Genomic DNA, 57,671 nt, shown 5'->3' with positions numbered 1-57,671 from the left:
CCTGGTCGTAATTCATTAGCAGAGAAACGAAGTGTAACAGTTTCACCACTTTCTAGTGCAGGGATCTCTCCTGAATATATCGTCTCACCTGGGTGACCATTATTCGGTCCTTTCTCTTCAAATGGAGCATACTGTATATCAAATGTTGAAGGGCCAGCCATATCACTGCTATCTTCTTTGTTTTTTATCATTGAAAATAATTCTACTGTGCCACTATTGCATGTAAATCCAAAGCTTCCATCGCCTTCCATTGCGACTAACGAGCTCTTATCCCATTCTTCATCTGGATCTCCAGGTTCCTCTTCCTGCTCCCAGTCAACGTGTAAATAATTAGAAACATCCTCTATGTCATTAAAGCTCGCATTTGTATATGTATTAAAATACGTTCCTGCTAGGAGTACACAAGCCCAGACTAACAATAATTGAAACCCTACCTTTGTTCGTCTATATCTTTTTTGAAATTTTTTATACCGCTTTAATCGCACGGCTCCCTCCTCCTATCTTCCTTGTTCTTTTTAAAGAACACATTTGGTAAAAAAATAGCCAATATTGTTTCAGTTCCGTTCGTTCTTTTTAAAGAACGAGTTCATAAAGATTATAAAGGACACACCTTTGTTTGAAAACCTTTAAATCTAGGCAAATATTCTATATTAAGAACAAATATCTCTTGTTTAATCGATTTCCCTTTGATTTATGCATGTTTTTACTTATTTCTATTATTTTTGTTCCTTATAAAGAACAAGTGACTTTTCAGTTTCTATTTTCTTCTATATACTAGATGAAACAAAACGTTAAAATAATAATATTACAGGGTGAAAAGAGCTTAAAGAAAGGGGAATGATATTTGAAAAGGCTAGCAATTCTTTTCATACTTTTAGGGGTATGCTTGACAACCATTGGTGGTTACCAATGGTATCAGACAAACGCTGCTCAAAATAAAAGCTTGCAAGAGGCAAAACAACTAGTAGAAAAAAATCAGCTTCCATCAAGTAATGGACATACAGATACAATTTCTTTTCCTGATCAGTTCAATCCATCTGTGGGAGAAACCGTTGGACTTCTTCATATTCCAAAGCTTTCTGCACAATTGCCAATCGTCGAAGGTACAGATGAAGATGAATTAGAAAAAGGTGTTGGTCATTACCGTGGGACCGCTTATCCTACGCAACAAGATCAAATTGTACTGTCTGGACATCGAGACACCGTTTTCCGGAGGATGGGGGAACTCGAAATTGGTGATATACTTACTATCCAGTTACCACCATATGGAAGCTTTTCCTATGAAATTTCAAACACGAAAGTTGTTCCCGCAAATGATCGATCCATTATCGTTCCAACAGCACCAAATGAAGTTTTAACCGTTACTACATGTTATCCCTTCACGTATATAGGCAATGCACCAGATCGATATATTATTACTGCACTACCTATCGAATCGAAAAAGAAATAATTAGAATAAATAGACGAACGAATTAATGTTCGATATAATTTGATTCAACGAATATAATTACAACAAGATACATTTAATATTAATCATGCTAGATGAGGAGAATATACGTGGAATTAAGAACAGATAAGCGTAAGCGAAAAAAGAAGAAATGGTTAAAGTGGATTGGAATTAGTTTAATTACTGTCCTACTAATAGGGGGAGGCTTCCTCTACTATATGTGGGATAAGCTTGGGGACACGATTGAAACAATGCACAATCCTTTAGCAAGAGATGATGATCCTGATCGTCAAAAAGAAATCGAATCCATTTTCAAAAAGAATCACACAGTAAATATTCTATTACTTGGTGTAGATCAAAGGCCTGGAGATAAAGGAAGATCAGATACAATGATTCTTATGTCCTTAAATCCTAAAACCAACTCTATGGTAATGCTTAGTATCCCAAGGGATACATACGTTACTCTTCCAGGAAGAAATAAGGATAAAATTAATCATTCCTATGCTTATGGAGGAGTCGAACTGTCTGTTCAAACTGTAGAAGAAACATTTGATGTTCCCGTTCATTTTTACGCCAAGGTTAACATGGAAGGCTTCCAGCAAGGTGTTGACGCCCTAGGTGGCGTAACGGTACAAAATGATCAAGCGTTTTCTCAAGGAGGACGAACATTTGAAAAAGGCAAAATTCACTTAAATGGAGAAGATGCTTTAAAATACATTCGGATGAGAAAAGGAGATCCACGCGGAGACTTAGGGCGAAATGAACGACAACGAAATGTGATTACTGCTGCAATGAATGAAGCAGCGAGCTTTTCCAGTATAACTAAAGTTGGCGAGATTTTTGGTATCTTAGGAAACAATGTTGAAACAGATTTAAACAAAGACCAATTACAAAATCTTTTCTCTAACTATCGCAACACAAGAAATAACATGAAAACATTAGAGATTAAAGGCAGCGGACAAACTATTGGAAAAGTATGGTATTATGTAGTTCCTGATTCAGAATTCGCTCGAATCACGAATGAAATCAAATCACATATGCAAGCAAAATAATATGAAATACTAATCAGTGAGGACTTTTTCATCTCTCACTGATTTTTAATTGAACAGAAAAATGACATTTACTTTCAGCATATCCTTCCCTTACCTTATCCTGCTTCTCATCGGATTGAAATACTACTAGTTATGCGGAAATAACCAATAATTAACCGATTAGGTGGCTTTTTATTGTCTATGCCGCCATGCTATAATGAGACTATGTACGTTATCATATTGAGGGGGTTCATATGAGAAAAATACAATTTATTCTTATAATGATGTTAATCTTATTTGTAACTGCATGTTCGAACGATGATCAAGTTACACCAAACGATCGTTTTGAACAATATGCAGCACATTGGAATAAGCAGGCGTTCGATAAGATGTATAGCATGCTATCCAACGAAGCTACTACTCTATATCCAACAGAAGAAGTCGTTGATCGCTATAAAAAAATATATGAGGATCTTTCGATTACAGATGTGAACGTATCGTTTTCGAAGCTTAGTGAGGAAAAATTGAAAGCAGCAACAAAAAATGGAGAAGCTACCATTCCATTTACTGTAGAAATGAACAGTGCAGCAGGTCCAATTACCTTTGATTACGATGCTACACTTGTTGAACAAGGAGAAAAAGATAACAAAAATTGGTTTATTAATTGGGATCCCGGCTTTATATTTCCTCAAATAAAAGATGGAGGGAAAATAAGAATTAATACGGTGCAACCAACTCGCGGTGAGATTGAAGATCGAAATAAAATGCCACTTGCTATTAATGCTAGTGTGTGGGAAATCGGTGTCGTTCCGGAAGAGCTTGTTGCAAGTAGTAAGCAAACAATAGCTTCCTTGCTCAACATGTCAGTTGAAACAATTGATAAGCAATTAAACGCTAGCTGGGTAAAACCAAATTTATTTGTCCCATTGAAAAAAGTACCACCAGCAAATGAGGCATTGCTAGAGAAACTATGGGCGATCAATGGGGTAAAAGGAAAGGAAGTAACGGGCAGAGTATACCCTGCTGGCGAAGACGCCGCTCATCTAGTCGGTTATATTGGAAAAATAACAGCTGAAGAATTAGAAGAAATTAGTGATAGAAATTACGATGCAAATGACTTGATTGGAAAACGCGGTCTGGAGCAATTATATGAAGAGAAGCTTAGAGGAGAAAAAGGAGTCACCATTTCGATTACAAAGGATGGTGAAGAGGAGCAATTCCTAGCTGAGAAGCCTGTTAAAAATGGAGAAAATATTGCATTGACCATTGATGTGAATGTACAAAGTGAAATATTTAAAAGCTTTGGTGAGGAAGCTGGAACAGCAGTGGCGATCCATCCAAAAACAGGAGAGACATTAGCATTAGTAAGTAGTCCATCCTTTGATCCAAATGATTTTATTTATGGAATACAACAAAGTAAATGGGATGAATTGCAAAAAAATCCGCAAAATCCTTTACTAAATCGGTTTGCTTCAACGTATGCACCTGGATCCGTAATGAAACCAATTACTGCTGCGATCGGCTTACAAGAGGGGACGATTAAACCTAATGAAGGTATTGAAATAAAGGGATTAACCTGGAGTAATGGAAAAGGCTGGGGAGATTATAAAGTACGACGCGTATCTACCTCTAGCAAACCAGTTGATGTCACAGATGCCCTTGTTCGTTCCGACAATATCTTTTTTGCGAAAAAGGCAGTAGAGATGGGAGATAAAGCACTTGTCGATGGCCTAAAGCAGTTTGGAATTGGAGAAGATGTTCCATTTGAATACCCGATAACACCATCATCTATATCTGCTTCAGGAAGTTTAGACGATGAAGTGCTATTAGCGAATACAAGCTATGGTCAGGGAGAAATTCAATTAAGTTCTTTACATTTAGCAGCTGCATTTGGAGCTTTTCTCAATAATGGGACAATGGTTAAGCCAACGCTTTTACTTACAGAAGAAACGGGTCAACCTTGGAAAAAGGATATTCTTTCAGCAGACCATGCACAACTCATTCAAAAAGCGTTGCGAAAAGTTGTCACGAATGGAACAGCAAAAGAAGCTCAAAAAGCAGATTTTCCGATATCAGGAAAAACAGGAACTGCTGAACTAAAATTAAATACTGGAGAAGATGGCGATGAAAATGGGTGGTTCGTTGGTTATCCAACAGATGAACAAAATATTGTCATCGCAATGATGCTTGAGAAGGTTCAAGATAAAGGAGCTAGCCATCTTACAACTGAGAAAGTAACAAACATTTTAAAAGCAATTCGATAACTGAAAACACCTGTACACGATTTTATCTCGCGTACAGGTGTTTTCTTCATTTATTATATTTTTTTCTTCGTTGCAGTAAAGTATAAATACCAAGCAACGAGTCCAAACATCACAATCGATACCATTGGACCAAATAACGTCTCTGCTGGTAATGTAATTCCAGCTGTTATAGAAAGTGCAATCATTACCCCCATTAATGCTTCACCAGCAATTAAACCTGATGACAGTAAGATTCCACGCTCCACTTTTTCTTTACGTTCTTCTTTGGATTTCGCTCTTCGTTCTACAATCCACTTAATTAATCCACCAACCATAATTGGTGATGTTAAATGTATTGGTAAATATAATCCTACTGCAAATGGTAATGAACCGATTCCAAACAACTCCACTACTGCTGCAGTTGCCATTCCGATAAAAATTAAATTCCAAGGAAGATCACCATTCATGATTCCTTCAACCACCATAGACATAAGAACCGCTTGTGGTGCAGGTAAATCTGATGATCCAAAGCCATATGCATTATCTAATAAAATTAGGATAAAGCCAATCACTATACTCGTAATAAGCACACCATAAAGCTGCGCAATTTGTTGCCATTTTGGAGTAGCTCCTACAATATATCCGGTTTTTAAATCCTGTGAAGTATCTCCTGCAATTGCCGCAGCTATACAAACAACAGAACCAATAATAATCGCAGATACCATACCCGCTTCACCGGTTTGTCCTACTAAAGACAATACAATCGTAATGAAAATTAAAGCTGCGATTGTCATCCCTGATACCGGATTTGAAGAAGAGCCAACAATTCCGACAATGCGTGATGAAACAGTTACAAAGAAAAATCCAAATACTAACAGGAGTAGCGCACCAACAATTCCAACCTCAATATGTGGGAAGAATGTTAGAATTGCTAAAAACCCGACCGTTAAAAGAACAATCGCTTTCATTGGAATATCCTGTTCTGTACGGAGCTGCTGACTTCCACCTGCATCCTTAAATCCTTTTACAGCTCCAGTAAAGGAAGAGATAATAGTTGGCAATGTTTTGACAAGCCCCATAATTCCTCCAAATGCTACAGCTCCAGCACCAATATATCTTAAGTAATTGCCCCAAATATCATGGAAGTTCATCTCACTGATTGGAATTGCTGCAGGGTAAATAACCGTATCTGCAAATTGACCAAAATAACTGATTAACGGGATGATTCCTAGCCAACCAAGAACTGCACCAGCAAACATAATTCCGGCAATTCTTGGTCCTATTATAAATCCAACCCCTAGTAAAGCAGGTAACGTATTCATGCCAATTGCTGCGTTTTGAAATTTATAAATTTCCCATTCGATCGCAGAAGGAAAAGCCTTTACAGCATCTGTTAAGAGCTTAAATCCGGCTCCAATACCAAGACCACCAAAAATTAGTTTGGCTCCTTTTCCTCCTTCTTCTCCTGCAACAAGCACCTCTGCACACGCAGTTCCTTCTGGATAAGGAAGTGTGTCATGTTCTTTAACAATTAGTGCACGACGTAATGGAATCATTAATACAACACCAAGAATCCCACCTGCTAATGCAATAATTGCAATGGTAGTTAGGCTGGGTTGTAACTGCCAAATAAATAATGCAGGAAGCGTAAAAATCACCCCAGCCGCAAGTGATTCACCAGTGGAAGTAATCGTCTGAACGATATTATTTTCCAAGATAGATGTACGCTTCATTATGACCCGTAATATTGCCATTGAAATGACTGCAGCTGGAATAGATGCAGAAACGGTCATTCCCACGATCAATCCTAAATAAGCATTTGCTGCGCCAAATATAATTGCTAGAAATGCTCCAACAATCATAGCCATTACAGTAAATTCAGGACGTTTTTGTGAAGCAGGTACATATGGTTGAAAGCCTGCATTCCCCTTTTCCTTTGCCAAACAAAACACCTTCTTCTTTAATTTTAATGACGAATAAACAGATAGTTTTCGAAGTAATTAGAAAATTTAATTAAAATTGCAAAATTCGCCAACAGTTTTTAATATTATCATATTCTCTAAATTTTTCAAAGTATCTATGGATATAGTTTTGAGGAATTTTTTTACACCTTATGTTTCTTTTTTCTTTACCATAAAAGATAAATTGTCATTTTCATCCAATTATCCGACAGATTAACAACAGCTTGTTTATTAATATGAAAGCATTGGTATATTTCATATAAAGCTGTACCGTTAAAAAGACAAGAAAAAGGCATTTCCCATTTTTTATGAGAAATGCTTTTCGTTACAGTAGCTTCATTAATTGACGAAATGCTGTTTCATCTCGTTCATCTAATGCTTTGTCAATTAATCGCTTTACGTTTAATTGCTCTAGTTCACGAATAATAGCAGTTTGCTCCACCTTATTAATTTCTGTTTCTTCTTCAAAATATGGAGCTGTAATTGTATTGAGTTGGCGGAGAAAATCAGGTAAAGAAATAAGTTCTGACATCGACATATAAATAATATCTTTTCCTTTTTGAAAGGCAAACCGCGCACCGACATTTTCTATTTTTCTCGTAACCCGATTAATTCGAATTTCTTTCTCTTCTACCGGAATAAATTGGTACACTTTATGATTTATAAACATCGCGAAGTATTGATAGGCTAAGACAACAATTACATTTTGTTCGTCTGACTTAATGTAGTATGGTTTAAGTAATTTGACGGTTACCACTTATCCACCCCCACCACTTATAATCATAATTTTCTGTAAATTAATTTTACACAATTTTTATGAACCACGCAACTGCTTTTAGGAATTTAGAATAAACAATCGCCAAGGTTGGCGATTATTTATTCTTTTACAGCTAATAGCTGATCCGTTACTTGACGTAGGGTTAATTCTGAAATAGAATCTTTTTTCTCAATCTCATCTAGCTTCACTCGTGCATCCTTAATCTTTAATATTCCTTTTTTCATGTATCCTTTATACGCTTCGTTTAAACTGTGAATAGATGCGGCATACAAATCGTCCGTTCCTGGCGCTACTGCCTTCTCGTACATATCTAGAATGATATCTTGCTCATCTTCAGGGAAAAACTCATGTGGATCGGTACTATCAAATACTGCGAAGCCTAACTCATCAACAAGTACCATATCAATACTGTTTGGATCAAAGCTACAATGATACAATTCCGTATCATACCCACGTTCCACACAGGCTTGACATACCTTCTTCATTAAGGTCGATTTCCCTGTACCAGCACGCCCTTTAATGTAATATTTTTTGTTAACTCTTTGAAGAAGGGAAGGGAGGACATTAACGCTTCCATCTGGCGTATTTGTACCAAAAAGGCGATGGAAAACGTGTCCCTTTCCTTCTTTTTCCACAGCCCCGTTTAAGAGACTTTCAATTAAGTTTGAAGTCGTTTCGTTTGCACGGTCAAAATCCATATTTTGAATATAAATGGATTCGAGATCATCATGAACTTCTAAGCCATCAGCAAACAATGCATAAGCATTATCTAAAAGCCTATAGATTTCTCTATTCGTAGCACTATCCTGTTCAGAATATTGGATTGTTAATTCTAGGTCTACTTCCTTTACATCCAAATTCGTACCCGCCGGTATTACATCTTCTGAAACAATAGCAACAGAATCCTCTCTGTTGATGATGCCATCAAGTAAGTCCGCTCCAAACGGACTACATAATATTTCTATATTCTTTTGATTAGAAAGCTGCTTCACAAGATGATCCAATACTGCAGTTTTCACCCGTAATGATGGATGCTTTAGAACAATCACATTTTTAATCTGGTGCAAATTTGAATCTAAGAAATTTACCAGCCCTTTTGATGTATTTCCAGTGACATAATAATATGTTTTATCCAAGCTAACACATCCTTTAGTTTTAATATGACTCTCAACTAGTGTATGTGTATTGGGCTAGTTTAGTGATTCCAGTATCAAGATTTTTCTATGCAACTTGAATACAAAACATGCTACGTTTTATTCACCAAGCTATTACATTCCTCATTTGTAAACACACGCGATCTAGTTAAGAAGCGCTTTCCTTCTGGACCCTCCAACGAGAACATTCCTCCTCTTCCTTCTACTACGTCAATAATTAACTGCGTATGCTGCCAATATGCATACTGATCCTTTGCGATATAAAAGGGACACCCACCAATTTCCCCTAGCTTCATATCAGAATCGCCTACTCTAAATTCTTCTTTCGGAAAACACATCGGCGCGCTTCCATCACAGCAGCCTCCTGATTGGTGAAATAACAAGTCACCATGTAATCGTTTTAAGTGTTCGATAAGCTCTAGCGCCGCTTCGGTTGCAATGACACGTTCTACCATACCTTTTCCTCCTTATCATGCCGAAAAGAGGTGCATTCTCCTTTTCCATAATAATTAACACTTTTAAAACAGGCCTGCAGCTCCTTCTGAATAGCTAATAAGCAAATTTTTCGTTTGTTGATAATGGTCAAGCATCATACGATGATTTTCTCTACCAATACCCGATTTTTTATAGCCGCCAAAGGCAGCATGTGCAGGATATTGATGATAACAATTCGTCCACACTCTTCCTGCTTCAATTCCTCTTCCAAAACGATATGCCGTATTTATATTTCTCGTCCAAACACCAGCACCTAAACCATATAATGTATCATTGGCAATCTTCATTGCCTCTTCTTCATCCGTAAATGTAGTTACAGAAAGAACGGGTCCAAAAATCTCTTCCTGAAAAATACGCATACTATTATTTCCTTTAAAGATGGTTGGTTGAACATAATATCCGCCGGCTAATTCTCCTGCTAATTGATTGACATCTCCACCAACGAGCACTTCCGCTCCTTCTTGTTTTCCAATATCCAAATAGGACTTAATCTTTTCAAGTTGCTCTGTAGAAGCCTGTGCTCCCATCATTGTTTCTGTATTTAATGGATGCCCAACTTTTATTTGTTTGACACGCTCTATCGCCCGCTCCATAAACGAATCATAGATTGATTCATGGATAAGCGCTCTTGATGGACACGTACATACTTCCCCTTGATTAAGTGCAAACATCACAAGCCCTTCAATCGCCTTGTTTAAAAATGCATCATCCTTATCCATGACATCTGGCAAAAATATATTTGGCGATTTACCACCTAATTCAAGCGTCACTGGAATGATATTTTCGGACGCATATTGCATAATAAGTCTTCCCGTCGTCGTTTCTCCAGTAAATGCAATTTTGGCAATACGGGAATTAGTGGCTAACGGTTTTCCCGCTTCTACACCAAAACCATTGACCACATTTACCACACCATCTGGTAGTAGATCTTTTATTAAATCTAGTAACACATGAACCGATGCAGGCGTTTGTTCAGCAGGCTTTAAAATAACACAGTTTGCTGCCGCTAATGCTGGAGCTAGTTTCCAAGTAGCCATCAAGATAGGAAAGTTCCATGGAATAATTTGTCCGACAACACCTAAAGGTTCTTGGAAGTGATAGGCTACCGTATTCGAGTCAATCTGACTTATGCCACCTTCCTGTGCTCGAATCACACCAGCAAAATATCGAAAATGATCAATTGCTAGAGGAATGTCAGCGGCTAACGTTTCGCGAACTGCTTTTCCATTGTCCCAGGTTTCAGCAACCGCTAACATTTCTAAGTTATCCTCCATGCGATCTGCAATATCATTTAAAATTTGTGATCGCTCTGCTACCGAGGTTTCCTTCCAGCTTTCTTTCGCTTGATACGCTGCATCAATAGCAGCATCTACATCCTCTTTTGACGAACGAGCAACCTCACAGAAAACCTCCCCCGTTACAGGGCTAACATTTTGGAAATAAACACCATTTACTGGCGGTTGATATTTCCCGCCAATAAAATTGTCATACCTCTCTTTAAAATTCACTTTAGATCCAGTAGTATTTGGATTTGCGTATTGCATACACTTTTTCCTCCCTTATATAATTAGTGGGCAAAGGTGTATGAAGATCATGATGACTTTATTACAATTTATAAGTTTACAAAGGAATTTATGCCTACTTTTCCATGAGCTAAATGGAAGAAAAAAGCTTATAGTTTGCAAAGAAGTGTTTCTCTCTTTAGACAATCCTAATTTCGCACACAAAAAAGAGCACCCACATTTATCGTAGATACTCTCTTTACATGTTACTTCCTAAAATAAATAAAACATAATTCCAATTATAAGCAATACGTTGTTCCAACCCCTGTTAATCATATGCATGTCACATTAAAAAACGCGCATTAATTTTCTAGTTTTGGAAGCATTCGTACCTCTTGCTCCATTTCAGACTCACAGAGCGGACATTTAGGTTCCTTTGCAAAGCTATATGATGCACGCATCCAGCCATTACAATCGTCACTTGTGCATGACCATACTGCTGTTTCCTCTTCTGGAAGTGGTTCTTTTGGTCCACGAGAAAAAGACATGACAGCTACATCCCCTTTCAAGGTTCTTGTTCCATTATACTCCTTTTCAAGGAACAAAGAAAGAGCATGGATAAATCAATGTATCGCAACGGTATTTCTCTACATAAAAACAATTTATACGCTATAGTACAAAACGTTTAACAGCCTTTGCCACACCATCATTATTGTTGGTATCTGTTACAAAGTCGGCAGCTTTTTTAATTGCTTCTTGTGCATTTCCCATCGCTACACCTATTCCTGCCTGTTGTATCATTTTTATATCATTTAAGCTATCCCCAGCAGCAAATACATTATCCATTGTAATACCAATTTTTTCACAAACCGTTTTTAATGCATTCGCTTTATTAACGCCCTTTGGATTTACTTCTACGTTTGTAGGTAATGAATTTGTTAACTCAAGTCCATCTATATAGGATAATTCCTTCATCATTTCTTCTAGCTTCTGCTTGTCAAATGTATCACATCCGAGTTTTAACCAATCCTGTTCTAGATAATCATCTGGAAGTCTATCACGATATACGCCTTTCGTAGAAACCATCCACATATCTAACCCGATTTCTTTTCCTAAATGATACATTTTTTCGAGTTTAGCTGTTTCTAGCAAATGCTCTTCAATCAACTCCTTCTTAACAGTCCAAATTTGGCCACCATTACTCGTCACTAAATAGGATGTTAATCCTAAAGCTTCGGCATACGGATAACATGATTCCAACCATCGACCAGTGCTTAACACGACATGTACACCTTTGTCCATTGCCTGTGATAATACTTCTCTCGTATAATCTGTAATCATATCGTCTTTATTTAATAACGTCCCATCCATATCTAGTGCGATTAATTTTATTTGTCCCATGGAATCCTCCTTGATATTGAGTTCATCGTGCATTTCTCTATTAAGACTAAACTATCTCATCATTAATTTTGAATTCTTCGATCAAAAAGTGTTGTCGTTACATATGGAATAAATAATAAAAATATCAAAATAAAGAACAACAATTGAATGTGAAATAAGTCAACAATTAAGCCACCAAGAACAGGACCAAGCATTCGTCCTGCAGCAGCAACACTATTCACAATACCTTGATAAAATCCTGCTCTACCTTTTGGAGCTAGTTCATCTGCTAAAGTAGGAATCGCAGGCCAAACGAGCATTTCCCCAATTGTTAAAATCACCATGGCTACGGCAAACATAACAAATTGATCTGCCACCATCGCAATGATGAATGAAAATAGAAAGATCGTACTCCCAACGTAAATATACGTCTTTTGAGACTGCCATGTGAACAACTTTAATAAAGGCTGACCAAGCACAATTAGAAACCCATTAATTGCCCATAATGTACTGTATTGTTCTAGCGGAATACCTATATCTTGTGTATGTGATGCTATCGTTGATTGCCATTGACTATAAGCAAACCAAACAACAAAAAAGCCACTACACAGAATGAGAAGGGATCGAAAGGCCGACTTATTTTCAATCTTTTTGCTTTGCTCAATAACAGTCGTGTGCATTTGACGATCACGTTCCTCATCCATTCCACGAAAGAAAAACAATACCATTAACAGAAAAACAAAAAACAATGATGCATTCGCGATGAAAATATAGTTAAATGAAATACTTGCCACAAATCCACCAATTGTTGCACCAAGAGCAACACCTAAGTTTTGCGCAACGTATATTGCATTAAATGCGCGGCGTCCCCCTTCTGGCCAAATTGAACCAGCCATCGCAAACATAACTGGCCAAGTAGCACCTGTTCCAAATCCGATAAGAATCAGCATAATGGAATAAGGTACAATCGTATGATGAAACGAAAGGAATATTGCAGCCGAAGTTACGAGCAATGTGGAGTATAAAATCGTTTTATAAGGGCTAAATTTATCAAAAAGCGCTCCACCAATTAAATTACCTACGATAGCTGCTCCTTGATTCAACATTAAAATGACCCCAGCAAAAGCAAGACTTTTACCAAGTTCATTATGCATATAAATTGTATTGAGCGGCCATAAAAATGATCCTCCGGTTACATTAATCGTTGTAGCTATAACTAATAGCCAAATATATTTAGGCATCCCCATCATCTCTCATTCTTCTGCAAATTCTATTGATGCTTGTATCCAAACATATAAATTATTCATTTATTTTAATACAATTATGATAGGTAGGCAATGTCAAATAATAGGCATTATGATAATGAATTATCTTTTCCAAGTGCGTTTTGAAAATCAACAGGAATTACTTCACCAAAAGCTTTATAATCGTAAAATAATTCGACGTTGGGAAGTACAAAATCAATTCAAAGCTCCGTAGCATTCATCTTTTCCATTTGTCACCTCAATTCCATAACCTTCCCTACGACGATCATAGCACACTTATTGAAAATCTTCTCTGTTCACAACGACTAAAGCATGCCATAAGTATTACTTTCACCTTTTTTGACACGCTTTTTTCATATTTAACTATCAACCCTACGAATGCTAGACTTTTGCTTATCCGTTCCTACTCATCATCTAACACATATTTATTTCGCCCAGCTCCAAATCCAAACAGCATAACGAATACAGATACAGAAATGAGTATAATTAATGGAATGGTCCACGCCTCCGTTATATCAAATAAAAACCCGATAATAATAGGGCCAACTGCTGCCAATATATAGCCTAATGCTTGAGCCATTCCTGAAAGCTCTGCTGCCTGTTTCGCATTTTTTGCGCGTAACCCTAAAAAAGCCAGTGCTAAAGCAAAGCTACCACTTAACGATATTCCAATTAGAATAACACTGAAAACCATCGTGATTTCTGACTTTCCTACGAGTAAGCCGCCATAGCCCCCAACCGATATACACGTCATCACAAATACAATTCCACGCTGAGACTTTAATTTACCGGCAATCATTGGCACAATAAAGCTTGCTGGAAGTCCAATAAACTGACAAAATGAAAGCATCCATCCCGCAGTTGCCATATCTACACCATAATTATGTAAAATCTCTGGTAGCCAAGAAACTGTTACGTAAAATAAGAATGATTGCAATCCTAGAAAGGAAGCAACCTGCCATGCAAGCGGCGACTTCCAAATTCGATTATCATTTGTTGTTACATAACGAAGCCCTTGACTTTTTTCTTTACCATTTTTCTTCAGCAGATATATCCAAACAGGAATTCCTAAAATAGCAGGGATGATCCAGAAGAGTAAGGAAAGCTGCCATCCAAGTCCATAATTTACAGCTAGCGGAATACTTACTCCAGATGCAGTTGCCGCCAGCACTCCCATACTTGTTGAATAAATACTTGTCATGATTCCTACCTTTGTCGGGAACTTATCCTTAATAACACCTGGAAGCAACACATTACAAACCGCAATACCTAGTCCGATTAGTAACGTACCACCAAATAAAAGGAATGTCACTGCAATTGAACGAAGAGATATCCCAACCGATAGCACAATTAAACCGAGTAATAACAGCATTTCATTAGAAAAACGATTTGCTAGTCTAGGTACAACTGGAGATAAAAGCGCAAAAGCAATTAATGGGAGACTCGTTAATAAACCAGCACTCCAATTAGAAAGTGCTAAATCATCACGAATAAAACGAATTAACGGGCCAACTGATGTAATTGCTGGACGTAAATTAAAGGATACGAACACGATACCAACTACTAATAATATCCGATACCATTGCTTTGTACGTTGCTGTTTGTTTTGTAATTGCAAAGGAGCTACTCCCTTCTAGATTTCCAACTTTGCTTTTATCATAGCATATCACGGAAAAGGAAGAAAAAAGAAGTGCGAAAGGCCTATGCTTTCCGTTCTATCCATAACAAAAAAGATCTCCTGATTATGACAGGAAATCTTTTTTGTTTTTAACGCTATAGCATCTGATAGAGAAGACCAAACCGCATTGCATGTTCAATTTCATCTGTCATAGCGAGAAAAAACGTATCTCGAATCATTTGATCGTTAGACAACAGATAATCATCCCGGTAAGTTTCATACGCCTCTAGCTCATCATTATACGCAACCCATACCCCTTCCTTGAAATTCGAAAATTTCGTTCGAGGTGTTTTATATTTCGGTGTTTTTCCAGTTAACGCTTTATAAAGTTCCACAAAAGCTTCTAGATGTTTTTTTTCATCATTTAAAGCATGCTCTACTACGTCCTTCGCCATTTTATTCGGTGCCATTGTAGCTAGTCGCGTATAAAAATCGATTGCTCCGCTTTCCCCCTCCATGGCATGGATTAATGCCTTTAAGACTTGTTCATTCTGGCCTTGCACACGAGGATCCATTGGATATTCCCAATAAGATTGTGCACGCGGAACAGCAGTTTGATTCATTGCATAACCATTTGGATACATATAGTAATACATCCTTCATCCCCTTCCACGGCGTTTTCTCTACTACTATATGCATGAAGGAGATATTGGGTTATTATCTATCTTATATATTTACGCTTAGTCTGCTTAAATCATTAAACTGCTGCACTTTGTGATACTTCACCATTTTTTCGATTTCTTTGCAATAACCAAACTATCGCCATCAATAAGAAGCCAGCTACATTCGAATAAACTTCGGGATGAATCATGAGTAATCCTCCTAACATCAATAGGACACGTTCCCAAATGCGTGAATTGCTTACAAAAAAACCAATCATTGCACTACTTACAGCCAACATTCCAAGGAATGCGGTTACGACCGCTAATACAAAATGCGGAATCGTTACATCAACCAGCAAGAGGATTGGATCATAAATAAAGATATATGGAATAATGAACGCTGCGATAGCGAGCTTTACTGCATTTAATCCGGTACGAAAAGGATTCGCTTTTGCAATTCCGGCTCCAGCATATGCTGCCAAACAGACTGGTGGCGTTATATCGGCAACGATACCAAAATAAAATACAAACATATGTACAGCGATTGGTTCTAATCCAAACGTATTAATTAAAGCAGGAGCAGCTACCGTTGCAGTAACAACATAATTTGCTGTTGTCGGCAATCCCATACCAAGAATAATACAAGCAACCATTGTTAGCATTAATGCAAATGGAAGAATACCGCCAGATAAAGCGATAATACCCGTGGCAAATTTAGCACCTAATCCAGTAATACTGACGACGCCTGCGATAATTCCAGCAGTTGCAACTGCTGCGATTACAGGAAGTGCTACGCGTGCACCTTCCTCTAGTACATATATCGTTTGCTTCAAGGATAATCTACTTTCCTTCCGAATCAAACTAATAAGATATGCAGAAACAATACCGATTATTGCTGCTCGCTGTGGGGTAAAGCCAATCATTATTGTTCCTACAATAACAATTAGCGGTAATAGCATATATCCATTTCGTAGCATGAGCTTTTTAAAATTTGGCAATGCCTCCTTTGGTAGTCCCACAATACCTCGTTTTTTTGCTTCAAAGTGTGTTCCAATAAAGATTCCTGTAAAATAAAGCATTGCAGGAACAAGTGCTGCAAGCATAATAGTAGAAAAGTCTACACCTAAATATTCCATCATAATAAAGGCAGCAGCCCCCATCAATGGAGGCATAATCTGCCCACCAGTTGATGCCGAAGCTTCTGTAGCCGCCGCAAACTCTGGTTTAAAGCCTGCTTTTTTCATCATTGGTATGGTAAATGAACCAGAAGCTACTGTATTGCCAACTGAACTACCCGAAACCATTCCTTGTAACGCAGATGCAGATACAGCAGCTTTTGCTGTGCCACCGGTATAGCGACCTGTTAGTGAGAAAGCAAGATCATTAAAAAATGCACCGATCCTCGTATGGACAAGCATTACCCCAAAAAACAAAAAGAGAAAAATAAATTTCGAGGATATCTGAATTGGTGTTCCAAAAACACCACTTTCCTGGTACCACAAATTCGTGGCAATCCGATCAATAGAAAAGCCAGGATGCGATAAAAGCTGTGTCGGGATATATTTCCCAAAAATAGTATATAAGATGGTAATTCCAGCAACAATCACAATTGGTAACCCTACCGTTCGACGTGTTGCTTCGAGTACAAGCAAAATACCAACAATCGATAAAATCATATCAAATGGATGATATCCAGTAATTCTACTTTGAAGAATAGAATCCAAGAAAATGACCTTATGATAGGAAATGTACATTGCTAGAAAAGCGAGGATAATATCATACCAGGGAACAGTTTTTTGATGTTTTTGCATTCCTTTCTTTGCTGGAAACAATAAGAATATTAGACCTAGCGCAGTGCCTAAATGAATTGCACCTTGCTTTTGTGAAGGTAACACACCAAAGTAGCCTGTATATAGATGAAAGACTGTTAAATAAACACCTAAAAAGGTAACAATCAAACCCCACTTTCCGAGATTCAATCGAAACTGGCTTTCTCGATCATATTTTTCTAGTATAGCTTGTGCTCCTGATTCTCTTGGCTGGCTTTCTCTCATTCGACCACCATCCATTTCAATAGGAACAGAATGGGGAAATCACACCAATCTGTTCCTAAATAAATACCAGTGAAACGCTTTTCCGTTAGATTCCCTTTATTAATCTACTACTTTTTTAAATCATCCAGACTTTCTATACCAGTGTTCTCTCGCGTTATAATTTGCACAACCTCTGGATAAATATGACCAATAAACGCTGCATTGGTGACCTTATTTCCCTCAAAATCTCCTGCTCCCTCGATTGCATTTAATGCAGGGACATGAACGGTCATTCCAAGGTCCATTTTTCCATCTCGAATGGAAGCAAGATTTTCGATAGATGCTCCTGTTTCTGTATTCGTTACATTAATCCCATCTATATGATTATTCCAAACACCTGCCATTTCTCCTCCGAGTGGATAATATGTTCCACCAGAACTACCTGTTCCTAGAATGAATTCTTCTTTTTCCCCTTCTATCTGAAGTTTAGCAATAGGATTATCAAATGATAAGCCTTGCTCTTTATAGTACTTTGCTGCTCCAGGATGAATTGGCAATCCTTTAGCACCATTTAGCGCATTTTCAAGCGTCATTTGGACTCCTTGCGCATGGGTTATTTCGCTAGCCTTTTCAACCATTGCTTTGGCCAATTCATAGCCAAGCTCTTCACTAATCGTGTTTGTATTTGCCATCAGGATCGCGTAAGCAGTCACTGTTTCAATGTCTTTATCCATAAAATCATACGTATCTTTTGGAATCGTATGGCGTTTATAGCCGCTATTCTTCTCCATATATGCTATTGCTTCATCTGAAAGCTCTAACATTTTCACATCACCAGCAGAAGCGTGCAAGCTCTCAATGCTCCCCGCTGGAAGACCTAGTATACCTATCGATACATCAACATTGCCATCTTGCACTTGATCTGCCGCATCTCCAAATCCCTCCTGAAACGCTTCATAATCCCCTTCCTCCAGTCCATATGCCTTTAATATTTGCTTGGATACAGCATTCGTTTCACTTGCTGGTGGTCCAATAGCGATGTTGCTTCCACCACCTCCACAAGCTGATAGCAGTAGCATTCCAAAAAATAGTAACAGAACACTCGTCCTCTTTTTTCTTTTCATTGTCTTCCCCCTTTTAGTCATTAAACATAGTTTTTGATAACGCTTTCATTAAGAACTGCAAGTAGTGTTTTTTTAAGCTTACTATGAAATAAACGGAATATCAATAATATTTTTAGTATTTTCAGATTATTATACTGTTAATGGTGTATTTTAAAAAAGAAGTTATTTAGATTTGTTGGGAGAGTTCATTAAAACCATTTTGGAAACTTTTTCGAGTGGTATTTTCGTTGATTGAGCGATTAGCTTTAAGGATGTTTGCGGGTGATATTTAATGAAATGAAGGACCTTCTCTTTTTCGATAAGACAAGTATTACACAATGAAAAAGGACTAAACTCTATTTCGTTATCACACAAACGACATTTTTTTACGATTACTCCCATTTCTCCACTCCTTCTCCTATTTTTCTTTATAATACGCTTTTTACTGATTATTGTAAATATATTAATTTATCAAATAAAATGTTTTATTAAAAGAAATTATGATTAAAAAATCCCCTTTCCATCAAGAGATAGAAAGAGGATTTGCATTCATTTATTTTTCAGAGTCCGACAAATAAAGTTTACAGTTTAAATCTACCCACTAATTCATTTAGTTGCTCTGCTTGCTTTGCTAATTGATCAGAGCTTCCTGCTACTTCTTGCATTGAACTGCTTGCTTGCTGTACAGTTGCAGCTGTTTCCTCTACCCCTGCTGCAGACTCTTCCGATACTGATGCGATTTCATCAATGGAATGATTAATCTTCTCTGTGTTTTCAGCAATATTAGCAAGATTCTCGGAAACAAAGGTAATACTTTCCGCCATGTTTGAAACTGCAGAGCTGATTTTTCCAAACGTAACCCCAGTCGATTCAATTTGTTCACTACCTTGCTCTACTTCTTTATACCCTTCCTTCAAGGAAGTCGTTACTAGATTGGTTTCCTGTTGAATTCGTTCGACGATACCAGAAATATCTGTAACGGATAAGGAAACTTGTTCAGCTAGCTTTCGTACCTCATCTGCTACTACGGCAAAGCCTCTTCCTTGTTCTCCTGCCCGAGCCGCTTCGATTGCAGCATTCAATGCAAGCAAATTGGTTTGATCGGCAATATCATTAATGACAGAAACAAGATTTGAAATTTCCTGTGATTGTGCATCAAGTCCTTCTACTTTTGTAACCGTATCACGAACCATATGGTCGATTCGTTTCATTTGGTTTGTAGAAGCATTCATTAAGTCACTACCTTCAGAGGTCATCTCAATTACCTCGTCTGCATATTGCTTAATTTGCTCGCCATTTTCATTTGTTTCCTTAACTGTCGAAGCAAATGTTCCCATAATGGAAGCGACATCACTAGCACTATTTGCTTGTGTTTCAGATCCTGTAGCTAATTCCTGCATCGTCGTTGCTACCTGCTCTGTACCGTGCATCACTTCATTGGCAGACTGTGTTAATTCTTCACTATGTGCTGCAACCGTATTTGATACATTAGATATACTCGTTAAAATATCTCGCATTTTCGCGTTCATTTCATTTGTAGCACGGGTTAATTGACCAATTTCGTCTACTGATGTTGTTTCCAATGCTTCGTGGTTCAATTCACCACTTGCAATTTGACTCATTCGTTTCGTAACTTTAATAACTGGCTTCGAAACCATACGTGCTGTTAATAATGCAATAGTAATAATAAACACTGTTGTTAAATTAGAAAACACTAAACTTGTAATTCGAGCTGTTTCTCCAGATTGAATCGTTTCATTTCCGATTTGTTCAATTCGTTCATGACTTTCTTGTGTTAGCTTTTCATAGCCATTAATAATTTCCGCTGTTTGTTCCATTGTGGCTACAAGTTTTTGATATGCTTTGTCTTTATTTCCAAGATCATAATCAACAAAAATATCATCCGTGACTATTTTTCGCCATTCCACTGTTTTTTCTATCAATTGATCAAACTCATCAGAATCATTAATTTCTCGAATGATTTCTTCGTTCTCTAACCCAAGCTCTGTATATTCACTAAACGCCTTTTTATGCTCTATCGATCCTGTTAAAATATATCCTCGTGCGGCTGCAATTCTGCCGAGCATCGACTGTGTCATATTTTGATTGGCGGTTAATAATTCAAGCTCTTCTTCAATTACTTGTTTAATGGCTATGTTTGTCCCTTTCATTGCAAAGTAATTCGTTGCAGATATTGCGAATACAAGAAGCATCACAAAAGCAAAGCCAAATAGTATTTTTGTCCGTATATGTTTAAAGTTAAATAGTTTTTTCATGAATCTTCCTTCTTCCTAGTGAGTTATATTACTCGGTAGTGATTTCTTTTACTTCATCTGTTTCTTCGAGGTTTAATACTTGCTTTAAGTCTAAAAGTAAAATAAGCGTCTCTTCTACTTTAGCAACTCCTTGTAAAAATTCCTTGTCTATCCCTCGTACGATTTGTGGTGGTTCTTCAATCGCGCCATTTGCAATATCCTTTACATCTGTCGCAGCATCAACAATTAGTCCAACTTGAACTGTATCTACATCTACGACTAATATACGGTTTTCCATCGTTTCTTCTGTTATTGGGAGTGACAGTCGTTCCTTTAAATCAATAATTGGTGTTGTTTCGCCTCGAAGCGTCATCACTCCTTTAATAAAAGTTGATGTTTTCGGTACAGATGTAACTTCACCTGTTTTTTCAATCGAAACAATTTGATTCACATCCACGCCAAATTGCTGTCCATTTAATGTGAAAATAATTATTTTTCTTAGAGTTTCCATGTATTCACTCCTCACCATTATTTTATTAAAGCATTCGCATCAATAATTAAGGCAACATTTCCATCGCCAAGTATTGTTGCACCTGAGATCCCACGTACGTCACCAAGATATTCCCCTAAGGATTTTAAAACAACTTCTTTTTGCCCAATAAAGGAATCAACGATAAATCCTGTTAATTTTTCTCCTTTTTTCACAATAACAATAGCGTGCTCTTTTGCATTCTCGTTGTCGTACTCAGGTACAGAAAACACTTCCCCAAGTGCAACAATCGGTACGACATGTCCACGGAAATCGATTACTTTTTGACCACTTACATACATCATTTCACTTTCTGAAATCACAAGTGTTTCCATAATGGATGATAGTGGAATAGCAAAAATTTCAGCTTTTACTTCTACAAGTAACGTAGACAAAATTGACAACGTTAACGGTAACTGAATTGAAAATATGCTTCCTTTTCCTTTTTCCGATTCAATTGTTATGCTCCCACCAAGGGATTCAATCTTACTTTTCACAACATCAAGTCCGACACCACGGCCCGATATATCCGAAATTTGATCAGCGGTACTAAAACCGGATGCCATGATATAAGGAAATACCTCATCATCCGATAATTCGCGCCCTTGTTCTTTGGTTACTAACCCTTTTTCAATTGCTTTCTCCAATACTTTTTCTCGATTGATTCCCGCACCATCATCTTCAATATCAATGAAAACATGATTTCCACTATGGTATGCACGTAATGTTAGCGTTCCTTCTGTAGACTTTCCAGCTTGCTTTCGTAAATCTGGTGTTTCAATACCATGATCAATAGAGTTCCGGATTAAATGCACAAGTGGGTCGCCAATTTCATCGATGACCGTGCGATCAAGCTCTGTATCTACCCCAACCAATTGGAGATTAATTTCTTTTCCTAAATCCTTGGCAAGTCCTCTAACCATGCGTGGGAAACGATTGAACACTTGTTCAACAGGAACCATCCGCATGGATAAAATAATATTTTGCATGTTTTCAGCTACATAAGAAATATGCTCTACCGTTTCTGTTAACTCGTGACTTTTGATTTTCTGTGCATGATCCTCTAAACGACTTCGATCAATTACAATTTCCTCAAACAGATTCATCAAGTGCTCTATACGCTCTAAATTAACTCGAATCGTTTTTGAACCATTGCTTTTCTTCGAAGTATCTGTTGTTTTTTGCTCAAGCTGTTCATTCGTACTCGCTGTTTCTTTTATTTCTTCTTTCTTCTTATCGGTCGCTTCTAATGAAAGCGATGTGATAATAACATCTTTTATTTCAGAAACATTGAAAATCATTGCTTTTATTTCGCTGTCTTCCAGTTGGGATAAGAAAGCAATGGAAAATCCATCTTCAAAGGTTCCTTCTTCAATTTCTTCAACTGTTGGGTACGTCTTTATAACATCTCCAGCGTTTTCTAATAACTCGAAGACCATATAAGCTCGTGCACCTTTCAACACGCACTTGTCCTCAAGCTGTACTTGAATATGATAAGGCTTATATCCTTGATCCAATGCTTGTTTGATTACGGTTAACTGATATTCATCAAGATCTATTTCATTACTTACCGCTTGGTGTTCCTTTGACACTGTTTTTTCCATATTTGTTCCATTTTCAATCGAGTCAAGCCGTGCTACTAACTCTGTAACGTCTTTTTTTCCACTGTTTCCTTCACTAATTTCATTTGTCATTTCTTCTAAGTATTCAACCGCTGTAAAGGTCACATCAATAACATCTGCTGTTACATTCAATTCATTATTTCGCATCTTATCTAGCACATTCTCCATCTTATGTGTTAAGGAAGCAATGTCCTCAAACCCCATCGTTGCAGCCATTCCCTTTAATGTATGTGCTGAGCGAAAGATGTCATTAACAATTCCTATGTTTTCAGGTTCTTTTTCTAATTTTAATAAATTATCATTTACGGCTTGCAAATGCTCTCGACTTTCATCAAGGAATACTTCGATATACTGATCCGTATCCATTTTTTCAGTCCCCTTCTTTACGCCGATTTTCACCCTAGGTACCCTATTTCAGAACAGGCTACTTGCGTGTTTTTCGATGCATTGGCTTGAATTTCTGATAAAATTCTAATTTTTCCGGCCTACCGAGAAAGAAGCCTTGTATAAATTGAATCCCTAGTTGCTTTCCAATTATGTAGTCTTCCTCGCGCTCGACACCTTCTAAGATAAACGCAACCTGATTTTTGAATTGCTTTAGCAATTGTTCAATAAACAGTTTTTTTTCATTGGATTGCGATAAATCTTCCGCATAAAAACGATCAAGCTTTGCGATATCTGGTTGAATCTCTACAATGGACTGTGTGGTTGTTTCTCCTTTTCCTACATCATCCAATGCAATTAGAAATCCCATGCTTCGTAACTGGTCCACTCTATTCAAGAGTGGATTTAATGCCAACACCTTTTCTGCCTCACTTATTTCGATGACAATGTTACTCGGACTAACACCTGTGCTTTTTACAATTTGTTTTATATGCTTAATAAAGCTTTTATTCATTAGGGTTGAGGGAAACGTATTAATAAACAGTTTCCCTTCACTACCTAAAAGCTTTAAATCCAACTGGCATATTTGAAAAATAGAGCCCATGTCTATTTCATAAAGTAATTCTTTTTCTTTTGCATAGCGAAAAAACAATTCTGGATTTGTAAAACCTTTTGGCCGAATAAGCGCCTCATAACCAGCTACTTGTTCCTCAGAAACATTCCATATCGGCTGAAAAACGTGATGAAAATCTATGTTGTCAATTTCCAAATCCTCCATCAGCATTTTCATACAACCATCCTTTATACTCTAGCTTCTTGATACAACTTTGTTCAAACTATAGTTTGAAACGTTGAACCAGTTGTTGTAATTCCTCTGCCGTTTTTGCAAGCTGGTCTGCACTACCAGCGATTTCTTCCATTGAACCACTTGCTTGCTGCGCAGAGGCTGCTGTTTCTTCAACACCTGCAGCCGCTTGTTCAGAAACAGAGGCAATTTCCTCAACGGAACCATTCATTTCTTGACTATTCGCAGTGATCTCAGAAAGGTTATTTCCAACAGCTTGGATATTCGTAACCATTTCTGTTAAAAAGCTATGAATATTATCAAACGTTTTTCTTGTCGTATTAATTTGTGCTGTTCCTTGCTCTACTTCTTTATAACCATTTTGCAAGGAAGTCGTAACAATCCCTGAATCACTTTGGATTTGTGAAACGATTCCAGTTATATCATTTACCGAATGGGATACTTGTTCTGCAAGCTTTCGCACTTCATCCGCAACAACAGCAAACCCTTTCCCGTGCTCTCCTGCTCTAGCAGCCTCAATAGCAGCATTTAGTGCTAGTAGATTCGTTTGCTCTGCCACATCTTGAATGACAGTAACAAGCTTTGAAATTTCTTGTGATTGCTTATCGAGCCCTGCCATTTTATTTACCGCGTCTTGTACAATTTGATCGATTTTTTCCATTTGACTTGTAGAAGCAGCCATCAAGCCTCTTCCTTCTTCTGTCATCTCAAGAACTTTATCAGAGTTTAATTGGATTTGTTCCCCATTTTCATTTGTTTCGGCAATCTTTTCCGCAAACGCAGTCATGATACTTGCTAAATTACTTGCACTGTTTGCCTGTGTTTCTGCTCCTGTTGCTAATTCTTCCATTGTAACGGCTACTTGCTCTGTACCTGCTTTTACTTCACTTGCAGATTGCGTTAATTCTTCACTATGACTTGTCACCGTCTGCGAAACAGAATTAATTTGCTCAAGCATTCCGCGTGTGTTGGCAGCCATTGTATTCGTTGCGTTTACAAGTTGTGCAATCTCGTCTCTTCCTTTTGTTTGTAATGGCTCATCATTTAAATTACCATCCGCAATTGTATTCATTCGATCCATCAACGTGCGAACTGGTCTTATTATAGAACGAGATGTTAGCAATGCGGTTGTAATTCCTACTATCAAAATCAATGCCGAACCGACAAGGCTAAGTATAACCGACATATCCCCTTGCGCAACGATTGCATCACTGCTTTGTTTCATTTTTTCCTCTTCAGAAGCAGTGAGCTTCTCTACTTCCTGAACGATATCTCCGGATATGTTCTTCGCTCCTTGGAGAACATTTAAAGCCGCATTCTCATTTCCTTTTTCATAATCAATAATTGCTTGGCCTACGATATCTTCCCATTGCTTCTTTTTATCTAAAATAATTGTGATACTTTCATCATCTGTTAGCTTTTTCAATTGAACAACGAGTTCGTCGCTGTGCTTGACCCTATCTTCATATACTTGCTTAAGCTCCTTATCTCCATATAGGAAATAACCACGAATAACTGATCTACTGTCTGCTAAGTCGTATGCCAAATCATTGCTTAAACGAACGATTTCAAACTCTTTATTCATCGTACCTTCCGTCTGCTCGTTAACATTTTTTATCGAATAATAGTAATTCGTGCTCGAAATTGCTGAAATTGAAATGACAATGATAAAGCCTAATAATATCTTTGTACCTATACTTTTAAAACGAAATAATTTCCCCATTTCTTCATTTCTCCTCTGTTAATTATATCTATGCTAACCGAATAAACCTGCTCGTGAGCTTTAATCAAGTAGTAAATAAATATCCATTACTCCTGTGTTTTCAAAATTTGTTGTTAGATGTAAAGCTTTTTCATACCCAGACAATGTCGTTTTTCCTTGCATAATCGTTGGGGCGGTAATATCTGTTTGGATACCATCCTTAGCAATCGTCGTTGCAATGCTTCCTGCTAACATATTTCCTAGCTCACCACTAAAGGAAGCAAGCATATCGCCTTCTAAAGGCATTCCAAACATTCCTTCACCAAGCTTGGCAAACAAATTTGTATCACCAGCAAAAATGAGCTTTCCTTTTACATCACCAGTTACTCCAATTAATACGCCATATTGAAGATGAAGTGAATTCCCTAGCAATTCGGGTTTGCTTAATTGATGATTTACAGGTACAACCGTTTTTAACCCAACAACCGTTGCATTAAGTAGTGCTGTAATTATTTGACCTTTCGTTCTTTCCGTTGTGATTGTCATAAACAAAAACTCCTTTAATTCTTCCTTTTTCTTCAGAAACAATATTTTTCTATTTCGTTTCTTGTTTTTTATCATCGGTTGTTGCTTTATCTGTTGTTATTTCTACATTTGGCAATATAAGTACTTCTACGCGTCTATTTTTCGCCATGTTTTCAGTTGTTGTATTTGGTACAATTGGACGATTATCTCCAAACCCTTTCGCACTAAACCTTTCTGGATCTAACTCCTTGTTCTCCAGTACAAGCTTCATAAAATTTACAGCGCGAATAACACTTAATTCCCAGTTTGATGCAAACACAGCATTATGAATTGGTCGATCATCCGCATGTCCACTAATAACAATTTCATGTGGTGGATTGGTAACGAGAAAAGCAGAAACTTCTTTCGCAATCTTTTTCCCATCGTCATTTACTGTTGCACGACCACTTTCAAAGGTGACATCCGTCAAAATCGAAATTAACAAGCCTTCGTCCGTGAGCTTTGTCGCAATGGCCTCTGTTAAGTTTCGTTCTTCGATATAACCATTAATTTGCATTTGAAGTGTTTGTAAATGCTCAAGCTCCTGTTGTTTCGCATCCTTCTTCGCTTTTTCATCTGTTTTACCTGAATCTTTTTTTAATTCGACCGCATCTGATCCACTATCCAATGGACCCTTCCCACCAGAAAACTCACTTTTAAAAACTGCCGCCAGGTCTTCATATTTTTGAACATTGACTTCACTCATAGCAAATAAAACAATAAACAAGGCAAGCAATAATGTAAGGAGGTCCGCATACGGTAGTAACCAGCTTTCACTCATCTCTTCTTCGTGTTTTTGCTTATTTTTCCGGCGCATCGGCTTCCATCCTTACTGCTTCATATTCCTTTGTTGACAAATAAGAGCTAAGCTTGTCTCGAACAACGATAGCTGAATCTCCGTTTGTAATGGATAATATCCCTTCAACCATGATTTCTTTTATTTCAATCTCTCGCTTTGATTTTTCTTTCAACTTATTTGCAAAGGGATGCCAAAGCACATATCCAGTAAAAATACCGAACAATGTAGCAATAAAAGCAGCTGAAATAGCGGCTCCCAATGTTTCCATATCCGCTAGATCGCCTAAAGCCGCGATTAATCCAATAACTGCTCCTAATACCCCTAATGTCGGGGCATATGTACCCGCTTGTGTGAAAATAGCGGCACCTTCCTGATGTCGTCTTTCCATTGCTTCAATCTTTTCTAGCATGATTTCACGAATAAAATCCGGTGTTTGCCCATCGATAGATAGCTGCAAACCAGAAGCTAAAAAAGCATCATTTACACTTGTAACCTGCTTTTCGAGAGATAAAATTCCTTCTTTTCGCGTTTGTTCTGCCCACTCCGTGAACATAACAATTAAATCCTTTACATTTTGTTGTTTTTCTTCTACGAACACCTTTTTGATTAACATAGGTACCTTTCGAATTGCTGATGCAGGAAATGCAATTAATACAGATGCTGCAGTTCCTAAAAATATAATTAATATCGCGGCTGGATTAAATAGTGCAATAACTTGTACTCCTTTTAATACCATCCCGACCCCAACAGCTACAATTCCTAAAATAATTCCTATCCATGATGTCTTATCCATGTGTTACCCTCCATTTTCTATTTAAAAATGACTATGTTTTATCATTCCATAGCCAAACATAAGCAGCATGTTTTTCATTTGGCAACGATTTATTCATCACAACTATGTGACTCTGCCTCTTATTTTTATGTTCCACCCTTTCAAATGGTTTTTCTTTTTAACATACAAAATCAGCTTTATTTCGTTCTTCCAACAAATGATTTTCTATTTATAGTTCGTTAGATAAGAACATTATTTTTCGATATTTTCACCCTAAAACTATTATTCTCCTTTATTTAGCATGAACATTTTTGTAGTAGACAACTTGTCTAGTCCCTGTATTATATATCGGACAGATTCCAATCAATATGTAGGTATTTTGTAATAGAAAGAATTAACTGAAAATTCATTCATAGATATTAAGACCTATCAAAGAGATAATACGCATGAGAAAAGTCTGTAATTAAAGGGGTTCTAGGTATATTTAACTGTTAAACATGCATCTTTTTTTAAATAAAAAAAGCGAGAAAGGAAAACGACAAATCGTTTCTTTCTCGCAATAGTTCCAGAGGACTTTTTCAGTGCCCTATGTAGCCTACTTCTGTTTTTTTATGCTATAAACTTACCCATTTATTTTTAACTGCCATTAAAATAGCATTCGTTCGATCCTTAACTTTTAACTTTTTCTTAATTGATGTAACATGATTCGTTACTGTATGTCTAGAGATATAATGCTTAAGCGCGATTTCATCACTATTATATCCAAGCGCCATTTCCTCAAGAATGATCCATTCTCTTCTCGTTAACAGGCCTATTGGACGTTGTTTTTTACACTGAAAAGTTGAACGATAATCCTTCAGTAGTCTTTGTGAAAGCAATGGATGAATATATGTATTGCCTTGAACCATTATTTTAATCGATTGCATAATCTCTTCTTTTTCCATATGTAAGAGCAGATAACCATGAAGATGCATTTGAAAAAATTTCTCTCGATTCTCACTTTTCTCATCTGTCATCATAACTGCAATTGGTACATTATTTTCTTGAAAGAAAAAAATCAATCCATCTACATCTCCATCATATTCTTCATGAATGATAGCTAAATTACATTGGTATGATTTCTGTTCTAGATTTTCTTGCAATGTATCATCATACAATTTACAAGTGAAGGTTGGCAGTTCTCTTTCAATAACTTGGACAAGTCCCTCCGCCATTGTTTTATATCTATTAATGATTACAATATTACCCAATATCTTTTCACTCCCTAAAAAAAATCACAATGTATATTGTAAACGTTGTTCTCGTACGGAGCAAGAAAACGCAAATGTATGATATTGGAAAAAGAATGAAACACTATGCGTTTAATACATGCATTATCGGTAAGTCATTGGCATAATCTATTACATAATTTTTTTTACTAGATTGGATAACAATTTTACCTCGATGCTTGAATGGTTTTTTTTCAAAAGTTACTGTATTTTCTCCCATAACACACTCAAACAGCTTTATAAAATCTGCATGAAGACCATGACCAGTTGAATAGAAAGTAGAATGATCTACCTTCGAATTATCTATGAGACGAAATTGACAATGCGCAATCGAATCACAAAACCTTCTTTTATCATTCATATTAACTAGTTCGTCTGATATACCTTGATAACATATGATGTTAGCGTTGTTATTAAACCCTTTATAAAGCGTTGTTAAATTTAATACAGCTTTATCATACTGGAAGGTATTTGCAAAATAAGGAAACTTAATATACAGTTTTAGCCCCGCTATCTCTTGAACTAAAAATCTCGGTGTTTCAATGTATACTGGCTTCAACCATGCAGAATTATCAATGATTAAAGAAAATAGCTGAGGAGCCATTCGATTACATAAATAAGCTAAATACGCACCATGTGAATGACCATATGCTATTACTTTATGCTCGTTAAAGGATAACCCATTATCCTTTAAAATAGCTCGGACTGCATAAAAGGAAGATAATATGTCCAACGCTTGCATAAACCCCATATCATTAAAGGAATGAACATTCTCATCCATGACCTCGGTTACAAGTAACGCGGGTAACGTATGAGACAGTACTTCTAGTACATGCTCCGTCAAACCTTCTTTTTCAAGTAAATCTTTGTGTTTATCTGGCAGCTTCTGTTTTAATGCATCCATCTCTTTTTCTGCTAAACGAACTTCTTTCGCCTTTTGCATATAGGCATTACCAAAGTAATCACACTGAATAACAACAAGATTATACTTATCGGCAAATTGTAAACGCATTTTTTTATACACTTTTGATTGTGCATTGCCTCCAAAACCTGGAATAGTTATTAGGATACCTGTGTTTTCATTTATTCCATTTGAAGGCTCTGTAAAATAAACTTGAAGGTTTCGTGGTTCTTGTGATTCTGTGTAAATATTATAATGTGCAGGCAGTGAAAATTGATGCTCAATAGCCAAAGCAGTTCCTCCAATACTAGTCTTGTATACCTTCGATAACGCTTGGTATCAAGTCTTCTAATTCCCTACTTCCATTTTTACATTGTTGTAGAAAAGTGGCAAAGGATGCCGCAATTCGTTTTCCCTTGATAAGAAAATCCCTTTCTCCATTCAATTCATTAATTTCGTTGGATAAAAAGGTTACATGCACACGTATAAAATAAGAAAGAAAATAGTTAAAATACGTATTTTTAACCATTTCCGCATAAAGGGAATCAAAGCTTTGTAAATGCTTTTGCATTTCAACTCTCTGTTTCTTTGCGGTAGAAGTCTTTATTTGTACAATTAACCCTTCAAATCGTTTCAATAAAGCATGAAACGATTGGATACTTTTTTGAAGCTCCGTATATTTCTTCTGAATTCCTTTCTTTTCATAACTTGGTACCAGCTTGGCGTCGATTTTCGTGTCAAGTGGTTTGTCTAGCAATGATTGAATGACTTCTTCTAATGGTTGAAAAGGAACGCCTTTAATTGCTGCGCCACCCTTTGTTGTATTGATAAACCGAGTTGCTTTATAGTAATCAGCAAAGCTTTCAATACCTTCTCGCATTTTATTAAAGCCAACATTCGTTTTAATTTCATTTCCATACACATCAAGCGTTGTAATAGCATGTTCTAACTGTTCTTTGTCAATTGTTGATTGGATATGATCGTATGTAACTCCTTCTGAATAAAGGCGATTATGTAAATAGCCAAGGTTCTGACCTGCAAATATAATTGGCGAAGCCCCAAGCTTATTTAATATTTGAAATGTCATAACAGCGATAGATGGGGCATCAAGTATTAAATCTTTTTCAACATTTAATTGGTCTTCCAAGAAGTAGAAGGATGTTCGATCCTGTGTCGTAATAAAATGCATTTTCGGCCCCTTGTATTTCTGTAATGTTTCATAGCCTACACTAGAGCCAAACACCATTGGAATGTCTTCAATACCTTTCTCAATCATTTTTTTAAATACGTTTTGATTCGTCTCACTTGGATCATAGGTAAATACTGCATCTGGTAATATGTCAAACTCAAGCAAGGAATTTATTGCAGACCCTACCGAAAAAATATAAGCAAGATTATGTTCCTTAATATATCTTATATTATCGATTTCTTCTTTTAAGGATGGTCCCGCCGACACGATAATAGCAGGCTTCCCCTCGAATTGCTTTCCTATATCATCATGAAGTAGATTTGGTGTCTGTAATACATGTTCAAAATTTAGAAAACTATTTTTGATCCATCTTTTTTGGTAATTCACATTTGTATATAAGTTTGTCCGTCGATCCAATATCGCTTGTTTAATCTTTTCACGGAATTTTTTCGTTTGTTCTGGAAAAACAGTTTCATAGCTTGGCAACATAATGATATGTATCGCTTTGTTATTCCGTTGAAATTCGTGAATATATGCATCCGTATTATTCGGATAATCAATGTAAAGCGCCTTTAAGTTCTCTGTCGCCATCTCCTGTAACAATTTATTCGCTGTCATTGCTGAGAAAATTTCTGGAACGGGCTCAAACAACGAATACGAGTTCCCAGGAAATTGAGAGATAAATCTTTCGACATGATATCCCATTCCTATCCCATAAAAAAAGACATGTGTATCCTCCGTAATCGTGTCAGCATGAGAAGCAATAATTCGCTCTGCTTCACGAACAGGATCATACATGCTATGGATCATTCGCTGCTTGTCTGATTCTATCTCTACTTGAATCGTTTTTGGCCCTGATTTGGAATCAATAACTTGAAAATCAGCTATGTTATATTCATTCTCTAACATCGTTTTACGAAGCTGTGGGAATCTATTTCGTAAAAACAGTGTATTATCAATTAGCATAATTTAAATACTCCTTGTCTTCTAAAGAAACAGCTAAACTAGCTGCTAACATCTCAAGTGCTGGCGTGACTTCATAAGAAAGAATATCTGAGATCAAGATAAAATCCTGCATCTCAATTGCTTCCATTAATTGTTGAAAGCTTTTTTCACATGCAGTGATGGCCTTCTCTACATCTTCCCAATGTGCTGGCTTTTGCTCAATCGATTTCGTTGTCGCCATAAATTGTAAAATCCATTGCATGCCTTCTGCTAATTGATCAATTCCATTCCATGTTTTGTCGGTAAATTGTTCATAGCTTGCATCTACTAATTCTTTTAGTGCAGGTACAGCACCATTCAAATAATTATTTATAGATTGCATTGTTTCCCATAGCATTTCTTTTTTCGTTTTAACAATAACCTCAACCAATTGAATGGAATCGCCATGCGCATTAAAGTATTCCTCATGCTTTTCATATACTTCGATGCCATCTACAAGTAAGTGACTAAAAACGAGTTCCTTTTCTTCTATCAATTTATTAACTTGTTCATAAATGACTTGGATTGCATTTTCCTTATTATCGAGCACCATAAATTCATTATTTATTTGTAATTGCATAGTATCCTCCAGGTAATGTCTTTTCTATTATTATCGGATAGTTCGAATCGACTTTCAAGCACACACCATGATTTTTTCGTGACAGACAAATAGAAAACAAATATAGTAGAGAGTGGAGGTGTTTTCCTTGCGTATGACAATAATAGATACAAAAACCGTACCAACAATAAAAGTTGAACATACAGATGCATCAAGCCCGCTCATATTTCATAGTAAGTATAATCCACTTCGCGAGGCAGATGCTTGGGTAGAAAATGCACGAAAACATTTAAATAAAGACAAAGAAGTGACTGTGGTTGGAACTGGTGCTGGCTATCATATTTTAAAGCTTGCCGACGCGATACCTAATCTTCCAATTCGTGTACTCGAATTTAATGAAACGTACTTTACATGGTTCCAGAAAAGCGAATTCATGCCCCCTATTAAAGACAAAGCGAACGTAGAGCATATTTGTTTTCCGACATTATCAAAAGAACAGCAAGAAGGGCTTTTCACAAATATTTCAACGCGTAATTTGCTCATACATAAAAGCGGGTTGGATATCATCCCGACCAGATTTGCCACAATTAGAACAATGCTAGAAGACATTCAATTTCAAAATAATTCACTCCATAATCAGCTTAAGAGGCTAGAAGAAAATTTTAAGCTGAATACAAAAACAACCTTTAAAGGAATTGCCACCTTTAAAAATAAATATAAAGGTTCACCAATGATATTGATCTCAGCTGGTCCTTCCTTAAATAAACATATGAAGCGATTAAAGGAGATTCAACAGGAAGATAAATTTATTCTAGGAGCGGTCGGTACTGCATTAAAGCCTTTACTAGCACATGGAATAACACCTGACTTTTTTTGCTTAATTGATGCGAATCCACAAACAACAAGCCAGTTAAACGACGTTTGTTTGCCGAATACACCTTTATTTTACTTGAGTACAGCGTACCATGAGACAGTTGCCCTACATCAAGGGCCTAAATATATAATGTGGCAACGCGGTTTTCTCCCTGCAGAGGAGTATGCTAAAAATTGTGACGACCCATTAATCGAAACCGGTGGCTCTGTTGCTACAGCACTACTTGATTTGATGGTTTATTTTGGTGCAGAGCAAATCGCTCTTGCTGGACAGGATCTAGCATTTACCGATGGAGCAAGTCATGTACAAGGGGCACATCTACACCGTGCTATTGATACTTCATCCACTTTACACGAAACACTTGACTATTACGGTGAAAAAATGATTCCTACGGCAAGAAACTTATCAATTTATCGAAAATGGTTTGAACAATATGCGAAAACGCATCCGAATCTTGCATTATATAACTGTACAGAAGGTGGCGCATACATTAATCATTGGCAGCATGTTTCTTTACAAACATTTGTTGAAAATGCGATAAAAAAGTAGCGTATAAAGTTAACCTTTAAAAACATGAAAAAATGCGTTCCATAAAATATGGAACGCATTTTTTGCTTCATATGTCTTAACGAAGTAGTTGAAGAACACCTTGTGGTTGTTGGTTAGCTTGTGCAAGCATAGCTTGTGCAGCTTGAGTAAGAATGTTGTTCTTCGTGAATGCCATCATTTCTTTTGCCATGTCAACGTCACGGATACGAGACTCAGCAGCAGTTAGGTTTTCAGCAGAAGCACCTAGGTTGTTGATTGTATGCTCTAGGCGGTTTTGGTTAGCACCAAGCTTCGCACGCTCAGCAGATACTGCATCAATTGCTGTTTGGATTGTAGTAATCGCTGTGTTTGCAGTAGCTTGACCACTAATTGAAAGTCCGCTTACACCTAATCCACTTGCAGTCATAGAAGCGATTTCTAGTGTAATAGATTGACCAGAGTTAGCTCCAATGTGGAAAGTTAAAGCATTAGCTGCTCCACTTAAAGAACCGTCAAGTAATTTCTTCGTGTTGAATTCTGTATTGTTTGCAATACGATCGATTTCTTCTACTAATTGGTCAACTTCTTTTTGAAGCTCTGCACGGTCACTTGTAGTGTTTGTATCACTAGCACTTTGAACAGCTAGTTCACGCATACGTTGTAAAATGCTGTGTGTTTCGTTTAAAGCACCTTCAGCAGTTTGGATTAAAGAAATACCATCTTGTGCGTTTTTAGAAGCCATTTCAAGACCTCTGATTTGTCCACGCATTTTTTCAGAGATTGCTAGACCAGCAGCGTCATCTCCAGCTTTGTTAATACGAAGACCGGAAGAAAGCTTTTCTAAAGATCCTTGTACTTGTGTGTTATTACCTGATAGTTGGCGGTACGTATTAAGTGCCGCAATGTTGTGATTAATTCTCATGATTAATCTACCTCCATGTATTTTTAGTTTTACGATCCACATCCTTGTGTCTCGCATATATAACAACTCTATAGAGAGTTATTACCCATTTAAAGTGAAATCATGGCTGCATGCCTTTTTAAAAAAGCACGTTTAACATGTTTCATTATTATTATCGGCATCCCACAAAAAATGTTTAATAGTTTTTTTATTTTTTTTTAGAAAATCTATTTTAATTGAAAAATCCTTGTAGATTGAAGAAATTATGCTTTCATTGAACTCAACCATTTTCAATCATTTGATTTAATTGATCAATCGTCTCGGTAACCGTCGTCGCTCCCTCAGCAATTTGACAAATCACTTCATCAAAGCTCTCTAAATCCTGTTGAATGCTTTCATTGCTTTGTTCCGTATTAACCATCCCTTCATGAATCGTCGTAAATGTTTGCTCTGCTTCCTTTAAACGTACGCCCATTCCTGTAAGATGACCTTCCACCTCTTTAATGGAAGCTGCACTTAACGTAATTTGTGTGTTTGTTTGATTTACGAGCTCTGTAACATCTGTAACAGAATGCGCTGTTTGTTCGGATAATTTGCGTATTTCATCGGCAACGACCGCAAACCCTCTGCCATATTCTCCCGCTCTTGCGGCCTCAATAGAAGCATTTAGTGCAAGCAAGTTCGTTTGCTCTGCAATAGATTTTACAATTTGGATGATTTCTTTTATTTGTGTTGAGCGTGCTTCTAATCCTTCCATATCCTCAATTACTTTGCTTGCACTTACATTAACGCGTTGTAGTGAATGTTCCATTTCTCCTATACGCATTTTCCCATCTACAGCAGCATGTAATGCGCCTTCAGCAACCTCTGTACTTACCTTTGCATTCGCTGTAATTGTTCCAATTTGCGCAGTCATCTCTTGTAAAGAAGCAGTCGTATCCTCTGTCATTCGTCCGAGATCAGTTGCTGTATCGTCAAGCTGCTGAATTAATCGTGATTTCGCTGCAGAAACTTCCTCCCTTTCACGATTTGCTTCTTCATCATAGGCTTCTAATACAACCTGCTGTTCTAAATTTAATAGCTTATTAATTACTTTTAGAATGTTTACACGATCTTTTTGTAAATGGAATTGCTTTATCAGTATTTCCATTAGACCATTAAAGATTTTCTCAAAGGAAGCGATATACCACTTTTGGGTTAAGCCTATTTTGACATGAATTTTTGCAATTATCATGCGCTTTTTCATATAATCTTCATCTAATACGCCATTAAACATTTCAACAATATGTTTCGTTAATGTCGTTTTCAAACGACTAATCGAGCTGTTTGCGCTAATCAGTTCCAATAGTTTTGGATTATGCTCCAGGTTTTGATAAAAATGATCTACAATCTGTGATACGTCTTTTTCTACAAATGGCTTTAAAACTTGAGCAATAGCCAAATCTTCAAGCGATAAATCTAGCATTTTTAATTGTTTTTCTAAATCGCTTCCCTTTGTCACATGAAGCTGTGGTGATGCTTCCTCTAATAACCCCTCCAATGTATTTCCTTTTGTTCGTGATGCTTTTTTTTGAAATAGCTTGGTTTTCATGAAATTCTCCTCATTTTAAAAGTAATGTTCCCTGTTATTTATCGGTTTTTTTAATATAAAACTTTATACCCAGGATTAATTTTCCAATTATGAATAAATAATAAATAATTTTTAAATTTTTTTTACATATTCATGCAATATGTACCGATATAAGAAGTAGAAGAGTAATTATTTAATAACGCCTCGAATTCTTAGTTTAAAGCAGGTGCTCCGAACTAAATTCTATTACCGCAAACGCTTCTTTAATGTCACTTAAAACAGGTGGATTCATCGTCATTATGTTGTAATATTTATAATAATAGTTATTTAGACCTATTTAATAAATTATGGTGTAATAATAGGAATATATACCCACCAGCATTAAAGCATATAAAAAACACAGCAAAGGTATGGTGATTGAAATGGCATATACGCAATCTGAATTGTTATTCTTAAAATTAGTTGGTGATCATTTAAAGTTCTATCGATTAGAAAAAGGATTTACACAAGAGGAGCTTTCTGAATCAGCAGGATTTTCTCGGTCCTACTACACAGAAATAGAAAACGGGAAACGAAATGTCTCTATTTTGAACCTTTACAAGCTTGCATCTGCTTTAAACGTACCAGTAAAAGAGCTAATCAATGATGCGAATGCGGAAATAAGTCCGCTTAAAACAAAGTAATTTTAGCGCCTATTCTTCATAATGTAAGCGCTCGTAAAAACATGTCTTTATATCATCATCTTTTATTCCTACATAATGGGCAATAATAACATTCAACAGGCTTCCTTCTTGGGGCCTCTTCTTTAATTACTGTTAAAAAAATCTAGATACTTTCCTCTACCAAATTCCTACTTCTTTTTCCCTCATTATATTTACTTTCCCAACTTTTTTAAGACATAAGATGGATGGACGCATTTAATTTCAATCGCTTATGTTTAATTATGAAAGCACTTTCATTGATAAAAGGGGGGTATATCTAGGATGTATAAAAAGTTTTTATCTATCATTTCCAGCTTATTGTTGCTTATCATAATAATCCCTAATGATGCACTTGGTTTCAATCAGACCTATGAAACAAATCAAAGGGAAATAGTCGTCCCTTCGAAAAAAACGACGCAATATCCATTTCCTTGGGACAAGCCCGGAAGACTGTCACCTGTTCTCCACCCAGGTTCTGCGTCGGGTGCTGGCATGCGAGAAGAGCCGCTACAAGAAATTGATAGCGTTATGGAAGGAATGATTGAGAATGGCACAATGCCTGGAGCAGTGACTCTTGTAGCTCGACGAGGACATATTGTTCAACATAAAGCTTATGGACATAGTTATCTATACAAAGATGATCGCTTTACAGAAGCAGAAGAACCAATTCAAATGAAACGTGACACGATATTTGATCTCGCCTCGATTAGTAAAATATTCACGACAACAGCTGCAATGAAACTTTATGAAGAAGGTTTGTACGACTTAGATGATCCTGTTGCAGCTTATCTTCCGGAGTTTGCTCATAATGGAAAGGAAGAAGTTACGATTCGTCAGCTCATGACGCATACTTCCGGATTTGCACCGAGCGCACCTGTTTATGATGTAGAGGGAGATCGGGAAACTAAGTTACAATATGTACTGCGCTATCCTTTAGCTAACACTCCTGGAACAACATATACGTATAGTGATTTGAATATGATTACACTTGGTGTATTAATTGAACGGCTTTCAGGTCTCAGACAGGATGAATATGTAAAAGGAGCTATCATTGAACCATTAGGAATGACAGATACCATGTACAATCCACCAGCATATTTAAAGGAACGAATAGCAGCAACTGAATTTCAACCTTGGACAGGACGAGGGATTGTTTGGGGAACTGTTCACGATGAAAAAGCATGGGCATTAGAAGGGGTTGCTGGACATGCAGGTGTTTTTTCCACCGCTTATGATTTAGCTAAGCTCGCACATATGTATGTAAATAAAGGGTCTTACGGTGGAAAGCAAATTTTAAAACCAAGTACGATTGAACTTCTTACTGAAAACCAGCTTCCAAATTTCCCAGGTGATGATCATGGTCTCGGCTGGGAGCTTAATCAAATGTGGTATATGGATGGTCTAACAGATAAAGCTACGATGGGACATACAGGTTATACTGGAACATCAATCGTGGTCAGTCCAAACAACGGAACAATTGCAATCCTTCTAACGAATCGCGTGCATCCGACCCGAAACACGGTTTCTACCAACCCTGCACGCAGACAGCTGGCACAACAGGTCGCAGATGCTATCCCTGTTGCAATGCCTTCTAAAAAAACAAAGGCTTGGTTTTCTGGCTATGGAAGCAATATTGATCATCAGCTCACCACGACCGTTTCCTTGAAGAAAGATGCATTGCTGTCATTTCAGGCCTGGTATCGTACAGAAGAGAATGCGGATATTGGTTATGTGGAAGTTTCCAATGATGGTGATCATTGGTCAACTGTATTAACTTACACAGGAAATAGCAGAGATTGGGAAACCGACCACGTCGTCATTCCAAAGGATACAACGCATATTCGTATTCGCTACCAAACAGATACGTATTACAATGGACGAGGTATCTATATCACAAATACGTCTCTATCCTATGCCTCTGGTCTAAAAGAATGGATTCAATGGAATGCAGACGGCTGGATCGAACGAAATTATTAACAGGAGGGATAAGGCTCATGAAAAAAACATGGATGACTCTGTTAACTTTAATCTTCGCGTGTATTTCATTTACGTATTTGGTTGCTCAAGATACACCAGCAACGAACGGTAAAGGAAAAAAACAATCTTTCCAGCTTGGTGTAGAAGCTTTATTAAGCGACCAAAAAGATTTAGTTAAAGGAAAGCGAATAGGACTAATTACTAATCCAACAGGTGTTGATCAACAATTAAATAGCATTGTGGATGTTCTTTACAAGGATCCAGAAATCGAATTAACTGCTTTATACGGACCTGAGCATGGTGTCCGTGGTGATGCACAGGCAGGAGAATATGTTGAATACTATATTGATGAACAAACAGGGCTTCCTGTATACAGTTTATACGGGAAAACCCGAAAGCCAACTCCAGAGATGCTTGAAAATGTCGATCTTCTTCTCTTTGATATTCAAGATGTTGGCACTCGATTTTATACGTATATCTATACGATGGCCTATGCCATGGAAGCAGCCCAAGAAAACAATATCCCTTTTGTTGTTTTAGATCGTCCTAATCCTTTAGGAGGTCAAAAAGTAGAAGGTCCTGTACTAGACCCGGCATATAAATCCTTTGTTGGCAACTATCCTATTCCACTTCGACATGGAATGACTGTAGGAGAATTAGCACTCCTATTTAATGAAGCATATGACATTGATGCAGATTTAACGGTAATCAAAATGAACGGATGGAAACGATCAATGGATTACTCGGATACACCACTCTCATTCGTTCTACCATCTCCAAATATGCCTACACTTGATACTGCCTTTGTTTATCCTGGCGCAGCATTAATTGAAGGGACAAATATATCAGAAGGAAGAGGAACTACGAAACCTTTTGAACTAATTGGAGCACCATTTATTAATAGTACAGCTTTTGCTGAGGCAATGAACAATATACACATTCCTGGGGTAAGGTTTCGAGCAGCCTCCTTTACACCAACTTTTTCAAAGCATAGTGGGACATTAAGTCATGGAATTCAAATCCATGTAACGAATAAAAAAGTTTACGATCCTGTTACTACCGGATTGCATATCGTTAAAACATTGCATGATATGTATCCAGACGATTTTCAGTTTAGAGCGGAAAATAGCGCTGGTATTTCATTCTTTGACAATTTGATCGGAAACGGATGGGTTCGAGAGGAAATCGAACGTGGAACATCTGTTGCAGCAATTGAAAGGAGATGGAAAAATGAATTAAAAGCGTTCAAACATCTTCGAAAAGACTATTTATTGTATAGATAGAAGGAAAGATACGAGTGACATTTTTCCTTTTTAAAAAACTAAAGCCTTAACTCTAAATTTCATAGAGTTAAGGCTTTAACTCAACTTTATTGTTTATACACTTTACCTTACATGATAGTCGAACATTGATTAATAACACGTTTTTAGTATTCATTTTCTATTAAAAACTCCATAGAAAATTGTTTCTTTTTAAGCTTTTTATCCTTCCATCCATTGAATCCGAAACTTTTGATCACCAGAAACCCATTGCAGTACACGCAAGTCATCTTCTATGACCCTTCCTATCACATTCACTTTTTCATCAGCTGGCAAATTAGACAATGTAATCTGTAATTCTCCTTGATAACGTCTATAATTCTCATTATCAATTGTGATTGTTCCCCTTGGACGTTCAATACAATTTTCGGGTTTGATTGATTCCTTGCCAATTGATGCATAGTGCCTTGACTCTACTGACCTAATACAATCTCTCGCATTATCTGAACGATTTGTATGCACCCCTGCTACCTTCTGTATTATACTTTTATCTTTTAGCTTAACTGGTTCTGCACGAAGCAATATTTCTCCATCCCTATATGCTTGAAACTGTTTTAAGCTATCCGTACTAATTTCAATATCGCCTATTATTATTTTCTCTACTTTGCCTCTATTTTTCAGTTCCAAGAATGAAGAAAATGGAGATGCGTTTCGATGCGCTTCAAGAGTAGGCAATGTATTATATAGTGGACCTCTTAATGTATGGTCACCGGGAATAAATGCCATGATAGCTACCCCTTCATCTTTTAACCAACTATTTCTATTTTGAAAATCAGTCCAGCCGAGCCCAGTCTCCGGACGTGGGTAATAATTATGCCATGCTTCAACGTTTTCTACTACTAATCCTTTTTGTTTTAATTCATCTATTAGCTTCGGAGTTATCGTACTTGCATTTAACGCTATTTTCATTTTTTTCGACAAACGAACAATATTTTCCTCTGCCACACCATAATCAATTCGTAACCCTGTTAATCCCCAATCAAGCAATCTCTCAGCATTGCTCCAATCATACCCTAGCGTTTGTAACGAAGCTGGAGAAATATCAGCCATAAGCTCCATTTCCAATTCTTTAGCGAGTAGTCCTAAATCATATAATTGTTTTCTATAAATTGAATGATCATCCTCTGGAATATGAAGGGATGTAAAAATAGATTGAAATCCACATTCCTTCATTTTTCGGATATAAGGAGCTTGGTCACTTATAGGACCATTCCCTAAATACACGGATATCCCTATCACTTCGATAACCTCCTGCGTGAAAAAGAGGGGAATCCCCCTCTTTTTCTTTATACTATATATCTCTTGCCATTTCTTCTTTAAATCCAAATAAATAAGTAAAGAAAAATCCGCCTGCATACGAAATTACTAGTCCTAAGAAGTAAATTACAAATTTCCCATCATCAATTAAAGGGATTAGCGATAGTCCTGACACGCCGATTCCAGTTGCAGCAGTATGCATAACTGCTTGAAATGCTCCACCAAAAGATGCCCCTAGACATGCTGTAATAAATGGACGTCCTAATGGTAATGTTACTCCATAAAGCAGTGGTTCTCCAATACCTAAAAACCCAACTGGTAGTCCCCCTTTAATGATATTTCGCAAACGTTGATTTTTCGTCTTTACATAAATTGCAATTGCTGCACCTACTTGACCTGCTCCAGCCATAGCAAGGATTGTTAGTAAGGCCGTATTACCATACGTATTTATAAGTTCTAAGTGAATTGGTGTTAGTCCATGATGTAAGCCAACCATTACCAACGGAAGGAAGAACCCTGCTAAGACTGCTCCAGCAACTAGTCCGCCTACTTCTATTAATGCAGTTAATCCTTTTGTAATTCCATCCGATATAACACCTGCCACTGGCATAACCGCATACAAGGAAACAATACCTACAATTAATACGGTAAATAAAGGAGTAAAAATAATGTCTACTGCTGCAGGAATCACTTTACGTACACGTTTTTCAACAAAGCTCATGAGCCATGCTGCAAAAATCACCCCAAACAATCCGCCTCGGCCAGCAACAAGTGGCTCTCCATATATGGTTATATCTGCTAGCATCGGATTAAATAAGAACATACCTGCAATTGCACCGAGAACTGGCGTTCCGCCGAATTCTTTGGCAGTATTCCAACCAACAAGTATTGCTAGATAAGCAAAGATACCGCTTCCAAGTAAAAGCAAAATTTGCATCCATGTTTCCTCAGGACTTACTCCAGCGTTTTTTGCAAAGTTGGCTCCTCCATTAATGATACCGGAAGCAACAAGACCAGGAATAAGTGGTATGAATATATTCCCAATTCTTCTTAGAAAATTTTTAAATGGCGTTTTGTTTTTTTGTTTCATATTGTGATGTTGCAAAGCTGCTTTTTCTTCAAAGGTTAGATTGTCTAATTCTGGCTCAGCATCTTCTCCAACACCTAACCCAGTTATTTGACTCATTTCTTCAGCAACACGGTTAACTGTACCAGGACCAATTACAATTTGAAGTGTTTCGTCTACAACTACTCCCATCACTCCGTCTACTTTCTTCAGCTCATCGTAATTAGCTTTCGAATCGTCTTTTAATGATAATCTGAGTCTGGTCATACAGTGAGTGATTCGTTGTATATTTCCTTTGCCTCCTACCTGTTCTAATATGTCTGTAGCCATTTTCTCTTCTTTTCTCATTTCTACCCCTCCTTATTTGGATAACGCCTTACGAACAAAACCATTCGCTTGTTTGATTTTTCGCTGTGCTTCCACATTGGAACATTGTAGTAGAATCATAACAATTGCTGTTTTAACGTGATGATTGGATTTTTCATAGTACGCATTTGCTGTCTCGTAATCGACATCAGTTGCATCCATAATGATTCGTTTAGATCTTTCCTCTAGTTTTTGATTGGTAGGTTTAAGATCAACCATTAAATTTTGATATACTTTTCCTATTCCAATCATCGAAGCGGTGGAGATCATATTTAACACCATTTTTTGTGCGGTCCCAGCTTTTAATCTAGTAGAACCTGTTAATACTTCTGGTCCTGTTTCTAGTTCAATTGAAACCGTTGCAAACTCACTCATTTTCGCCTCCTTATTACAAGATATGCTGATGGTGTTAGAATTTTTCTCGTTTGCATATTTTAAAGCACCTATAACATAGGGCGTTCTCCCACTAGCAGCAATTCCAATAACAGTGTCATTTTCAGAAAGATGGATATCTTTTAAATCCGTTACTCCCAGTTCCTCATCATCTTCTGCACCTTCAACCGCAACAGTAAACGCTTTCATTCCACCCGCAATTAAACCTTGAACCATCTCAGATGGGGAACCGAATGTAGGAACACATTCTACGGCATCAAGAACACCTAATCTTCCACTAGTTCCCGCGCCTACATAGATTAATCTACCACCCTTGTTAAAGGATTGGATAACAGCATGAACTGCTTTTTCAATATGTGATAGCTGCGTTTTTACAACGTTGGAAACCTTTGCATCTTCTTCATTCATTGCAACTAAAATCTCATATACAGACATTTCATCTAAATGAGTAGTAGCGTTATTTCTCTTTTCTGTTCCGAGCTTTTCTAACATATGAACCGCTCCTCCTTTCCTTTCTATCTATTTTCATTCTACAAGAATTTGAAATTAAAAGTCAATATTATATGTGTATTTTATGAAATAAAATTTCATTTATGTTAAAATTTTTACCTCCTTAGTTTCACCATTTCTTCTCTAGCTTCTTGATATTGTTCAATAACGCCTTTTCCAATGCTATTAAACAAACTAATATATAAGCTATCGATAACGGTCAATTGTGTCATCCTAGAAGTGATGCTCCCAACTCTAAAATCTTTTTCAACAATAGGGGTTGCAAGTCTAATATTTGCTTTTTTATAAAGGCTAGATTTGTTTATATTGGTTATTGCTATTAATGTTGCTCCTTTTTTTTGTGCGAACTGTGCAAGATCAAGCACATCCTTTGTTTCCCCCGACATACTGATTGCTACAAAAACATCTTGATCGGTCAAATAAGGAATAAGCGAAAGCATATAGTGAAAGTCTTGACTAAACTCCGCACTAAATCCAAGCTTAGTAAATTTATATATAGCATCCATTGCGGCAATGGATGAACCGCCTACACCAAAAAAAATAATTTTGCGCGCTTTTTTTAATACATGAACTGCACGCTCTAATTCTTTTTTTTCTAAAGAACTGGAAAGTAAATCAATTGCTCCTCTATTTACGTGGACTACTTTTTGAAATAATTCGTACGGAGAATCCTTTTTTTGAATAATGGAAAAGTCAGTAATATATTCTTCATTCGTTACTAGTTCCTGCGCTAATGCAATTTTAAATGATTTAAAGCTACCGATTCCGATTGCTTTTGCAAAACGAATAACACTCGCTTCACTAACATTTGCTTTATTTGCTAATTCCTTTGTAGTTATATTTGGAATAAGCTCTGCATGCATCAATATATATGCTGCAATTTTTTTCTCCGTTTTAGAAAAGATTGTCATTCTTTCTTTTATTCTTGACAATATACCTTCTGCCATTTTATAACATCCTCTTATCCTTTTTTGATGATACGTTCATTTATTTTATCATGTAAGAACGAAAATATATAATATGATTCTATTTATTGTTGAATTACTTCCAAAACTTGATTCACAAAATCTTTACAGCTCGCAATATCAGCTTCCTTTGGTTGTAAGTTAACCTTCAACGTTTGTGGCATTAAGTTACACTTTTTGTTCTGTAAAAAGTCATAAACTAAATCAATTGCAACACCATAAGTATCATAAAATGAATCGGCTGAACCAAAAACTGCAAACACAGGACCACTTAAATCGCATCTATCTAATTCGTCTAGAAAATCCTCCATCTCATAAGGGGTTTCCCCATTATTCCATGTATATGTTCCAATTAAAACTGCATCATATGTTGTAAACGATTCTTTACGTAGTCGATAAAAATCAATCATCTGCATTTCTACTTCACGATTATTCGCTTTTAAATGGGCTTCCATCACTTCTGCCATTTGTTCCGTACTTCCTGTAGTACTTGTATATAGAATAAGGAATTTACGCATCATACCCCTCCTTTTAGGCGCCAAAAAAAGCTAAACCACCAGGCTTAGCTTTTCTATAACACTTTATTGATTTTTTTTACGGAATCACGATAAATAATTTGATGTGGGATAATGATTCGCTTTGCAGGTTCTCCTTTATTCAACGTCTTTTCAATTAATGCTTTAGCGGAGTACGCTCCCAAATCATAAATATTAACATCAACGGTAGTTAAAGACGGACTTGTGATTTCCGAGAGATATACATTGTTAAAGCTAACGAGTGAAATATCGTCCGGAACAGAGCATTTGAATTCCTTTAGCATACTGAGCACACCAAGACTAATTAAATCGTCACTCACAACAATAGCTGTTGGTCGATCACGAAGCGAGAACAAATTCCCTACTGCTTCACGTCCTCCTGATTCCAAAAATTCCGTATGAATTTTATATTCTTGTGAGCTAACAAGACCTGCCTGCTTTAATGCAGCTTCATAGCCTGCTTCCCGATCCATTGTTACAAATAAATCAGTGGAACCACCGATAAACGCAATTTTTTGATGGCCTTGCTCAATTAAATAATTCGTTATTTCTTTTCCTGCCCGAAAATTATCATTATCGACGTGGGTAATTTCTTGTTCATGCTCATAAGGCTTCCCGACAATAACAAAAGGAAAGTCTTGCTGATGCAGAAATTTCATTAACCGATCATCGACACGAGAATAAAGTAGGATTAACCCATCCACGTAGCTTCCGTAAACCATTCGTTGTACTTCTTCAAAAATCTCTTCTTCCGTTTCACCAGTAGATAATGACAGCGAATATTGCATTTCATGGATAACTGAGCCAATTCCCCGTAATATTTCTGGAAAAAACGGATTTTGTAACGCTTTATTTGTAGATGAAGGCATTATTACGCCAATCGCTTTCGTTGATTTCACAACCAAGTTACGCGCGTTAATATTCGGATGATATCCTAATTCCTTCATTACCTTTCGTACTTTCTTTTTTGTTTCTAAGCTTATTCTAGAATTATCCGCAATTACTCTCGAAACCGTAGAGGGGGATACTCCACTGGCCTTTGCTACATCTTTAATGGTTACCATACATCCACCCCCTACCCTTCAATTAAGTTATCATTATACAAGTGTTATCACAGGATTACCTTTGCATTTTTCCCCATTTATTATAACATGCTGTCCTTCTTTTCGCCCTACTAACATTAGATTTATTTCATGGTATGGTGGTATATATGCGCCACTTTTTTCTACTGATAAAGTAATACGCTCAGCTGTAGAACGAATGTCTATATTTAGCTGTAAATAGTCTCCATTTTCAAAAGCAAATGTTTCGCCATCATCATCATAATACGTAAATTGATAGCTATCACCATCTTCTCCAGCAAACACATGTAACATTAATATCTTATATGCTTTTTCTTTATTTGATTCCCACACCGTTTGCATAATAGCTGAGCCACGTTTCACAAAAATTGGTAACTTATCAAGTGCTGCATGGATAAGATGTGTTTTGTTTCCTTCATAGGTTGCACCTGTTTCCACATCGATCCACATCCCAGCTGGGAAATATACCGCGCGATCTGTAACGGACGGCATCATAATTGGCGCAATCATTACATTATCTCCAAGCATAAACTGATCATTAATATTATACGTTTTCTCATCGCGTGGAAACTCCATAAGTAATGGGCGCATTACAGGGAGTCCAGTTTTACTCGCCTCATAAAACAATGAATAAAGCTGTGGCATCCATTCATACCGCATGCGAATATACTTTTTAATAATCGCTTCATATTTTTCTCCAAATTGCCACGGCTCTTGATAACGGAAGCCGATTGCAGAATGGTTGCGGAAGTAAGGTGTAAACGCCCCAACCTGTGTCCAGCGTGTAAGCAGCTCTGCATTTGTATCATGTGCAAATCCACCTACATCAGGACCAGCAAATGGAACGCCCGATATTCCAAGGTTCATAATCATCGGCAATGCCATTTGCAAATGCTCCCAAAAGCTTCGATTATCACCAGTCCACACTGCTGCATAGCGTTGCACACCAGCGTAGCCTGCTCGCGTAAGCAAGAATGGGCGTTTACCTTCTAACTGTTCTTTTAATCCTTCATATGTTGCCTGTCCCATTAAAAAGCCATATACATTGTGCAGTTCGCGGTGTGTTGTTGGATCCCCATCGTTACGGTGCATGACATTTACATCCATTGTCTTTGTTTCATTAAAGACAGCCGGCTCATTCATATCATTCCAAATACCTTCGATGCCCATCTTCGTGTAAAAAGCATGCTTTTCTCCCCACCATTTACGTGCTTTCTCATCGGTAAAGTCAGGAAAGGCACTTACACCAGGCCACACCTCACCAAAGTAAATATCTCCTTCAATATATTTACAGAACAGATCCTGATTCACGCCTTCTTGATAAATCGGATATTCTGCGTCCTTCTTCACTCCTGGGTCAACAATTGGAACGACTCGAATTCCCATCTCACGCAAATCAGTGATTAGCTTTTCCGGATTTGGAAACCGATCCTGATCAAAGGTAAATACGCGATACCCATTCATGTAATGGATGTCCAAATGGATAACATCAAGCGGAATATCCCGAGCGATAAATTGGTCTGCTAGCTCACGAACCTCTTCTTCCGTTTCATAGCTATAGCGTGACTGATGATAGCCAAGTGCCCATTTGGGAGGAAGCGGCATTCTTCCAGTAAGATAGGTGTACTGTTCTAGTACCGTCTTAGGCTCTGGTCCTGCAAACACATAGTAATCCAGCTGTCCACCCTCTGCTTTAAACGAATAATACGACTCATGGGAACCCATATCAAAAAAAGTTCGATACGTATTATCAAAAAAGATCCCATGTGCACTTCCTTCGCGCAGCGTCATAAAATAAGGGATCGACTCATATAACGGATCGGTTTCAGGATTATGTGGTGCATAAACGTCTGAATTCCACATTTCATATTTCTCACCTCGTTTATCAAGGTGACCCGTCTTCTCACCAAATCCATAGAAATGGTCCTTTTCTTGTAATGCTTTATATGCGATTACTTCCCCGTTTGCTTTCGAGCCCATTCCAAGCGCTGCTTCTGCAACTAGATGACTTCCATTTTGGTCAGTTATTAAAATGCGAAAAGGCGCTTTTTGAATATGAAGACGTAATCGATTTGTTTCCAGCTTATATTCCTTCACATCTTCCGTTTCCTTTACAGCCACCTTTTGCGGTTGTGCAATCACTGCTTTTGACACTTCCATGCGGGGGGCCGAGAGAGGATTCATGACAATTCTTACGATATCATCACGATAAAAACGAATTGCTACTTCTCCACCCTCACAATGAAATAAATGATAATCTGCTTTCTTTCCAACCGTTAGAAGCTTTCCAATATCTGAAAAAGCTTGATTCCTTGTTCCATTCTCTTTTTCAGGGTGAATTGCAAAGCTAGTATCCTCAAGCATGATGTGTACCTCCTGCAAAATATTCTGTTGTATCATCATGTACCTTCAATTTCTTTAATGACTCATCCTTTTGTAGCTCCAGAGGTTAACCCAGAAATTAAATAACGCTGCAAAAGTAAAAACACTAATGCGATTGGCACAGCTATCAAGATTGCTCCAGCCGCAAAACGTGTGAAATTCGTAGAGAATTGATCATTTATAAAATTAAACAGTCCTAATGCTAAGGTGAAGTTTTCTGGACTTGTTAATACAATTCTTGGTAGCAAAAAGTCCATAAATGGCGCCATAAAATTAAAGAGCGCGACAACTGCGAGTATTGGCTTTGCTAACGGAAGCATAATCGTCCAAAAAATACGTAAATGGCCAGCTCCATCTATCTTTGCCGCTTCATCTAATTCTTTCGGAATCGTATCAAAATAACCTTTCACAAGCCACGCATTAAACGGTATTTGTCCACCTAAATAAATGATTAATAATCCCCATAATGAATCGGTTAATCCGATTGTATTTAACAAAATATAAAGTGCTACCATCCCCATTAATGCAGGGAACATTTGCAGCAGTAAAAACATGTATAGTCCATATTTTCTACCAATAAACTTATAACGAGAAAACGCATACGCAATTAAAGAAGTAATAACAACCGAACCAAATGCATTTAGAACTGCGACAAACAAGCTATTTTTATACCAAATTAAATAGTCGCTTCGCGGATTCGTAAATAACCATTTATAATGCTCTAAAGTTGGATTCTCCGGAAACAAATCCGTAACTAGCATATTTGTCCCTGGATTTAAACTCATCATAATCGCCCAAAAAAGCGGATAACCGATAATGATAAACATCACGATAAAAAACAAATAGATGAACGTCACTTCAATTTTTGATTTGGTTTTTCGATTCATTGCCATTAGTAACGTCCCTCCTCTTTAAAGGCTGCTGTTTTTCGGAATTGAAAAAATGCAAATACAGATATGAGTAATCCCATAATGATCGTAACTGCCGCTGCCATGTTGTAATTGTTTGTTTCAAATGTCAGCTTATAAACCCATGAAATTAAAATATCTGTGCCTCCTGCATTTTGTCCGCGTACTGCTGGATCTCCCTCATTAAATAAGTAGATGATATTAAAGTTATTAAAATTACCAGCATACTGCATTATTAGAAGCGGGGCTGTTGCGTATAAAAGATGCGGAAACGTAATGTGTCGAAATTTTTGCCATCTGGATCCACCATCTACATCTGCAGCTTCATACATATCTGCTGGAACACTTTGGAGCACACCTGTAAACAAGGCAAAAACAAACGGAAATCCAAGCCATGTTTGAATCATTATTAATGCAGTCTTAGCCCAAAATGGATCAGATAGCCAGGGAATCATGACATTAATTTGACTCAACAAATCCCGATTAATCGCTCCAAAGGTAGGATTAAATAATGCAGAAAAGATTAGTATGGAAACAAATGCTGGTACGGCCCAAGGCAAAATAAGAATGGTTCGAATTGTTCGTTTGAATTTTACCCGTTTGTCATTCACTAATATTGCAAGGAATAAACCAAGCGTGATTTGTAGTGTCGTTGCAACAACAGTCCAAACGATCGTCCAAGTAAAAACATTTAAAAATGTATTTTTCCATATTCCTACATTCATAAGCGCGGTAAAATTATCGAATCCTACCCAATTCAATAGATTTCGAGGTGGTGCATTATACTGATTATAATCAGTAAAAGCGAGGGTTAGCATAAATAATAAAGGCAGTACGACAATAAAAATTAGCATGACAAGTCCTGGTAAAATCATAAAATACGGGAAGCCGCGATCATAGAAACTTGTAACCCCTTTTAACAGCGTCTGCTTTGGTACGCCATTTTCACGAGAGATAGCTTCCTTTCGCGCGTCCATAATATTAAAGATGTAGATAGATACACCAAAGACGAGGACAATTAAAGCGATTAATCCTTGTAACAAAAGTTGAATTGAATGGTGTTCTCTAGGGATCGTCCCTAAAGTAAATAGCCCCCATATCCCTATGTCAATGTAATCCCAAGTCGCGACTAAAAATGATATCGCAATAACAAAGAATAGAAATGCTTTTAATATTCGACGATTGTATAACTGGCCAAGCCCTGGGAAAATAATAGATAGCAAGGTTGCAAGATTTCGAGGTCTACTCATACCGCCCTTCCTATTCACTTTATCGTTATCCATGCGCGTTTCCTCCTAAGCGTGCAATTGAAAATTGGTGAATGCTTCTCTAGCTAAAATAAGAGGTATGAGGGCGTTCGCCCCCATACAATTACAAATATATTCTCTATTACTTGGCTCCAGACGCTTCAATTTGATCGTGAATTGTTTGCACCGCTTCTGCTAAAACCTCTTTTACAGGCTCGCCCTTTGAAATAAAGCTAAGCGCATCATTGATCGGATCCCATACCTGTTGCATTGCTGGCACACTTGGCATCGGTTCACCATACGTTGTTTGCTCTGCAAATGCTGCAAATATTGGATCCTCTGAAATCACTGGATTCTCCAATGCATCATTACGAGGAGGCATTTCACCTGCAACATCATAGTATGTCATCGCATTTTCTTTATTTGTAATAAATTTCATTAGATCCTGTGCCCACTCTTTATTTTCAGAGTAGTAGGATAGCATGTATGACTTAACCCCAACAAATGATTTGGCATGCTCACCATTATCTAGAATTGGAAGTGGGACAGTTCCTAAATCATCACCGAGCGCATCCTTATATTCACGTACCATCCAAGGTCCATTCAATACAGTGGATACTTTTCCTTCTTTAAATAGTCCATTCATAATATCTGGTGTTAAATCTTGTGGAATATAGCCATTGTTAAACCATGATTGAACTAAGTTTCCACCTTTTATAGCCCCTTCATTATTAAGACCAATATCTGAAATATCATATGTTCCATCATTATTTGCAAATACATAAGCACCGTTACCGGAGAAGAATGGATACACAAAATAGAAATTTGCAGCTTCCATTAAAAATCCATATTTGTCTTGACTAGCATCTGTATCTTTTTCTGCGATTTCCATAATCGCTTCCATAGTTGTTGGCTCTTCTTTCACTAATGCTTTATTGTAATACATTGCATATGTTTCAATTACAGCCGGGAAGCCCCAATAATCGCCATCATATGTGACCGCATCAAGTGCAGTATCTGTGTATTCGCTTTCAGAATCTCCGAAATCAACCGGCTCCACTAAGCCACGCAATACAAGGTCTCCAATTCGATCATGTGGTTGAAAAATAATATCTGGACCGTTTCCTGCTGGACCTTCAACATCTAGCTTTTCTACTTGATCAAGCATATCGACCGGAACAAGATCCACCTTAATTCCTGTTTCTTCTGTGTACTTTTCTGTAATCTGTTTAACAGCTTCTTCTTGCTTTTCTTCTGCATTCACCCATAAAAGAAGCTTTTCAGGTTTTTCTGGCATATCCCCAGCTTTTTCCTCATTCGCCTTATCATCAGAACCATTCGATTCCTCTGCCTCATCAGGACCACATGCAGTTAATAATCCAATCGCAAGTATAAATACTAAGAAAAAACTAAACCACTTCTTCAATTAAATAACCTCCCCTAATTTTTTCTTTACATGAATGCGCACATTTTGCGAAAACGTTTGCACAATCCACTTAATAGTTATTATACATCGTTTATTAATTTTTTCAAGCAAATAATTTAAATTAATTATATTGTTATAACAACATCGTTAACGCTTACATTTTCTTTAGATTACTGCTATACTAAAAAAGACAAACAGTACTATCGACTTCCTTATATTGTATTTATTTAGTTTAATAGCGCAAACGATTGTCTAAAGGAGAGAGAGCTATGATTAAAGAAGCAATCTACCATCGTCCAAAGGAAAATTGGGCATATGCCTATAATGAAACAACCTTACATATCTTTTTAAGAACAAAACGAAATGATGTCGATGCTGTAGCATTGGTGTACGGTGATCCATACATATGGAATGAAGGAAAATGGTTATATGAAACCATTGCTATGAAAAAATCTGGTTCGACAGATTTATACGATTATTGGTTTGTTGCGGTACAGCCAGAATTTAGAAGGATGCGCTATGGCTTCCGATGTAGTGATCAAACAGAAACACTTTATTACACAGAACGTGGCTGGTTTCCAACGGCTCCAACTGATACGGCCTTTTATTTTTGCTTTCCTTATATGAATAAGGCTGATCTGTTTGCAGCTCCAACTTGGGTTAAAAACACCGTTTGGTATCAAATTTTTCCTGAACGCTTTGCCAACGGGGATTCTTCCAACGATCCAGCCGGAACCTTACCATGGGGAAAAGTAGAACCTACACCTACTAATTTTTTTGGTGGAGACTTTCAAGGGGTTATCGATCATTTGGATTACTTAGTGGATTTGGGGATTACTGGCCTTTATTTCACTCCTATATTTAAAGCGAAATCCAATCATAAATATGATACGATTGACTACTTTGAGATTGATCCGCAGTTTGGAGATAAAGAAACATTTCGAACGCTTGTAGAGGAATGCCATCAGCGCGGCATAAAAGTGATGCTTGATGCAGTATTTAATCATAGCGGCTTTTATTTTGAGCCTTTTCAGGACGTATTAAAGAACCAACAAGCATCCGATTATCAGGACTGGTTTCATCTATGGAATTTCCCAGTAGGGACAAAACCAAAACCAAACTACGATACGTTTGCCTTTGAAGCAACAATGCCAAAGCTAAACACAGCTAATGAGCAAGTAAAGCAATACTTGCTAAAGGTGGCGAGGTATTGGATCGAGGAGTTTGATATAGATGGTTGGCGGCTAGATGTTGCAAATGAAGTAGATCACTCTTTTTGGCGTGCATTTCGGGATGAGGTAAAACGAGTCAAACCAGAGGCCTATATTTTAGGTGAAATATGGCATGATGCAATGCCATGGCTGCTTGGTGATCAATTTGATGCGGTGATGAACTATCCATTCACAACCAATATGATCGACTTTTTTGCCTCCGAGCAGATCTCGGCAAGCCAATTCGCAAACAACATTACTGACGTGTTACATCAATATCCTGCCCATGTTAATGAAGTTGCCTTTAATTTACTTGATAGTCATGACACGCCTCGAGTTCTCACACTAGCAAATGGAAATATAGAGCGTGTGAAGCTTCTTTACTTATTTCAAATGACTTTTGTTGGCACGCCATGCATTTATTATGGAGATGAAATCGGTATGGCGGGCGGACAGGACCCTGGCTGCCGTGCATGTATGGTTTGGGATAACTCAAAGCAAAATCAACCATTATTCCAATTTGTAAAAGCACTCATTCAACTTCGAAAAGATCAGCCAGTTTTGGCGAATGCTGGAAGCTTCCATTTCTCGTTGACAGATGATTCTTCACAAGTAATTGCCTATGAACGAAAATCACAATCGGAAAGGTTTGTTATTTTTATTAATAACAGCAGCGACGCTAAAACCATCCAAACACCCTACAGTGGGTTTTTTCAGGAAATCTACTTTAAAGACAATGCTTTTGTTGAGCAGTCTTTAGAGTTAGCAGCGCAATCGACCTTGCAAATGCCGGCATATGGCTTCCGAATGTTGAAACAGAACCAATAATGGAGAGAAAGGACGTTTTACATGAGTAACCAATGGTGGAAGGAAAGTGTAGTTTATCAAATATACCCTCGTAGCTTTCAAGACTCAAATGGAGATGGTATCGGTGATATTCGCGGAATTATTTCTCGACTTGATTATTTAAAAGAGCTTGGAATTGATGTAATATGGCTATCACCAGTGTATCAATCTCCAAATGATGATAATGGATATGATATTAGTGACTATAAAGCAATCATGCACGAGTTTGGTACGTTAAAAGACTGGGAGGAAATGCTTGCCGAGATTCATAAGCGTGGTATGAAGTTAATTATGGATTTAGTCATTAATCACACTTCTGATGAGCACCCTTGGTTCATCGAAGCGCGCAAAGATAAAGAAAATCCTTACCGAGATTATTATATTTGGCGTCCTGGTAAAAATGGCAAAGAACCGAATAACTGGGAAGCAGCCTTTAGCGGTTCTGCTTGGCAGTACAGTGCAGAAACAGATGAATATTATTTACATTTATTTTCTAAAAAACAACCGGATTTAAACTGGGAAAACAAAAACGTTCGACTGGAATTGTATGATATGATGCGATGGTGGCTCGATAAAGGCATTGATGGATTTCGGATGGACGTCATCAATTTCATTTCCAAGGACCCAGCGTTACCAGACGGAGAAGCTGTTTCTGGCAAAAAGTACGCTTCTGGTCATGCGTATTTTATGAATGGTCCAAAAGTCCATCCCTATTTACAAGAAATGCATGAACAGGTCTTAGCCAAGTACGATGTCATGACGGTTGGAGAAATGCCTGGAGTTACACCTGAGGAAGGAAAGCTTTATACAGCAGAACATCGTAAGGAATTGGACATGGTTTTTCATTTTGAGCATATGGATATTGACTCAGGCCCCGGTGGTAAATGGGACTTGAAAGCATGGTCACTCGTTGAATTAAAACTAATTCTATCAAAATGGCAGCTAGCTCTCGCAGACGAAGGCTGGAATAGTCTGTATTGGAATAACCATGATCAACCACGTATTGTATCCCGATTTGGAAATGACGCAGAATATCGGGAGAAAGCTGCTAAAATGCTAGCAACTACCCTCCACTTCATGAAGGGAACCCCTTATATATACCAAGGGGAAGAAATCGGTATGACAAACGTATCCTTTGAATCAATTGATGATTATCAGGATATCGAAACAATCAATATGTATCATGAAAAAATTGCTAATGGCAGCGATCCAAACGAGGTTCTCAGGGCAATCCATCAAAAATCAAGGGACAATGCCCGTACACCAATGCAGTGGGATAAAAGCCAGCATGCCGGCTTCACGAGGGGAAATCCTTGGATTCAAGTAAATCCTAATTATAAGGAAATTAACGTGCAAGCTGCAAGAAATGATCCGAACTCCATCTTTCATTATTATCGCAAGCTCATTCAACTGCGGAAAAAGATGCCAATCATGACGCATGGATCGTATCAGCTACTCCTGCCAAACCATGATGCGATTTTCGCCTATGTTCGAGAATGGCAGGGTGAGTATTTACTCGTGCTTAGCAATTTTAGTAAGGAGCATGTATCGATAACCCTTCCTAAGAAGCAGTGGATGGAGAAAAAAGCCACGCTCATTATAAGCAATGATAGTGACCATTGCAGTTTAGTGGAAATGGTTGAACTTCAGCCATATGAATCAATAGTATACCATCTTAGTTAAGTGGGTGGACAAAGTAAACATCGATCGTATAGTGCGAAAAAAGACTACACGATCGATTTCTTTTTGCAAGCAGTGTTTTATTTTCAAAATGCTAAAATAGTCCAATCGCTGCAATAACAGATCCTGTAGCTTGAATCCAGCTTCCAACTAAAATGAACGTTTTCCCTTTTTGCTTCATTTCTTTACCATCCTTCAGCTCATACTTCGCACCAATTGCTTGAATGGAATTTCCTATCGTTTGCAACACATTCCCTAGAATAATAATAATTTGTTCCTCTGATTCTCTGCGTTCAAAATCAACAACAGATATAATGCCTCCACCAAGCGCCTGAAGTAAATCACCTTTTATAATCAGTACATCCTTTAGTTTGGATTCATCATTTGCTAAAAACCCTGTGACAACAGATATATTCCCAATCGCTTGAATTTCATTGGCAATTTTATTTAATGAAAGCTCTCCATTCGCTTGCAAGGCATTTCCCGAAGCTTGCAGCACGTTCCCCCAAAGGTCAAGGTCATATCCCATTTCCTTGGATATTAGTTTAGATGGGGTTACCCCAATTGCAGCGATGACCGTACCGGTGGCCTGAATCCAGGACCCAATCACCTCTTTTACAGCCCGATTGACCATGATACCACCTGATTAAAAGCATTCTTATATAAATGATATTCGAGCATACGAAAGAAGGTTAAGGAAAAAGCTAAAAACGGGCAGCGAAGTAGGGATTCTTGATCTTGGGAGGCTTCTCGATCGAATTCGAGTGGTTCTTGATCGTTTGGGAGGCTTCTCGATCGAGTTGGGGTGGTTCTCGATCGAATTTGGCTGCTCCTCGATCGAGTTGGGCTGCTTCTCGATCGAATTTGATGACGTACAATATCTTGTGTAAAGAAGTATAAAACAAAAAGGTAAGGTAAATC

At 37.4% G+C, this 57,671-nt stretch carries 48 protein-coding genes (1 of these 48 running past the window's edge); 9 read left to right on the top strand and 39 right to left on the bottom strand.

The window, feature by feature from the left end:
* On the bottom strand, positions 1-485 hold the 5' portion of the coding sequence (gene tapA / locus SPK86_RS05665; protein ID WP_330948838.1) for an amyloid fiber anchoring/assembly protein TapA. It extends 349 nt beyond the left edge of the window; 485 of the gene's 834 nt are visible here — the first part of the coding sequence; its start codon is at positions 483-485; its stop codon lies off the left edge, out of view.
* Between the two features lie 359 nt (positions 486-844).
* On the opposite strand from tapA, the gene SPK86_RS05660 reads away from it, so the two are divergent.
* The 3 genes from SPK86_RS05660 (at position 845) to SPK86_RS05650 (ending at position 4,742) form a co-directional block, all read left to right on the top strand.
* Positions 845-1,450: a class D sortase gene (locus SPK86_RS05660; protein ID WP_284139244.1), complete on the top strand. Its 606-nt coding sequence runs from the start codon at positions 845-847 to the stop codon at positions 1,448-1,450.
* Between the two features lie 107 nt (positions 1,451-1,557).
* Positions 1,558-2,499: an LCP family glycopolymer transferase gene (locus tag SPK86_RS05655; protein WP_284139243.1), complete on the top strand. Its 942-nt coding sequence runs from the start codon at positions 1,558-1,560 to the stop codon at positions 2,497-2,499.
* 233 nt (positions 2,500-2,732) lie between these two features.
* Positions 2,733-4,742: a penicillin-binding transpeptidase domain-containing protein gene (locus SPK86_RS05650; protein ID WP_330948837.1), complete on the top strand. Its 2,010-nt coding sequence runs from the start codon at positions 2,733-2,735 to the stop codon at positions 4,740-4,742.
* Positions 4,743-4,795: 53 nt separating this feature from the next.
* Here SPK86_RS05650 and SPK86_RS05645 read toward each other — a convergent pair whose 3' ends face one another.
* The 24 genes from SPK86_RS05645 to SPK86_RS05530 all read right to left on the bottom strand — a co-directional run bounded on the left by SPK86_RS05645 (position 4,796) and on the right by SPK86_RS05530 (position 33,026).
* Entirely contained in the window at positions 4,796-6,673 is a 1,878-nt protein-coding gene (locus tag SPK86_RS05645) for an OPT family oligopeptide transporter (protein WP_443089761.1), read from the bottom strand.
* A gap of 334 nt (positions 6,674-7,007) precedes the next feature.
* Complete coding sequence (locus SPK86_RS05640) at positions 7,008-7,439, bottom strand: IDEAL domain-containing protein (protein WP_284139240.1); 432 nt, start codon at positions 7,437-7,439, stop codon at positions 7,008-7,010.
* A 119-nt stretch (positions 7,440-7,558) separates the two neighbouring features.
* Positions 7,559-8,596, bottom strand: coding sequence for a hypothetical protein (locus SPK86_RS05635; protein WP_330948836.1), 1,038 nt, complete (start codon positions 8,594-8,596; stop codon positions 7,559-7,561).
* A gap of 110 nt (positions 8,597-8,706) precedes the next feature.
* On the bottom strand, positions 8,707-9,069 hold the full coding sequence (locus SPK86_RS05630) for a DUF779 domain-containing protein (protein WP_284139238.1): 363 nt from the start codon (positions 9,067-9,069) through the stop codon (positions 8,707-8,709).
* A 63-nt stretch (positions 9,070-9,132) separates the two neighbouring features.
* Positions 9,133-10,653, bottom strand: a complete 1,521-nt coding sequence (gene exaC, locus SPK86_RS05625; protein WP_330948835.1) for an acetaldehyde dehydrogenase ExaC — start codon at positions 10,651-10,653, stop codon at positions 9,133-9,135.
* Between the two features lie 320 nt (positions 10,654-10,973).
* Positions 10,974-11,159 carry a cold-shock protein gene (locus SPK86_RS05620; protein WP_284139236.1) on the bottom strand — a complete coding sequence of 62 codons (186 nt, stop codon included), beginning with the start codon at positions 11,157-11,159 and terminating at the stop codon, positions 10,974-10,976.
* Between the two features lie 121 nt (positions 11,160-11,280).
* Positions 11,281-12,012 (bottom strand): Cof-type HAD-IIB family hydrolase, encoded by a 732-nt coding sequence (locus tag SPK86_RS05615; protein ID WP_284139235.1) that lies wholly within the window; start codon positions 12,010-12,012, stop codon positions 11,281-11,283.
* A 62-nt stretch (positions 12,013-12,074) separates the two neighbouring features.
* A complete protein-coding gene (locus SPK86_RS05610) occupies positions 12,075-13,232 on the bottom strand; it encodes an MDR family MFS transporter (RefSeq protein WP_284139234.1) in 1,158 nt (385 codons plus the stop codon).
* A 427-nt stretch (positions 13,233-13,659) separates the two neighbouring features.
* Positions 13,660-14,874, bottom strand: coding sequence for a CynX/NimT family MFS transporter (locus SPK86_RS05605; protein ID WP_284139233.1), 1,215 nt, complete (start codon positions 14,872-14,874; stop codon positions 13,660-13,662).
* 155 nt (positions 14,875-15,029) lie between these two features.
* Positions 15,030-15,530: a ferritin-like domain-containing protein gene (locus tag SPK86_RS05600; protein ID WP_284139232.1), complete on the bottom strand. Its 501-nt coding sequence runs from the start codon at positions 15,528-15,530 to the stop codon at positions 15,030-15,032.
* A gap of 101 nt (positions 15,531-15,631) precedes the next feature.
* Positions 15,632-17,590: a TRAP transporter permease gene (locus SPK86_RS05595; RefSeq protein WP_330948834.1), complete on the bottom strand. Its 1,959-nt coding sequence runs from the start codon at positions 17,588-17,590 to the stop codon at positions 15,632-15,634.
* A gap of 107 nt (positions 17,591-17,697) precedes the next feature.
* On the bottom strand, positions 17,698-18,693 hold the full coding sequence (locus tag SPK86_RS05590) for a TAXI family TRAP transporter solute-binding subunit (protein WP_284139230.1): 996 nt from the start codon (positions 18,691-18,693) through the stop codon (positions 17,698-17,700).
* Between the two features lie 560 nt (positions 18,694-19,253).
* Entirely contained in the window at positions 19,254-20,948 is a 1,695-nt protein-coding gene (locus tag SPK86_RS05585) for a methyl-accepting chemotaxis protein (RefSeq protein ID WP_284139229.1), read from the bottom strand.
* Positions 20,949-20,976: 28 nt separating this feature from the next.
* Positions 20,977-21,438, bottom strand: coding sequence for a chemotaxis protein CheW (locus tag SPK86_RS05580; protein WP_330948833.1), 462 nt, complete (start codon positions 21,436-21,438; stop codon positions 20,977-20,979).
* A gap of 17 nt (positions 21,439-21,455) precedes the next feature.
* A complete protein-coding gene (locus SPK86_RS05575; RefSeq protein ID WP_330948832.1) occupies positions 21,456-23,444 on the bottom strand; it encodes a chemotaxis protein CheA in 1,989 nt (662 codons plus the stop codon).
* Positions 23,445-23,502: 58 nt separating this feature from the next.
* Positions 23,503-24,252: an EAL domain-containing protein gene (locus SPK86_RS05570; RefSeq protein ID WP_284139226.1), complete on the bottom strand. Its 750-nt coding sequence runs from the start codon at positions 24,250-24,252 to the stop codon at positions 23,503-23,505.
* A gap of 46 nt (positions 24,253-24,298) precedes the next feature.
* Positions 24,299-25,990, bottom strand: coding sequence for a methyl-accepting chemotaxis protein (locus SPK86_RS05565; RefSeq protein ID WP_330948831.1), 1,692 nt, complete (start codon positions 25,988-25,990; stop codon positions 24,299-24,301).
* A 60-nt stretch (positions 25,991-26,050) separates the two neighbouring features.
* Positions 26,051-26,515: a chemotaxis protein CheX gene (locus SPK86_RS05560; RefSeq protein WP_284139224.1), complete on the bottom strand. Its 465-nt coding sequence runs from the start codon at positions 26,513-26,515 to the stop codon at positions 26,051-26,053.
* 49 nt (positions 26,516-26,564) lie between these two features.
* Entirely contained in the window at positions 26,565-27,350 is a 786-nt protein-coding gene (gene motB, locus SPK86_RS05555; RefSeq protein WP_330948830.1) for a flagellar motor protein MotB, read from the bottom strand.
* Positions 27,334-28,125 carry a flagellar motor stator protein MotA gene (gene motA / locus SPK86_RS05550; RefSeq protein WP_330948829.1) on the bottom strand — a complete coding sequence of 264 codons (792 nt, stop codon included), beginning with the start codon at positions 28,123-28,125 and terminating at the stop codon, positions 27,334-27,336. The genes motB and motA overlap by 17 nt, the downstream gene beginning before the upstream one ends.
* 593 nt (positions 28,126-28,718) lie before the next feature.
* The gene (locus SPK86_RS05545; protein ID WP_330948828.1) at positions 28,719-29,354 is read right to left on the bottom strand and encodes a helix-turn-helix transcriptional regulator; all 636 of its coding nucleotides are present in this window, start codon (positions 29,352-29,354) and stop codon (positions 28,719-28,721) included.
* A gap of 103 nt (positions 29,355-29,457) precedes the next feature.
* Positions 29,458-30,564: a DUF2920 family protein gene (locus tag SPK86_RS05540; RefSeq protein ID WP_284139220.1), complete on the bottom strand. Its 1,107-nt coding sequence runs from the start codon at positions 30,562-30,564 to the stop codon at positions 29,458-29,460.
* Between the two features lie 16 nt (positions 30,565-30,580).
* Positions 30,581-32,428: a motility associated factor glycosyltransferase family protein gene (locus SPK86_RS05535; RefSeq protein ID WP_330948827.1), complete on the bottom strand. Its 1,848-nt coding sequence runs from the start codon at positions 32,426-32,428 to the stop codon at positions 30,581-30,583.
* Positions 32,418-33,026 (bottom strand): hypothetical protein, encoded by a 609-nt coding sequence (locus tag SPK86_RS05530; RefSeq protein ID WP_284139218.1) that lies wholly within the window; start codon positions 33,024-33,026, stop codon positions 32,418-32,420. The genes SPK86_RS05535 and SPK86_RS05530 overlap by 11 nt, the downstream gene beginning before the upstream one ends.
* 133 nt (positions 33,027-33,159) lie before the next feature.
* Between SPK86_RS05530 and SPK86_RS05525 the strand changes: the two genes are divergently transcribed.
* Complete coding sequence (locus SPK86_RS05525; protein ID WP_330948958.1) at positions 33,160-34,428, top strand: motility associated factor glycosyltransferase family protein; 1,269 nt, start codon at positions 33,160-33,162, stop codon at positions 34,426-34,428.
* A 76-nt stretch (positions 34,429-34,504) separates the two neighbouring features.
* Here SPK86_RS05525 and SPK86_RS05520 read toward each other — a convergent pair whose 3' ends face one another.
* Positions 34,505-35,329 carry a flagellin N-terminal helical domain-containing protein gene (locus tag SPK86_RS05520; protein WP_284139217.1) on the bottom strand — a complete coding sequence of 275 codons (825 nt, stop codon included), beginning with the start codon at positions 35,327-35,329 and terminating at the stop codon, positions 34,505-34,507.
* A gap of 259 nt (positions 35,330-35,588) precedes the next feature.
* Complete coding sequence (locus SPK86_RS05515; RefSeq protein WP_330948826.1) at positions 35,589-36,899, bottom strand: globin-coupled sensor protein; 1,311 nt, start codon at positions 36,897-36,899, stop codon at positions 35,589-35,591.
* 401 nt (positions 36,900-37,300) lie between these two features.
* On the opposite strand from SPK86_RS05515, the gene SPK86_RS05510 reads away from it, so the two are divergent.
* The 3 genes from SPK86_RS05510 to SPK86_RS05500 all read left to right on the top strand — a co-directional run bounded on the left by SPK86_RS05510 (position 37,301) and on the right by SPK86_RS05500 (position 40,839).
* Positions 37,301-37,561: a helix-turn-helix domain-containing protein gene (locus SPK86_RS05510; protein ID WP_284139215.1), complete on the top strand. Its 261-nt coding sequence runs from the start codon at positions 37,301-37,303 to the stop codon at positions 37,559-37,561.
* 300 nt (positions 37,562-37,861) lie between these two features.
* The gene (locus SPK86_RS05505; RefSeq protein ID WP_330948825.1) at positions 37,862-39,556 is read left to right on the top strand and encodes a serine hydrolase domain-containing protein; all 1,695 of its coding nucleotides are present in this window, start codon (positions 37,862-37,864) and stop codon (positions 39,554-39,556) included.
* A 17-nt stretch (positions 39,557-39,573) separates the two neighbouring features.
* A complete protein-coding gene (locus tag SPK86_RS05500) occupies positions 39,574-40,839 on the top strand; it encodes an exo-beta-N-acetylmuramidase NamZ family protein (protein ID WP_330948824.1) in 1,266 nt (421 codons plus the stop codon).
* A 198-nt stretch (positions 40,840-41,037) separates the two neighbouring features.
* Here SPK86_RS05500 and SPK86_RS05495 read toward each other — a convergent pair whose 3' ends face one another.
* The 10 genes from SPK86_RS05495 to SPK86_RS05450 form a co-directional block, all read right to left on the bottom strand.
* Positions 41,038-42,114, bottom strand: coding sequence for a DUF871 domain-containing protein (locus SPK86_RS05495; protein ID WP_330948823.1), 1,077 nt, complete (start codon positions 42,112-42,114; stop codon positions 41,038-41,040).
* A gap of 52 nt (positions 42,115-42,166) precedes the next feature.
* Entirely contained in the window at positions 42,167-43,546 is a 1,380-nt protein-coding gene (locus SPK86_RS05490) for a PTS transporter subunit EIIC (RefSeq protein WP_284139211.1), read from the bottom strand.
* 12 nt (positions 43,547-43,558) lie between these two features.
* The gene (gene murQ, locus SPK86_RS05485; RefSeq protein ID WP_284139210.1) at positions 43,559-44,449 is read right to left on the bottom strand and encodes an N-acetylmuramic acid 6-phosphate etherase; all 891 of its coding nucleotides are present in this window, start codon (positions 44,447-44,449) and stop codon (positions 43,559-43,561) included.
* Between the two features lie 113 nt (positions 44,450-44,562).
* Positions 44,563-45,414 (bottom strand): MurR/RpiR family transcriptional regulator, encoded by an 852-nt coding sequence (locus tag SPK86_RS05480; RefSeq protein ID WP_284139209.1) that lies wholly within the window; start codon positions 45,412-45,414, stop codon positions 44,563-44,565.
* Positions 45,415-45,497: 83 nt separating this feature from the next.
* Positions 45,498-45,953, bottom strand: a complete 456-nt coding sequence (locus SPK86_RS05475) for a flavodoxin domain-containing protein (RefSeq protein ID WP_330948822.1) — start codon at positions 45,951-45,953, stop codon at positions 45,498-45,500.
* 50 nt (positions 45,954-46,003) lie between these two features.
* Positions 46,004-47,032 (bottom strand): LacI family DNA-binding transcriptional regulator, encoded by a 1,029-nt coding sequence (locus SPK86_RS05470; RefSeq protein WP_284139207.1) that lies wholly within the window; start codon positions 47,030-47,032, stop codon positions 46,004-46,006.
* 33 nt (positions 47,033-47,065) lie between these two features.
* Positions 47,066-49,414, bottom strand: coding sequence for a glycoside hydrolase family 31 protein (locus SPK86_RS05465; RefSeq protein WP_330948821.1), 2,349 nt, complete (start codon positions 49,412-49,414; stop codon positions 47,066-47,068).
* A gap of 62 nt (positions 49,415-49,476) precedes the next feature.
* Positions 49,477-50,319, bottom strand: a complete 843-nt coding sequence (locus SPK86_RS05460) for a sugar ABC transporter permease (RefSeq protein ID WP_284139288.1) — start codon at positions 50,317-50,319, stop codon at positions 49,477-49,479.
* A gap of 5 nt (positions 50,320-50,324) precedes the next feature.
* Positions 50,325-51,623 carry a sugar ABC transporter permease gene (locus SPK86_RS05455; protein WP_330948820.1) on the bottom strand — a complete coding sequence of 433 codons (1,299 nt, stop codon included), beginning with the start codon at positions 51,621-51,623 and terminating at the stop codon, positions 50,325-50,327.
* Positions 51,624-51,729: 106 nt separating this feature from the next.
* Entirely contained in the window at positions 51,730-53,013 is a 1,284-nt protein-coding gene (locus SPK86_RS05450; protein ID WP_330948819.1) for a sugar ABC transporter substrate-binding protein, read from the bottom strand.
* Positions 53,014-53,282: 269 nt separating this feature from the next.
* On the opposite strand from SPK86_RS05450, the gene SPK86_RS05445 reads away from it, so the two are divergent.
* Together SPK86_RS05445 and SPK86_RS05440 are read left to right on the top strand one after the other, a co-directional pair.
* Complete coding sequence (locus SPK86_RS05445; RefSeq protein WP_330948818.1) at positions 53,283-55,052, top strand: glycoside hydrolase family 13 protein; 1,770 nt, start codon at positions 53,283-53,285, stop codon at positions 55,050-55,052.
* A 21-nt stretch (positions 55,053-55,073) separates the two neighbouring features.
* Positions 55,074-56,753, top strand: a complete 1,680-nt coding sequence (locus SPK86_RS05440; protein ID WP_330948817.1) for a glycoside hydrolase family 13 protein — start codon at positions 55,074-55,076, stop codon at positions 56,751-56,753.
* 91 nt (positions 56,754-56,844) lie between these two features.
* On the opposite strand, the gene SPK86_RS05435 is transcribed toward SPK86_RS05440, so the two are convergent.
* Positions 56,845-57,384 carry a DUF6944 family repetitive protein gene (locus SPK86_RS05435; RefSeq protein WP_330948816.1) on the bottom strand — a complete coding sequence of 180 codons (540 nt, stop codon included), beginning with the start codon at positions 57,382-57,384 and terminating at the stop codon, positions 56,845-56,847.
* Between the two features lie 70 nt (positions 57,385-57,454).
* Positions 57,455-57,671: hypothetical protein (locus SPK86_RS05430; RefSeq protein WP_330948815.1), on the bottom strand; the 217-nt coding region annotated here is incomplete at its 5' end.

Origin of the sequence: Virgibacillus sp. MG-45 (genome assembly GCF_036409425.1) — a bacterium.
In the GTDB taxonomy this organism is placed as follows: Bacteria; Bacillota; Bacilli; order Bacillales; family Amphibacillaceae; genus LDC-1.
The sequence above is the reverse complement of the archived record's forward strand: the minus strand, read 5'-3'. Positions and strand labels throughout refer to the sequence as shown.

Bases quoted from the DNA above. Each gene is read 5' to 3' on its own strand.
- SPK86_RS05650 (WP_330948837.1), top strand. From the start codon at position 2,733: ATGAGAAAAATACAATTTATTCTTATAATGATGTTAATCTTATTTGTA.
- SPK86_RS05630 (WP_284139238.1), bottom strand. From the start codon at position 9,069: ATGGTAGAACGTGTCATTGCAACCGAAGCGGCGCTAGAGCTTATCGAA.
- exaC (WP_330948835.1), bottom strand. From the start codon at position 10,653: ATGCAATACGCAAATCCAAATACTACTGGATCTAAAGTGAATTTTAAA.
- SPK86_RS05620 (WP_284139236.1), bottom strand. From the start codon at position 11,159: ATGTCTTTTTCTCGTGGACCAAAAGAACCACTTCCAGAAGAGGAAACA.
- SPK86_RS05615 (WP_284139235.1), bottom strand. From the start codon at position 12,012: ATGGGACAAATAAAATTAATCGCACTAGATATGGATGGGACGTTATTA.
- SPK86_RS05610 (WP_284139234.1), bottom strand. From the start codon at position 13,232: ATGCCTAAATATATTTGGCTATTAGTTATAGCTACAACGATTAATGTA.
- SPK86_RS05600 (WP_284139232.1), bottom strand. From the start codon at position 15,530: ATGTATTACTATATGTATCCAAATGGTTATGCAATGAATCAAACTGCT.
- SPK86_RS05595 (WP_330948834.1), bottom strand. From the start codon at position 17,590: ATGAGAGAAAGCCAGCCAAGAGAATCAGGAGCACAAGCTATACTAGAA.
- SPK86_RS05590 (WP_284139230.1), bottom strand. From the start codon at position 18,693: ATGAAAAGAAAAAAGAGGACGAGTGTTCTGTTACTATTTTTTGGAATG.
- SPK86_RS05585 (WP_284139229.1), bottom strand. From the start codon at position 20,948: ATGAAAAAACTATTTAACTTTAAACATATACGGACAAAAATACTATTT.
- SPK86_RS05580 (WP_330948833.1), bottom strand. From the start codon at position 21,438: ATGGAAACTCTAAGAAAAATAATTATTTTCACATTAAATGGACAGCAA.
- SPK86_RS05575 (WP_330948832.1), bottom strand. From the start codon at position 23,444: ATGGATACGGATCAGTATATCGAAGTATTCCTTGATGAAAGTCGAGAG.
- SPK86_RS05570 (WP_284139226.1), bottom strand. From the start codon at position 24,252: ATGAAAATGCTGATGGAGGATTTGGAAATTGACAACATAGATTTTCAT.
- SPK86_RS05565 (WP_330948831.1), bottom strand. From the start codon at position 25,990: ATGGGGAAATTATTTCGTTTTAAAAGTATAGGTACAAAGATATTATTA.
- SPK86_RS05560 (WP_284139224.1), bottom strand. From the start codon at position 26,515: ATGACAATCACAACGGAAAGAACGAAAGGTCAAATAATTACAGCACTA.
- motB (WP_330948830.1), bottom strand. From the start codon at position 27,350: ATGCGCCGGAAAAATAAGCAAAAACACGAAGAAGAGATGAGTGAAAGC.
- motA (WP_330948829.1), bottom strand. From the start codon at position 28,125: ATGGATAAGACATCATGGATAGGAATTATTTTAGGAATTGTAGCTGTT.
- SPK86_RS05535 (WP_330948827.1), bottom strand. From the start codon at position 32,428: ATGCTAATTGATAATACACTGTTTTTACGAAATAGATTCCCACAGCTT.
- SPK86_RS05530 (WP_284139218.1), bottom strand. From the start codon at position 33,026: ATGCAATTACAAATAAATAATGAATTTATGGTGCTCGATAATAAGGAA.
- SPK86_RS05525 (WP_330948958.1), top strand. From the start codon at position 33,160: ATGACAATAATAGATACAAAAACCGTACCAACAATAAAAGTTGAACAT.
- SPK86_RS05520 (WP_284139217.1), bottom strand. From the start codon at position 35,329: ATGAGAATTAATCACAACATTGCGGCACTTAATACGTACCGCCAACTA.
- SPK86_RS05515 (WP_330948826.1), bottom strand. From the start codon at position 36,899: ATGAAAACCAAGCTATTTCAAAAAAAAGCATCACGAACAAAAGGAAAT.
- SPK86_RS05510 (WP_284139215.1), top strand. From the start codon at position 37,301: ATGGCATATACGCAATCTGAATTGTTATTCTTAAAATTAGTTGGTGAT.
- SPK86_RS05505 (WP_330948825.1), top strand. From the start codon at position 37,862: ATGTATAAAAAGTTTTTATCTATCATTTCCAGCTTATTGTTGCTTATC.
- SPK86_RS05500 (WP_330948824.1), top strand. From the start codon at position 39,574: ATGAAAAAAACATGGATGACTCTGTTAACTTTAATCTTCGCGTGTATT.
- SPK86_RS05490 (WP_284139211.1), bottom strand. From the start codon at position 43,546: ATGAGAAAAGAAGAGAAAATGGCTACAGACATATTAGAACAGGTAGGA.
- murQ (WP_284139210.1), bottom strand. From the start codon at position 44,449: ATGTTAGAAAAGCTCGGAACAGAAAAGAGAAATAACGCTACTACTCAT.
- SPK86_RS05480 (WP_284139209.1), bottom strand. From the start codon at position 45,414: ATGGCAGAAGGTATATTGTCAAGAATAAAAGAAAGAATGACAATCTTT.
- SPK86_RS05475 (WP_330948822.1), bottom strand. From the start codon at position 45,953: ATGATGCGTAAATTCCTTATTCTATATACAAGTACTACAGGAAGTACG.
- SPK86_RS05470 (WP_284139207.1), bottom strand. From the start codon at position 47,032: ATGGTAACCATTAAAGATGTAGCAAAGGCCAGTGGAGTATCCCCCTCT.
- SPK86_RS05465 (WP_330948821.1), bottom strand. From the start codon at position 49,414: ATGCTTGAGGATACTAGCTTTGCAATTCACCCTGAAAAAGAGAATGGA.
- SPK86_RS05460 (WP_284139288.1), bottom strand. From the start codon at position 50,319: ATGAATCGAAAAACCAAATCAAAAATTGAAGTGACGTTCATCTATTTG.
- SPK86_RS05455 (WP_330948820.1), bottom strand. From the start codon at position 51,623: ATGGATAACGATAAAGTGAATAGGAAGGGCGGTATGAGTAGACCTCGA.
- SPK86_RS05445 (WP_330948818.1), top strand. From the start codon at position 53,283: ATGATTAAAGAAGCAATCTACCATCGTCCAAAGGAAAATTGGGCATAT.
- SPK86_RS05440 (WP_330948817.1), top strand. From the start codon at position 55,074: ATGAGTAACCAATGGTGGAAGGAAAGTGTAGTTTATCAAATATACCCT.
- SPK86_RS05435 (WP_330948816.1), bottom strand. From the start codon at position 57,384: ATGGTCAATCGGGCTGTAAAAGAGGTGATTGGGTCCTGGATTCAGGCC.